Below are 56,816 nucleotides of genomic sequence, written 5' to 3'. Positions count from 1 at the left end.
GTGCAGGTGCTGCTGCCGGATGGCAAGCCTGTTACCCCGGTCAAATTGACCCGCTTCAACTATGCCGACAGCCAGAGCCACGCCTTCAGGTTGCGCCTCGACTTGCCGCCGCAAACCGCCGGGGTATTGCCCGGCATGTGGCTCAAGGTGCAGCTCAAACAGGGTGAACGTCAGGTGTTGCAGGTGCCGGATCGCGCCCTGCTGCGGCAAGGGGAGTTCAACGGCGTCTATCTGCAGCAACCCGCTGGCTGGGCCCTGACGCCGGTACGGGTCGGTCATTGCGTCGAGGGACAGTGCGAGATCCTGGCCGGGCTGCAAGCCGGTGACAAGCTGGCCCCCGATGCCTGGGCGCAGCAGCAGGAGGTGGCCCATGAGTAGCGAGCTGAACGGCAACAAGGAGAGGCTGGGGCCTGCCGGTCGGCTGGCTGCGCTGTTTCAGGGCTCGGCCATCACCCCGCTGCTGGCGCTGGTGGGGCTGTTGCTCGGTCTGTTTGCAGTGCTGGTGACCCCCAAGGAGGAGGAGCCGCAGATCGATGTCACCTTCGCCGATGTCTACATTCCCTTCCCGGGAGCCACTCCGGCTGAAGTGGCCTCTCTCGTCACCACCCCTGCCGAGCAGGTGGTCTCCCAAATAAAGGGCATTGATACCCTCTATTCTTTTTCCCAACCCGATGGCGCCCTGCTGGTGGTGGTGTTCAAGGTAGGGGTGAGCCGCGAGCAGGCCATCGTCGATCTCAACAACCAGCTCGACTCCAACCGCGATTGGCTGCCGCAGGGGATTGGAGTCGGTCAGCCGCTGGTAAAACCCCGGGGGATCGATGATGTCCCCATCGTCAGTTTGACCTTATGGAGCAAAGAGGGGAGCAAGCAACTGGGAGCACCCGAGCTGACCCGGGTCGCCCATGAGTTGGAGACCGAACTCAAGCGCATTCCCGGTACCCGCGATATCTACACGCTGGGCAGCCAGAGCGCCGTGCTGCGGGTGATGCCGGATCCGGCGGCCCTTAGCGCCCACGGCATCAGCTGGGGCGATCTGAGCCAGCGACTTGCGGCCGCCAATCAGGTGGGCCCGACACAGGCCATCGAGCAAGATAACCGGGAGATCAAGGTGCAGGTCGGGCAGTTCCTGCAAAGTGAGCTGGAGGCCCGTGAGCTGGTGGTGGGGCTGCACGACGGCAAGCCGGTCTATCTGGGGGAGGTGGCCAGGGTCTCTCTGGGTCAGGAGACCCCGACCAAGCGCAGCTGGATGGGGATGGGGCAGGCCAGTTATCCGGCGGTGACTCTGGCCATCGGCAAGCAGCCGGGCCAGAACGCGGTCGATGTGGCCAAGCGGGTGGAGGCGCGGGTCGAAAGTTTGCAGAACCGGCTCATCCCTGCCGGGGTCGAGGTGACGGTGACCCGGGACTACGGCGTTACCGCCGAGACCAAATCCAACACCCTGATCGGCAAGCTGATTTTTGCCACCACGGCGGTGGTGCTGCTGGTGCTGGTGAGCATGGGCTGGCGCGAGGCGCTGGTGGTGGGCGTTGCCATCGTCATCACCCTGGCACTGACCCTGTTTGCCAGCTGGGCCTGGGGCTTTACCCTCAACCGGGTGTCGCTGTTTGCGCTGATCTTCTCCATCGGCATTCTGGTGGATGACGCCATAGTCGTGGTGGAGAACATCCACCGCCATCGCGGTTTGGGCAAGGGGTCGCTCAAGGAGCTTATTCCGGGGGCGGTAGACGAGGTGGGGGGGCCGACCATACTGGCGACCCTGACCGTCATCGCGGCCCTGCTGCCGATGGCCTTTGTCAGCGGGCTGATGGGTCCTTACATGAGCCCCATTCCCATCAATGCCAGTATGGGGATGCTCATCTCCCTGCTGGTGGCCTTCATTTTCTCCCCCTGGCTGGCGAGCCATTTACTCAAGGGGGAGGCGCACGGTACCCACGGCGAGGCCAAGGCGGGTCTTTTTCACCGGCTGATGACCCCTTTCCTGATTGGTGATGGTGCCAAGCGCGCCAGACGCAAACTTTGGCTGGTGGTGTTGCTGCTGGTCGGGGCCGCCACCGCCATGCCGGTGGTGCAGTGGGTGGTGCTTAAGATGCTTCCCTTTGACAACAAGTCGGAATTTCAGCTGGTGCTCGATATGCCGGAGGGGGCGACCCTGGAGCAGACCGAGCGCACCCTGCTGGCGGTCGGGCGGGAGCTTGCCAAGGTGGAGGAGGTGAAGGATTACCAGATCTACGCCGGCACAGCCGCCCCCATCAATTTCAACGGCCTGGTGCGTCACTACTTTATCCGCAGCGGCGCCAACGTGGGGGATATTCAGGTCAATCTGGTGGACAAGCATGAGCGGGATCGCAGCAGCCACCAGATTGCCCAGTCGGTTCGGGAGCCGCTGCAGGCCATCGCCAGTGCGGCAGGGGGCAACCTGAAAGTCGTTGAGGTGCCGCCCGGCCCGCCGGTCTGGTCCCCCATCGTTGCCGAGATCTATGGCCCGACTCAGGCCGCCCGCGAAGCGGCCGCTCGCGCCGTACAGGCCCGTTTTGTGGCCACGGCGGATCTGGTGGATGTGGATATCTATCTGACCGACCCGCAGCCCAAGTGGCGGCTGGTGGTGGATCGCAGCAAGGCGGCCCTGCTCGGGGTTGATCTCGGGGATCTGGTGAACACCCTCAATGGCGGGGTGGGTTATCAGGATGCCAGCTGGCTGCAGGGGCATGGTGCCAAGTATCCGGTGCCGATCCGCATCGAGCTGGCACCCGGTGACAAACGGGATCTGGCGGGCGTATTGGCCCTCAAGGTGCGCAGCCAGAGCGGCCAGCTGGTGCGGGTCTCCGAGCTGGTGAGTCGCCGTGATGAGGTGGCCCCCAGCTATATCATGCACAAGAACATGCAGCCCATGGTGATGGTGGTGGCCGACATGGGTGGCCACACCGACAGCCCGCTCTACGGCATGTTTGCCGCCGGTGCCGATATCGACCTGCCCCAATATTACGTGCAGCAGCCCGACAAGCTGGGGGAGGTGGCGCTGTTGTGGGACGGGGAGTGGAAGATCACCTACGAGACCTTCCGCGATATGGGCATCGCCTACGGGGTGGGGATGATCCTCATCTATCTGCTGGTGGTGGCCCAGTTCCGCTCCTATCTGGTGCCGCTCATCATCATGGCCCCCATTCCGCTCACCATCATAGGGGTGATGCCGGGCCACGCCCTGTTGGGGGCCCAGTTTACCGCCACCTCGATGATCGGGATGATCGCCCTGGCCGGGATCATCGTACGCAACAGCATCCTGCTGGTGGACTTTATCGAGCAGCAGCGCAGCGCCGGAGTGGCGTTCGAGCAGGCGGTGATCGAAGCTGCGCAGGTGCGGGCCAAACCCATCATGCTGACGGCGTTGGCGGCGATGATCGGGGCCCTGTTTATCCTCGATGATCCCATCTTCAACGGACTGGCCATCAGCCTGATTTTCGGGATCCTGGTCTCCACTTTGCTCACCCTGGTGGTGATACCCTTGCTCTATTATGCCCTGCTCTCCCGACGCACATGACGGGAGTCACTAGCGAAAGGATGCGCGATGAAGAGAGGTTGGTTGTGGTGGGGAAGTGGCGTTGTGGTGGCGGTGGCTGCTGTGGCATGGTGGTGGCGACCGCAGCCGACGCCGATCAGGCTGGCTGAGGTCGGGCGGGGGGATGTGCTGGTCACCGTGGTCAACACTCGGGCTGGCACCATCAAGTCGTGTCAGCGGGCCGGGCTCAGTCTGCCCGGTGGCGGCGTGGTGGAGCAGATCGCCGTCAAGGCCGGGGATCGGGTGGCCCGGGGAGATCTGCTGCTGACCCTCTGGAGCGACGATATCCGTGCCGATCTCGCCCGTGCCCGCGCCCAGCAGGCGCTCGGCAAGACCCAGCGCGAGGAGCGTTGCAGCGAGGCGGCCTACTACGAGCGGGAGGCCAACCGGCTGGCCACCTTGCTGGCCAAAAACCTCACCTCCCGCACCCTCGCCGAGCAGGCCCAGAATCTGGCCGATACCCGCCGCTATGTCTGCCGCGCATCCCGTCAGCAGGAGCGGGTAGACGAGGCGCAGGTCGCCCAGGTGGAGGCTCGCTTGAGCGAGCGCCGCCTGCTGGCGCCGTTTGCCGGTGTGGTGGCAGAGGTCAACAGCAAGCTGGGCGAATACATGACTCCCTCACCGCCCGGGGTCGCCATGCCCCCGGTTATCGATCTCATCGACGATCGCTGTCTGTATGTCTCAGCCCCCATCGATGAGGTGGATGCTGCCCGCCTCAAGGTGGGCCAGTCTGCCCGGGTACTGCTCGATGCCATGCCCGGGCGCGATTTTGCCGCCACCGTCACCCGTATCGCCCCCTATGTGAAGGAGCTGGAGAAGCAGGCCCGCACCGTCGAGGTGGAGGCAGCGCTCACTGCCCTGCCCACCGATGTGCCCCTGCTTATTGGCTACAGCGCCGACCTTGAGGTCGAGGTGACCCGCGCCACCGATGTGCTGCGGGTAGCGGCCAGCAGCCGGGCCGACGATGGCAGCGTGCTGCGGCTGGAAGGGGATAAGCTGGTACGGGTGGTGCCCCGCTGGGGCGTGGAGAACTGGAACTGGATTGAGGTGGCCGAGGGGCTCGCTGCCAGTGATCGGCTGGCAGCCCAGCCCGGACAGATTGTCGGGGAGGGCCCTTTCAGCGCCGCCACGGAGCAGACGGATGAGTGATCTCATTCGCCTTGATGCCGTCAGCCGTCGTTTCACTCTGGGGGGGAGCGAGGTGGCCGCCCTCGATCGCGTTTCCCTGCGGGTTGCCGAGGGGGAGTATCTGGCGGTGATGGGCCCCTCGGGCTCCGGCAAATCGACCCTGCTCAATGTGCTGGGGCTGCTGGATCAGCCCGATGAGGGGCGTTACTGGCTGGGAGGGGAGGATACCGCCACCCTGTCAGAGCCGGCGCTGGCCCAGCTGCGCGGCCATCGCATTGGTTTCGTGTTCCAGTCGTTTCACCTCATCTCCCGCCTCACCGCCCGTGAAAACGTCGAGTTGCCGCTGATGTTGTGCGGGATCACCCCCGCCGAGCGCCATCTCCGAAGCCAGCAGTTGCTGGGGGAGCTGGGGCTGGAGAACCGGGCCGGACACCGCCCTGCCGAGCTCTCCGGCGGTCAGCGTCAGCGGGTAGCCATCGCCCGTGCCATGGCAATGACGCCGCGGCTGATCCTGGCCGACGAGCCCACCGGCAATCTCGACTCCCGCTCAGGGGAGGAGGTGATTACCCTGCTGGAGGGACTCAACCGGGAGCAGGGTATTACCTTGGTGGTGGTGACCCACGACCCGCGCCTCGGTGATCGGGCTGGCAGGCGGATCCTGATGAACGATGGCCGCATCAACATTGATAGCGGCGGTGGCTGAATGCGGCGCCCCGATGTGATCCGCTTTGCCGCCGTGGCCCTGCTGCGCCAGCGCTCACGGGCGCTGGTCTTGATCCTGGCGGTGAGTTTGAGCGTCACCTCGGTGCTGCTGCTCACCGCGCTGGGGGAGGGGGCGAGGCGCTATGTGGCCGACCAGTTCAGCTCCCTTGGCAAGGATCTGCTGGTTATGTTCCCCGGCCGCAAGGAGACCACCGGCGGGCTGCCGCCGGTCACTGGCAACAGTCTGCGGCAGATCACTCTCGATGATATGCACTACCTTGGCCAGCATCAGCCAAACGTGCGGCTGGTGCCGCTGGTGATGGGCTTTGCCGAGGCCAAGCAGGGGGCGCGGCTGCGCCAGACCATGCTGCTTGGCAGCAGCAACGGGCTGCGCGATACCCACGGGCTGGAACTGCTCTCCGGTCGCTGGCTACCGGGGGATGCCGCAGAGGATCGGCCGGTCGTCCTGCTCGGGGTCAAGGTGGCCCGTGAGCTGTTCGGTCAGGCCGATCCGGTCGGTCAGTGGCTGCGTTTTGACAATCGCCGCTTTCGGGTGGTGGGGGTCTTCACCAGCCAGAGCAGCAATCTGGGGATGGATATGGCCGAGGCCGCGCTGATCCCGGTCGGTAGCGCCATGCGGCTGTTCAATACCGAGGGGCTGTTTCGGCTGCTGATCCAGCCGCTGGCGGGGCAAGCGGTGCCCCCGCTTGTCAAGCGACTGGAGCAGCTGATGCAGGCGCGCCACGGGGTGCTCGATGTGACCGTGGTGCGCCGCGACGCCATGCTGGCCACCTTCTCCACCATTCTCTCGACCCTCACCCTGGCGGTTGCCGGCATCGGTGCCATCAGCCTGCTGGTCTCCGGCATCATGATGATGAATCTGGCGCTGATCAGCACCCGCCAGCGCACCGGCGAGATCGGTCTGCTCAAGGCGCTGGGGGCCGACAGTCGCCAGATCCGCCAGCTGTTTTTGTGGGAGGCGCTGCTGCTGAGCGGCAGTGGCGCGCTGTTTGGCACGGTCTTGGGCTATGCCCTGATTGGCCTCGCTGGAGTGATTTGGCCCGGATTTCCGGCGGCGGTCCCTCTGCTCGCGACTCTCTGCACCATACCGGCGGCCCTGCTGACCGGGCTGTTTTTTAGCTGGCTGCCCGCCTCCCGGGCGGCACGGCAAGATCCGGTCAGCAGCCTGCGCAGCGGGCAGTGGAGCGGTGGCTGATGCGCGCAGCTGATCTGCTGTTCTGGCTCTGGCGCGCCTTGCTGGCGGGGCGCAGCCGCAGTCTGCTGTCGGCGCTCGGCATCGCCATCGGGATCGCTTCGGTGACCCTGCTCACCGGCATCGGCGAGGGGCTCAGGCTTTATCTGCTCGACAGCTTCTCCCAATTTGGCACCCGGCTGATCGCCGTGACCCCGGGCAAGACCGAAACCGCCGGCGGCCCGCCCGGTATCCTATCCAGCAGCCGTCCTCTGCTGCTGGAGGATGCCGATGCCCTCGCCAGATTGGCAGGGGTAGAGGCGGCGCTCCCTGTGGTGCAGGGGCAGGGGGAGGTGCGCAGTCGCGGATTGACCCGCAGCACCGCCATTCTGGGCACCGGCCCAGCGGCACTCTCAGGCTGGCGCCTCACCCTGGTGCAGGGGCGTTTTTTGCCCGCGGACGACAGTGCCATGCCCCGCGCCTATGCGGTGCTGGGGGCCAAGGTGGCGGCTGAGCTGTTTCCCGGCGGCGATGGGCCGGGCAGTCTGCTGCGCGCCGGTGATCGCCGTTTTCGAGTGGCCGGGGTGCTGGCACCCAAGGGGCAATTTCTCGGCTTTGATCTGGATGACATGATCTATCTGCCCGCCGCTCACGCCCAGGCGCTGTTCAACAAGGAGGGGCTGCAGGAGATCGACGTCATCTATCGCGCCGGACAGACGGAGGCCGATATCACCGCCCAGATCCGGCGAGTGCTGATCGCCCGCCACGGCGCCGAGGATTTCACCCTCACCTCCCAGCAGGACATGCTGACCAGCCTCGACAAGATCCTCTCCATCATCAAGCTGGCGGTTGGCGGGCTCGGCATTATCTCGCTGCTGATCGGGGCGGTCGGCATCTTCAGCATCATGAGCATCGCCCAGCAGGAGCGGATCCCCGAAGTGGGTTTGCTGATGGCGCTGGGCTGCCCGCGGCGGCGTATTTTATTGCTGTTCCTGCTCGAAGCCGTGGTGTTGGCGCTGCTGGGCGGGGGCATGGGGCTGGCCCTGCTCGGCGGGCTCAAGCTGCTGCTCACTCTGCTGGCGACAGGCTTACCGCTCACCCTCCATCCTCTCTATCTGCTGCTGGCGCTCGGTTGCAGCGCCCTGGTTGGCCTATTGGCCGGGGTCGCTCCTGCGCTGCGGGCAGTGCGTCTCGACCCCGTGGTGGCCCTGCGCGGTGACTAGGTCGCCCCTTTCGCAAGAGGCGCGTTACGCTCGGGGCTGAACAGGGGGGACTAGGCGACCACCTCTGCAACCGACAGGCTGCGCTCAGATCTGAACAGGGGGAAGTAGCGGCGATCCGCCTGACTCATGTGGCCGACTACCAGCTCCTGAATGATGAAGTTGAGCAGCTCGTCGTTGCCCAGTGTTCCCGCTTTGGCGGCGTGCAGCAGCTGACCGGCCTTGTTGAGCAGGCGCTGGTGATCCTGACGGTGGCTGACGAGTTCCCGATAGTCGATCTCCGCCAGCATCTGCTCTTCAAAGGCGAAGTGGTGACGAGCCATGTCGAACAGGCTCTCCAGACTCTCCAGAAACGGGGCCGGATCCTCGTGCTGATCTTTCATCCGCTCCAGCAGCCGGTTGGTCAATACGAAGAGCTGGCGATGCTCGGCATCGATGCGCGGGTGACCGCACTCGTGGCCGGGTTGCCACAGCAGTGCCCCCTGCTCGGGATCAAGGCCTTCGGTATAGAGGCAGACCCGGCCGCGGCCGCGATTCTTCGCCTGATACATGGCCTGATCGGCGTGGTGCATCAGCGTCTTGGCATCCTCCCCGTGCTCGGGATAGAGCGCCAGCCCGATACTGCTGGATATGAGCAGCTCCTGCCCCTCCAGCTGGAACGGATGGCGCAGCTGCTGGTGCAGCTTGTCGGCCACCGCCAGCACTTCGTCGCCACTCTCCGGCAGCAAGATAACGAACTCATCGCCCCCCAGCCGTGCCACCAGATCCTGTTTGCGCACGCAGTGGCTCATCCGCTCGGCCACCATATTGAGCAGAATATCCCCGGTCTCATGGCCGAAGGTGTCATTGATCGGTTTGAAGTGATCGAGATCGATAAACATCAATGCCAGCGGACGGGGCGTCTCCTGCTCCATCAGCTCCTTGAGCCGTTGCTGCAGCAAGCGGCGATTGGGCAGCCCGGTGAGGGGGTCGTAGAAGGCGAGGCGGCGCATCATCTCCTCTCGCGCTGCCCGCTCTGTGATATCCCGGGTGACCCCGAGGATCGCCTCCGGCTGGGCATTGTGGTTGCCATGGAGGGTAGTGATGGTCTCGGTCGCCACCAGATGGCCATCCTTGTGGCGCAGCTGGGTGCGAATGACCCGGCGAGTCTGGTCATGCTCTCCCCGCTGCCAGGCCTCCAGGGTGGCGGAGATCTCCTCACGCAGCAGCTGCCTTGAGGCATCCGGTAGCAGCTGTTTGAGGGGCAGGGCAAACAGCTCGGGGGCCTCGTAGCCGCTCAGAGGAGTGATGGCCGGGCTGACATAGCGAAAGCGCAAGCTGGCTGCATCCATGGTCCAGATTACATCGGCGCTGTTCTCCGCCACGAAGCGATAGTGCTGCTCGCTCTGGGCCAGTTCACGGGTCAGCCGCTGGCGATCCCGCGCCTCCTGGCGCAGGCGCAGATAGAGGTGCAAGAAGATGCCGAGCAGGGTCATCAGGGTAAAGGTGATGAGCATGGCCACCGCCACGCTCTTGTCGAGCAGTTGCCGTTGCTGGCGCAGCCGCTCCTGCGCCGGGTCGTAGATAAAGCGGTCGAGGTTGGGCAATACCGTGAGCATGCCCGCCTCCAGATAGGTTTTGGCGATCTGCAGCCAGCGCTCCTGCTGCATGTAGCCTGGTTCGATCAGATCCGGTTGCATCAGCTCTCTGGTTTCGCGAGCCTCGAACTCCAGCTGTTCACGGCCAGCCCCGGTCGGGTACTGCTCCATGATGAGGTTGATCATCTCGTCGGGGTGGTCCATCGCGTAGCGCCACCCCTTGAGGCTGGCCTGCTGGAAGGCGTAGACCCGATCCTGTCGGGTGATCAGCTCCCGCTCGGAGGTAAACAGGTTGTCGCCGTAGAAGTCGAAGTCGATGGTGCGCGGACTGAAGACCCGATAGGGGATCCCTTTTTGTTGCAGATAGAAGGGCTCGGTAGTGCTGTAGGCGCTGATGGCATCCACCTTGCCCGCCAGCAGTGCCTGAATCCCCTGTTTGTAGGGAAGGGTGACCCAGTCGCGGCTGCGGGTATGGTGGGAAAGGTAGGTCAGCAGCTCGTTGGAGCCAGGCTCCAGCATCAGTCGCTTGTTGGCCAGATCGGCCGGGTTGCGAATATCTGGCCGATCCAGCGTGAGCAGAACCAGCGGCGAGTGCTGCAGCAGGGCGGCGAGCACCACTACCGGACGACCGGCAGCCCGATCCAGCAGCAGATCACTGCCGCTGATGCCAAACTGGGCCTTTCCCGAGATCACCTCGCTGACCACATCGGTGCGGGAGTCCGCTTCACGCAAGGTGACATGCAGACCGGCCTCCCGATAAAACCCTTTGGCGATGGCCGCGTAGTAACCGGCAAACTGGAACTGGTGTTGCCACGGCAACTGGACGATGACCTGCTCGCCGGCTCGCACCGAGGGAGAGGTCAGGGTCGCGATGACCATACTGACCAGCATTGGCAGAAACCAGCTGAGGGGCTGGCGGGGGGCTGGGTTCTCCGTCATACAACGTTTCTCTCGGGAGCGGTGTCTAGGCTAGATTCAAGCAATTTTGTGTCACCTGCAAGGGGAGAAAAGGCGTTTGCAATGGGGTATAGGGGGGTTGGAAAGTCATTTTTGTGTCGTTCATCACACGGGATGGATACATGCCGCTTTTTTGCAAGTTATGTGACCAATAAGAGAGTCATATGGCCTATCGAGGTGGTCGCATTCTAGCCACTTTTTCCCGTCTTTATTGTTATCATTGTGGCTAAACTGCATTTTTTCCGTGGTTGCACGTCAAGTTGTGTCGTTATATCAATAGATACTTTTATGGGGCAGTCAGGTGTGACACAAATGTATCGCGGCTGCTGCGCACCGGTTAATGTGCGACTGCTCAGTGATGGTACCCCGTCAGTGTTATCATGCTGCCCCCAGTTCCGGATAAGGTCTTTTTATGTCCCGCTTGCGTCTGCTTCTCTCCGACTCTCACGATCCCCTGTTCAATCTGGCCGTCGAGGAGTGCATCTTCCGCCAGATGGACCCCGGCCAGCGGGTGCTGTTCCTCTGGCGCAACGCCAATACCGTGGTGATCGGTCGTGCCCAGAATCCGTGGAAGGAGTGCAACACCCGCCGCATGGAAGAGGGCGGGGTGACCCTGGCGCGTCGCAGCAGCGGTGGCGGCGCCGTGTTCCACGACCTTGGCAACAGCTGCTTCACCTTCATGGCGGGCAAGCCGGAGTATGACAAGAGCGTCTCCACCGCCATCGTGCTGGACGGGCTCAAGCGATTGGGGATCGAGGCGTTTGCCTCCGGTCGCAACGATCTGCTGGTGGCCACCCCGAACGGGGAGCGCAAGGTATCGGGGTCGGCCTATCGGGAGACTCAGGATCGCGGGTTCCACCACGGCACCCTGCTGCTGGATGCCGATCTCGGCCGCCTTGCCAACTACCTCAACCCCGACCCCAAGAAGCTGGCGGCCAAGGGGATCACCTCGGTGCGCAGCCGGGTGGCCAATCTGTGCGAACTGCTGCCGGGGATCGACCATCAACAGGTGAGCAAGGCGCTGCAGGAGGCCTTTTCCCACCATTACGGCGCGCGAGTTGAGCCCGAGCATATCTCCCCTGAGCAGATGCCGGATCTGCCGGGCTTTGCCGAGACCTTCGCCCGCCAGCGCAGCTGGGAGTGGAACTATGGCCATGCCCCGGCGTTCAGCCATCTGCTGGAGGAGCGGTTCAGCTGGGGCGGGGTGGAGCTGCACTTTGATGTGGAGAAAGGGGTCATCACCCGGGCGCAGCTCTTTAGCGATACTCTGGAGCCGGCCCCGTTTGATCTGCTGGCGGCCGAACTGGCGGGTTGCGGCTATCGACCGGACGCTGTTGCCGCGCGCCTGCAGCCCTGGCTGGCGTCCTTCCCGCAGCAGCAGAGCGAGCTGGCGGAGTTTGCCGAGTGGCTGTTGGCCTCCCTGCGTTGAGTGCTGCGCTGATGATGGTCTGGTACTGAGGGCGCTGTCAGCCAGGATGGGAGCAAGATCACGAAATATAAAGAGGCGCCTCAAAGGCGCCTTTTTGCCAGCCCTTGTGATGGCTGATACATGACAAAAAGTAGGGTAGGCCATTAGATATTGTCACTGTTGGCCCCGCTGGTACAGGGGTATAACGGCCGCACATTTGCTGTACTAATGGTATAAAAATGAGTGACTTAGTTTATCTGCAAGACGAAAGCGTCAATGCCGTCCACCCCGATTTCTCCGCCCGTTTCGCCACCGTCAAAGCCAACTTTTTCTCGCGCAATCCCGATCTCTGGCCCGTTTTTCGCGAACCCGGATTTGCCACCCTCAACGAATTTCGGGCCCGTGGCTTGGCCCCCGATGCCCGCCTGAACGTCTGGCCAGATGGCCGCGCCCGCCTGGCCGATCTCTGCGAGACCATGCCGGTGCCCGCCACCATGCGCACCCCGGGCGAGCCGATGGCCGAGCTGCTGTTTGCCGCCGCGCTGTCGAAGGATTGGGAGAACCCCTCCAGCGTCGAGAACGTCATCACCATGTCAGCGGATCCCGCTATCTATGGCGCCCAGATGGGTATTCTGGCCAACCCCAATCTGGTCTACTCTGAATATGCTGGAGTGGCCGAGGAGCTGGAGAAGAAGGTGGTGCGCCAGATTGCCCTGCTGGCGGGTTACGACCCGGCTCGCGCCACCGGCATCTTCACCCAGGGGGGGACCTTCTGTAACCTCTACGGCTACCTGCTCGGCATTCGCAAAAGCCTGCCACAAGCCAAGCACAAGGGGCTCGGCCACTATCAGGATTACCGCATCATCAACTCTCAGGGCGGTCACTACTCCAACATCACCAACCTCTCTCTGCTCGGGGTCGATATCGAGAACAAGACCATCCGCATTCAGGTCGGCGAGAACAATGACATCGATCTCGACCACCTCGAGCGCACCCTGACCGCCTGTTTTGCCCTGAAACACGTGGTGCCCGCCATCATGCTCACCATGGGCACCACCGACACCTTCGGGGTGGATCAGGTGAAACCCGTGTTCGAGCTGCGCAATCGCCTCTGCGAGCAGTTCGAGGTGGCGGTCAAACCGCACATTCACGTCGATGCCGCCATCGGCTGGTCGATGATCTTCTTCCTGGGTTACGACTTTGCCGCCAACCCGCTTGGCATCAATGCCGCAACCCTGGCCGGGATCGAGCGCAACGTAGCGCGCTTTGCCGAGCTCAAATATGCCGACTCCTTCACTGTCGACTTCCAGAAGTGGGGCTATGTGCCCTACACCTCCAGTCTGGTGATGATCAAGGAGCAGGATGACCTCAAGGCGATGGAGAATGACCCGGAGAACTTCTCCTACTTCGAGCGGGACATTCAGGGGCAGACCCACCTGCAATCCACCATCGAGTGCTCCCGTGGCGCGAGTGGCCTGTTTGGCGCCTATGCGGCGCTCAACTACATGGGAGTGGAGGGGTATCGCATCGTGCTGGCCCACTGCCTGCAAAATGCCAACTACTTCCGCTATCGCCTGAGCCAGCTTGGCAACGTCAAGCTGGTGGCGCAGGAGAATCAGGGGCCGAGCGTCGGCTTCAAGATCTACAACCCCGAGTGGGTGAGCGATCCGGAGGCCGAGTTCGCTTTCGAACTGGCGCGCTCCAGCGATCCCGCCTACAAGGCGCGGCTGCAGCGCAATACCGACTATCACCGCAGCCTGTTCAAGGGGCGTGGCAAAGTCGGGCTCTACACCAACTGGGTGGAGGCGGTGGCCCACTCCGACTATGACGCCCGCGGCAAGTACTCCTACATCGCCGGGGAGAAGGCGGTATTTATGAACCCTGCCTGCACTCGCGAGCAGATCGACGCCTTTATCGACCATATTCGCGGTTGAGGGCGGTTGCCCTGACAGTCGAGCGCGGTCAATGGTGGCAAGAGGTGGTTGGGGTGTATCACGCCAACAGATAAACAAAGGGCAAGCCGGCTGGCTTGCCCTTTGTTTTTGCGGCTCTGTTTTTGCAGCACTGTGCGTAATCAGTGGGGAAGGGCGGGTTCAGAGGGCCAGCAGTTGCTCGTTCTCGACAATCTCGCACCCGGCGGGCAGTTTCGAGAGGGCGATCATGGCGCGAGCCACCTGACGAGCCTCGATGGCGCGCCAGCGGGCGAGCTTGCCCACCAGCAGCGGCCGAAACAGCGGGTAGATGGTCTGAAAAATCTGCTCGGAGAGGCGCGGTGGCTGGCGATCCCCCAGCAGCATGGCGGGCCGCACGATGGCGAGCCGTGGCCAGGATTGGGCCAGCAGGGCCTGCTCCATCTCTCCCTTGGTACGCGGATAGAGAGCCGGGGACGATGCGCTGGCCCCCATGCTCGAGACCACGATCAGCCGTTGACAACCGTGGCGGCGGGCCAGCTCGACAAAGGCGACCACATAGTCGAGATCGACCCGGCGAAACGCCTCGGCAGAGCCCGCTTCCTTGCGGGTGGTACCGAGGGCACAGAAGGCGATATCCACCGGGCGGGAGAGGGTGACGCTGGCCAGATCATCAAAATTGACCGGCAGCCAGTGGTGCGCCTCCTTGCCCGGCTTGCGACAGAGCAGGGTCAGTTCATGTTCGGCAGGCAGTTGCTGCACCAGTTCGCGACCGATCAGGCCGCTGGCTCCGGCAATCAGGATCCGGCTCATGGGGATTCTCCCTGTGTCATTCGATGGTGTTGATGCCATGGTGGCTGCTCATCAGCATCAGGCAATTTGCGAGCAGCTGCAATGGGTGAGATGACACTGTATCCCCTGACAGGATCACGGGCAGGATGAATTACGCGGGGCTGGATAAAACAAAACCGGCGCGAGGCCGGTTTTGCGGGATATCAGAGCGGGGTATTGAAAGCTGCTGGCAGCGGGAAGTCACCCGTCACTGTGGTCAGCCTGTCATTGGCGAAGGTGACGGTGAGCTCTTTGCGCTCCTTGTCGCCGTGGCCCGGCTGGAATTCATAGAGGTAGTACCAGGTGTTGGGGTCAAAGCCGTCACGCAGCATGGGGGTCCCCAGTACATAGCTGACCTGCTCGCGGGTCATCCCCTGGCGCAGTTTGTCGACCTGTTTTTGTTCCACATAGTTGCCCTGGGGAATATCGATACGATAGACCAGGCTGCAACCGGAGAGGGTGAGGGCGGTCAAAGCCGCGGCAATCAGGTGTTTCATCCGCATATCGAGTTCAGATCATCCATACAGTCTTTTTTGGCTCGGCAAATCATACCGACTCCCTCCACGGAAGTAAAAAGCCATTGATCCATCAGCCAATAAAAAGGGCCGCACTGCGACCCTTTCTGGCAATCCGGCTGCTGTTACATCGCCGCGCGGAAGATGGCGACGATCTCGTCGTGGCTCGCCTGTTTCGGGTTGGTGAAGCCGCAGGCATCTTTCAGGGCGTTGCTGGCCAGGGTATCGAAGTCATCGGCCTTGACGCCGAGTTGCTCCAGACCGGCCGGGATCTTCACATCCAGCGCCAGCTGCTTGATGGCGGCAATGGCAGCGGCGGCGCCCTGTTCGTCGCTCATGGCGCTCACGTCTACCCCCATGTAGCGGGCCACATCCTTCAGACGAGCCGCGCTCACCTGGGCGTTGAACGCCTGAACATGGGGTAGCAGCACGGCGTTGCAGACACCATGGGGCAGGTCATAGAAACCGCCCAGCTGGTGGGCCATGGCGTGCACATAGCCGAGGCTTGCGTTGTTGAAGGCCATGCCGGCCAGGAACTGGGCGTAGGCCATCTGCTCGCGGGCATGCAGGTCATCGCCGTGGTGAACGGCGGTGCGCAGGTGCTTGGCAATCAGCTCGATGGCCATCACGGCGCTGGCATCGGTCACCGGGGTGGCGATGGTGGAGACATAGGCTTCGATGGCGTGGGTCAGGGCATCCATGCCGGTGGCGGCGGTGAGACCAGCCGGCTTGGCCAACATTAGCTCGGGATCGTTGACTGACATCAGCGGGGTAACGTGCTTGTCGATGATGGCCATTTTCACGTGGCGCGCTTCGTCGGTGATGATGCAGAAGCGGGTCATCTCGGAGGCGGTACCGGCAGTGGTGTTGATGGCGACAAGCGGCAGTTGCGGCTTGGCGGAGCGATCCACCCCTTCGTAATCCTTGATGTTGCCACCGTTGGCGGCGACCAGCGCGATGCCCTTGGCACAGTCGTGAGGCGAGCCGCCACCCAGCGAGATGACGCAATCACAGCCGTTGGCCTTGATCATGGCCAGACCCGCTTCGACGTTGCTGGTGGTGGGGTTGGGTTTGGTCTCATCGAAAACAGCGCTTTCAATGCCATGTTCAGCCAGCAGGGTGGTGAGCTTGGCAACCACACCGATCTGGTTGAGGATTTTGTCGGTGACGATCAGCGCCTTGCGATAGCCGTAACCCTTGATATCGGCGGCAGCCTCTTGCAGACAGCCGGCACCCATCAGGTTGATTGCGGGAATATAGAATTTGAATGTAGCCATGATGGACTTCCTATAGTTAGCCATTAAGTGGTAGTTGAGAGCTAGGCTACCATCTAGAAAGGGATACAAAAGCATCTTGTTTACAACTTTACGGGGTCGATCACGAGTCGTTAATTAAGCGCTGAACCAGGCTTGACTTTCCCGCATCTGACTCGATTAGCAGAAAAACGTTTGTCAATTATTTCATTGAGTTAGCAAACGTTTTGCGCAATGTTTGTCACTGTCAATGCGTGGAAGTGTGAGGCGCTTCAAGGAATTGGAAAGCGCTTTCGACCATAGTTGGCGCCTCCCCGAAGGGGGGGGTAAAGGCTTGAAAGTATCATAAAGAATCATCTTAACTTGTGCCCTGACCATGCTGGCAGGGGGCAACCAGGAGTCCAATATGTCTGATGTATTTCACTTGGGTTTGAAGAAAGCGGATCTGCAAGGCGCCACCCTGGCGATCGTCCCCGGTGACCCCGAGCGCGTGAAGCGTATCGCAGAGCTGTTGGATAACCCGGTGCACCTGGCCAGCCATCGTGAATTCACTACCTGGCGCGGCGAGATGGACGGCAAGGCCGTGATCATCTGCTCTACCGGTATCGGTGGCCCGTCCACCTCCATCGCGGTAGAAGAGCTGGCCCAGCTGGGTATCCGCACCTTCCTGCGTATCGGTACCACTGGCGCCATCCAGCCGCACCTGAACGTGGGTGACGTGATCGTGACCACCGGTTCCGTGCGCCTCGACGGTGCCAGCCTGCACTTTGCTCCGATGGAGTTCCCGGCTGTTGCCGACTTCGACTGCACCACAGCGCTGGTGAACACCGCCAAAGAGATGGGCTCCAAGCTGCACATCGGTGTGACTGCCTCCTCTGACACCTTCTACCCGGGTCAGGAGCGTTACGACACCGTATCCGGCCGCGTAGTGAGCCGTTTCCAGGGTTCCATGAAAGAGTGGCAAGCCATGGGCGTGCTGAACTATGAGATGGAATCTGCCACCCTGCTGACCATGTGCACCAGCCAAGGCCTGCGTGCCGGTATGGTAGCTGGCGTTATCGTCAACCGTACCCAGCAGGAAATCCCGAACGCCGAAACCATGGCGAAGACCGAATCTGATGCCATCAAGATCGTACTGGGCGCTGCCCGCAAGCTGATCTGATAGCACCACAAAGAGTGGGGGGTGGGGGCCGTTGCGAAAGCGCGGCCCCTATCTTTATCCGCCGTTTACCGCTTTTCCTCTCCCGTCACGCCTTCCACTGATCCCGTTGCACTCGCACTTGTTGTCTCTACCGATTGCTTCTAAAACGCAGGCGCGCAGCGGATCTGCATCGGCTCACCGCTCACCGGATGAGCAAAATCCAGCTCGCTGGCATGCAGCATCAGCCGCGGCGCCAGTTCGCAGCCGGGCGGCAGCAGGCCACCATAGAGATCGCAGCCGAGAATGGGGTGGCCCAGCAGCTGGCTGTGGATGCGCAGCTGATGGGTGCGGCCGGTCTCCGGCACCAGTCGTACCCGGGTCAAAGGCACGGTCTGCCCCTGCATCTGCTGCTCCAGCCGCTCAATCACCTGATAGCGGGAGCGGGCGGGTTTGCCACTGACGGCGCAGATCTTCATCAGCGGGAAAATCGACGGATCCTTGGCGATGGGGGCGTCGATAACCCCTTCGTCGTCAATCAGATGACCGCACAGCAGGGCGCTGTAGGCTTTGCTCACCGCCCGCTGACTGAACTGCTGGCAGAGCAGGGCATTGATGGCCTTGTTTCTGGCGACCACCATGATGCCTGAGGTGCCAAAATCGAGGCGATGCACCAGGGTGCAGCCGGGGAAATCCTGCACCAGTCGATAGTGAACCGAGTCGAGGTTCTGCGGGTTCTTGCCCGACAGACTCAGCAGGCCGCTCGGCTTGTTGATGAGCAGCAGGTGCTCATCTTCGAACAGGATCTCGATGGCGGCCTTGCAGGGCGGGGCGATAAAGGTGTCGACGATAACGGACATAGGTGGCACAGGCTGGAAACGGGGTGCGATCATACCCGAACCGGCGCGGCCGGGCGAATGGGTGGTGCGCAGCCTCGGAAAATGAACGGAATGACGTCATGCAACCTATTGATAATGAGCCGCGTTGAGCGAGGCGGTGTGCCGTGCAAACCGCCCAGGTCCGCAACAAGGCCCCGTTTTGTGACCCCTTCCCGAGTTCATCCGAGGCTTGCTTGTTAAGGTATGGCTCCCTGTTATGTTGTAAGGACTCATCCCATGGCACTGCCCGTTATTCTTGATTGTGATCCCGGCCACGACGACGCCATCGCCCTCATTCTGGCGCTGGCCAGCCCTGAACTGAAGGTGCTGGCGGTCACCACCAGCGCGGGCAACCAGACGCCGGACAAGACCCTCAACAATGCCCTGCGGATCCTCACCTTGCTGGGACGGGACGATATTCCGGTGGCGGCCGGGGCTCCGAAACCGCTGGCCCGCGAGCTGATCATCGCCGACAACGTTCACGGCGAATCGGGTCTCGATGGCCCCAAACTGCCGGATCCCGCCTTTGCACCGCAGGGGATGACGGGGATCGAGCTGATGGCCAGATGTCTGCGCGAGAGCGCGGAGCCCGTGACTCTGGTGCCGACCGGCCCGCTGACCAATATCGCCCTGCTGCTGGCAGCACACCCCGAGCTCAAACCCAGGATCGCCCGCATCGTGCTGATGGGGGGCGCCGCAGGGGCCGGCAACTGGACCCCGGCCGCGGAATTCAATATTTATGTGGACCCGGAAGCGGCCGATATGGTCTTCAAGTCGGGCATCCCAATTACCATGTGTGGCCTCGATGTGACCCATGAGGCGCAGGTGATGGATGAGGATATCGAGCGGGTACGCGCCATCACCAATCCGGTGGCCCAGTGCGTGGCCGGGCTGCTCGACTTCTTCATGATCTACCATCGGGATCCCAAGTGGGGATTTGCTGGCGCGCCGCTGCACGACCCCTGTACCATTGCCTGGTTGCTGGCTCCCGAGCTGTTCCACGGGGTTGAGTGCCGGGTCGATATCGAGACCAGCGGGGAGCATACCGTGGGGATGACGGTGGTGGATCGTTATGGCCTGACCGGCAAGCCAGCCAATGCGCTGGTATTGTTGGGGCTGGATCGTCCGGGCTTTATCGATCTGATGGTGACGCGGCTGCGGGCGTTTGACTGAGCGCCGGTTCATTTTTGCAAGAAGGGGCGGGGAATGTGGAAGAGAGGCTTGGTGCTGCTGGCCGGGTTGCAACTGACAGGCTGTGCGACGCCATTCGAGCGGATGTGGCAGGGGCTGGCGACCTGTGAATTTACCGATCTCTATGTGGATGAGACGGGCAGGCCCGCCAATCTACAATTGGCCAACTACACCCCCTACAAGGTGAGCGACGGCTTTGCCTGGTACAAGGTGCACGAGGAGCTGCACGGCTTGCCGGTGGTCGGCTTTATCGTGCCCGCCTCCAGCTTCGAAGTGCACGCCCTGTTTGTTGATACCCCTATCGCCAACGCCCGCCGCTTGACCCATAACGCCTACGGCAGCGAGTTTGGTGACGAGCAGAAGCATGACGAGGGGTTGGCGCCCCTGCTGCTGCGCGATCCCAACAACCCCAAGCGCTCCATCATCGACTGCACCCGCGGCGAGTCTGATGGGGAGCTTGAGGATTCGGCCATGCCCGAGTAGAGACACCTGTCACGCCATCGGCCTGAAAAAAGAGGGGTCAGCCTTGTCGGCTGGCCCCTCTTTTTATTGTTGCTCAGCACACGGATCAGGGATAGCTCAGAGTCTCCTTGATAAGCGGCAGTTGAGCCTTGATCCACGCCGGATTGATGGGCCCCCAGTCGCTGATGCGGTAGTGTCCCTGCAGGTGGCGAGCCCCCTCGGTCTGCTCGAAGGCGCAGCTGATGTCAAGCTCGGCCAGCGCGCTCAGGGTATCTTGCGCGGTGCGGCGCGGCATGCCGGTTGCCTCCATAATGGCAGGCACTGTATCCGTGCCCTGACTGATCAGCCAGGCCACGTAGAGCCGCCGGTAGAAGCTGGTGCGGGTCTTGCTCGGCTCACTCATAGCTCGTCCTCAAGACGATCGAAGTAGCGCCAGGTCGCAATGGCTGCCTTGCCCATCACCAGTGCCCAGAGGCCGAACCAGAACCAGCGGAAGAAGCTCCAGGTGGAGGCGTCAGGCTCTGTGCTCTCAATCTTGGTGACGTTGGGGAACATGGAGAACATGTTCACGCGCCAGCCGTAGGAGGTAATGATGGCCAAGCGTTTCTCGAACTCCATGGACTTGGCCTTGGCCTGGACGTCGGCGGCGTTGAACTTGAAGTAGAAGGGCCAGCCCCACTCGGTATCTTCATTGCGAAACACCCGGATCTTCTCGCCGGGGCGCTCGGTGTAGATGTAATAGACGTCGGTGGTGGGGCCGTCAGCCGGGTTTTTCTGGCTGATGGGGCCATCCTTGTCGGTGCGCTTCACCTCGACCCCGGTGATGGTGGCGATGGTGTGCTCCGGCAGGTAGTAGTCGAGCCAGGCGGCGGAAATGAGGGCGATGAGCCCCAGGGCGATAAAAGCGGGTTTCTTGAATCTCAGGCTCATGGTGTGCTCACGTGAGGGGGGGAGTAACGTGCCTCTACCATACCGATATTTGACAGGGCAGCCCAGCCCCTTATGGCACCAACGGCCAAAAAATGGCGTTTAAAACAGAGACAAAGCCATTGCCACACAAACGAGAACGATTCTGTGTACGTCAGTGCTGGGTCAAATCTAGATTGCCTGCAAGTTCAGTGACTATTGAGAAATGGCACTTTCGTCTAATGCGGAAAGGGTTGACGACAGAGCATCACGAGTAGGAGTAGGGTTTGGAAAACAGACACACTTGTAGTCATTAAGAGAGAATCTCTCCGATGTGCTGTCTCGTGGGGATTGCAAGAAGAATGCGGAGAATTACTGGCCCTGTTTCAGGGCCAGTAATTGAGCTTTTCTTACTGCTTGTAGCCCTTGAGGAAACGGGCGAGGCGGCCGATGGCATCTTCCAGCTCCTCTTCGCGGGGCAGGAACACCAGCCGGAAGTGATCCGGTGCCGGCCAGTTGAAGCCGGTGCCCTGTACCAGCAGCAGCTTCTCTTGCTGCAGCAGGTCGAACACCATCTTCTGATCGTCGCGGATGTCATACACCTTGGGGTCGAGGCGCGGGAACATGTAGAGCGCTCCCTTGGGTTTGACGCAGGAAACCCCGGGGATCTCGTTCAAGAGCTCCCATGCCTTGTCCCGCTGCTTGCGCAGGCGGCCACCCGGCAGGATCAGCTCGTTGATGCTCTGGTAGCCGCCAAGCGCAGTCTGGATAGCGTGCTGCATCGGCACGTTGGCACACAGCCGCATGGAGGCCAGCATCTCCAGCCCTTCGATATAACCGCGGGCACGGCCTTTGGGCCCTGTGATGACCATCCAGCCCTGACGGAAGCCGCAGGCGCGGTAGGCCTTGGAGAGGCCGTTAAAGGTCACCACCATCACATCGTCGCACAGGGTGCAAACGCTGGTGTGGGAGATATCGTCGTAGAGGATCTTGTCGTAGATCTCGTCGGCGAAAATGATGAGGTTGTGCTGGCGGGCGATCTCGATCACCTCCAGCAGGAACTCGCTGCCGTAGACGGCACCGGTCGGATTGTTGGGGTTGATCAGTACCAGGCCGCGGGTGCGCGGGGTAATGCGGGCGCGGATATCGTCGAGATCCGGGTACCAGTCAGCCCCTTCGTCGCAGCGATAGTGCACCGCATGGCCACCGGAGAGAGTGACGGCGGCGGTCCAGAGCGGGTAGTCGGGGGAGGGCACCAGCATCTCGTCGCCATTGTTGAGCAGCGCCTGCATGGCCATCACGATCAGCTCGCTGGCGCCATTGCCGATGTAGATGTCGTCGATATCGACCTTGCGCATCCCTTTTTGCTGGTAGTACTGCATCACCGCTTTACGGGCAGAGAAGAGCCCCTTGGAGTCGCAGTAGCCCTGGCTCAGCGGCATGTTGAGGATCACATCCTTGATGATCTCTTCCGGCGCATCAAAGCCGAACGGGGCAGGGTTGCCGATGTTGAGCTTGAGAATGCGGTGGCCTTCGTCTTCGAGACGGCGAGCCTCTTTATGCACCGGGCCGCGGATGTCATAGCAGACATCGTCGAGCTTGTGCGACTTGTCGATTGTGAACATGGTGAGTGTGATTCCTTCCCCACAGGGACGCGTTGGCGAAAAAGGCGATTTTTAGTATCAAATTTCTTTTCCTCTATTCTTCACAGAATTGAATGCTAGAACAATCCTCTTTTTAGAAGAATTCCCTGATTTTTAGCCCTAAAACAGGGTTGCTAGAACGTTAAATTCAGCACGATCTTTGGTGCTAACCAAGGTTAACTAGTGAAACATGGGGAACGAATTAACAAAGCAGCCTGACTGTGTTGCAATATCCGGATCCTGTGGCACGATTGGCTTGTGTAAAAAATCGTCTTCGTCCCCCTTTTCGATGAGTTGAATGGCACCCATGGTGTCATCTTTATGTGGTTCGCTCATCGGCGTTCACTTCTGCGAGGTTTTCCCATGCAAGCACCCGTTCCAGGCCTTAACCATCCCCTCATATGAGCGAGGCGTGGCGCGGCTTCTGAGGTATGATCGCCATCCTTGACCAGCTAATACCCAACAGACTATCCCCATGTTTAACCACGAACTAATCCTCAACCACATCGACGATATATTTGGACAGGACATGCATGCTAAGCGTGTTCTTTCCCTCGCCAATGCTACCCTCGGGGTTATCGAGTCAGGTTCACTGGCCATCCACGCCATCGGTAGTGGCCTCTCCTTGGCCAACGGTCTCGAACGTAAACATGCGGTTAAACAGGTGGATCGCCTGCTCACTAACACCAAGCTCAATGTCTGGAGCCTCTTTGACGATTGGGTGCCCTATGTGGTCGGTGAACGTACCGAGATCGTAGTCTCCATGGACTGGACCGAATTCGATGCCGATGATCACAGTACCTTGGTTATCAGCCTGCAAACCAACCACGGTCGCAGTACTCCGCTGCTGTGGAAAACCCATCGGAAATCGTTGCTCAAAGGGCAACGCAATGCCCATGAGAAAGAGCTGCTCACCAAGCTCAAGCAGACGTTGCCAGAGGGTATCTTCGTGACGGTAGTAGCTGACCGCGGCTTTGGTTACATGGAGCTGTTCGAACGCCTGGAGCAAGAGCTAGGCTTTGCTTATCTCATTAGATTTAAAGGAAATGTTTTGGTTGGTTACCCTGGTGTAGAGCAGGTTCCAGCTCGGGACTGGCTAACGCCGACCGGGCGCACCCGAACCCTCAAAGCGGTGGAGCTAACTGGGCAGCGACAGCCTGTCGAACGGGTCTATTGTTGTCATAAGAGTGGCATGAAAGACGCGTGGTTTCTGGCCAGTAACCGGACCGACCTGAGCGCCGCCAAGGCGTTGCAACTATACGGCCAGCGCTGGGGTATCGAGACCAGTTTTCGTGATATCAAAGATTACAAATTCGGCATGGGTATGGGAGATGTGCACATCAGTAATCCGGTCCGGCGCGACCGACTGTTTTTATTCAGTGCCCTGGCCATCGTCTTGCTGACGCTGCTGGGTAAGGCTGGAGACAGTGTCGGTCTGAGAGAACGATCAAGGTCAATACCAGCAAGAGCCGAACCTATTCGTTCTTTCGGCAAGGGGTCATCTATTACCAGTTGTTACCTAAAATGAAAGAAGCCAATGCGGTCTTGTTGATGGATAAATTTATCTACTACCTGAAGCAACACCGCTTATATACCCGCACACTTGGAATTATTTGAGTCTCTAAAAATGAGGGGATCTCTGAGGTTCCAGGCCGCTATCGCCACTTCAAGGGGGGTTACTATCAAGTGCTTGCCCTGGCTCTGCATACCGAAACCCAGGAGCAGCTGGTCATTTATCAATCCGAGCAGGATGGTCAGGTCTATGCCCGACCCGTCGCCATGTTTATGGAGTGGATTGAGCATCAGGGGCAGGTTGTCAGCCGTTTTGCCCCTGCAGGAGACTGACCACGCCTCCGTTTATATCGTTCAAGGGATGAGCACTCGAGCTAAACGGTGTCACAAGTTGTCGCATGACGCCCTTGGGTATGAGATGTGCAGCCAGCTGTCTTAATGATAAATCCCTTATCTAATCAACTAATTGTGACGAATGTCACATTGAGTGAGCCCCGCCTGCAGGGTTCGCAATCTGGACTCACACTCCCATAATGCTGCGCTTGTTCAAGCATGGGCCCTTCTCGGGTCTTGTTCGGTGTTATCTCAAATGGGAGAAATAATGTGAAACCTGTTGCTGCTGAGTTTATGGGCACTTTCTGGCTGGTATTGGGCGGGTGCGGCAGTGCCGTGCTGGCTGCAGCCTTCCCTCACGTCGGGATTGGTCTGCTGGGGGTCTCGCTGGCTTTCGGTCTGACCGTGCTGACCATGGCGTTTGCCATCGGTCATATCTCCGGTTGCCACCTCAATCCGGCCGTGACCATTGGTCTGTGGGCGGGAGGTCGTTTTCCGGCATCCGGTGTACTGCCTTATATCGTGGCGCAAGTGTTGGGTGGCATTGCCGCTGCTGCCGTGCTTTACGTAATTGCCAGCGGTCAGGCCGGGTTTGATCTCTCTGCCGGTTTTGCTTCCAACGGCTACGGTGAGCACTCTCCGGGTGGTTACAGTCTGACTGCCGCACTGGTGTGTGAAGTGGTGATGACCGGTTTCTTCCTGTTCGTCATCATGGGCGCCACCGATAGCCGTGCGCCTGCCGGTTTCGCGCCGATCGCCATCGGTCTGTGCCTGACCCTGATCCACCTCGTCAGCATTCCGGTGACCAATACCTCGGTCAACCCGGCCCGCAGTACCGGTGTTGCGCTGTTTGTCGGTGACTGGGCCATCAGCCAGCTATGGCTGTTCTGGGTTGCCCCGATTGTCGGTGCCATTCTGGGTGCGCTGGCTTATCGCCTGGTGGCGACTGAGCAGAAGTAATCATTTGCGAAACAAAGTGTGGTATCGACACGCCTGCGGGCGTGTTTTTTGTTTCTGGAGGGGCGAGAAAAGAGCATTAACCGAGGCTAACCTCAGAGCCCTTTGGCCTGCAGCATCTCTTTGTAGCGCAGGTGGAGGAGCTGGACACGCTCCACATAGGCACGGGTTTCCGCATAGGGCGGGATACCGCCATGTTTTTGTACGGCGCCCGCGCCGGCATTGTAGGCCGCGGTCGCCAGCGCCACGTTGCCATCATACTGCTTGAGCAGTCCCGCCAGGTATTTCACCCCGCCGAAGATATTCTGCTCTGCCAGCAAGGCATTGCCGACCCCCAACTCCCGCGCCGTGGCTGGCATCAGCTGGGTCAGCCCCATCGCCCCCTTGCGGGAGACCGCAAGCGGATTGAAAGCGGATTCCGCATGGATCAGCGCCCGGATCAGCGCAGGCTCAACCTGATAGGTCTTTGCTGCTGCCTTGATGGTGCTGGCATAGTCATAGAGAAACAGCCCTGTAGTTTGCCAGTTGACGCTGGATTTGGGGTCGCAGGCGAAGCAGTCGTTGAACAGCAGCAGCTCGTAATGGCCCTGTTCGGGCGCCATGTCGGAGTAGCGAACCACCCCGTTTTGTTGCACCGATTTATAGACCTGGATCTGCTTCTTGCCGTTGGTGGCGACTGCCGTCGTTTGAGCGGTGTCGGGTTGTGAGGCGGGAGTGGCATCTTTGCTCGGACGCAAGGGGGAGGGAGCGGCGGTCAGGAAGATCACCTCCGCGGGAGGGGGAGTCTGGCTCCATCCGCTCAGGGGGATCAACAACATATGGCCTGCCAGCATCCATGCTTTCAACCCTGATACTCCTTCTTGTGATGACCATGTTGAGTAAAGCATCATGATGAGGGCAGAACAAGCGGCCAACAGGGGGCAAATGATCCGATTCGGTGACCGGGATCAAAGTATCCGCCGCAATAAAGGATTGTCATCATAAAGCACGGTTTTGGCCGTCAGGCGGTGGGTAATTGCCTCTTCCACCGGGTAAGCAAGCTGCCCACGACGTCCGCTTTTTTGTTGACGAAAGGCATGCTATCGTGCTGGCGTCATGTGGTCGGATTAGCGCACCGTATCTGGCACTAATAACTGATTATCAAAGGATTTGTCTGTGACAAGCAAGCTGGCGATGGAACTCACTTTCGAAGAGTACTGCGACGCCGACCTTTCCCTTATCAGGGACTATTACGAGACGACGTTTTCCCACTATGTGCCGGATCTGGCCGAGCGGATCTTTGTCGTACGTGATGCTCACTGGCTGGTGGGGGCGGTTCGGTTGCGGGACGAGGAGGAGTTTTACCATCTGTGCGGCTTTCGCCTGTTGCCCCACTACCAGTCGCTGGGATTGGGGTCACGGCTGCTGCAGCACGCCTGTCACGGTCTGTTGGACAAACCTGTGGTCTGTCAGGCGCTGCCCTTCGAGAAGCCTTTCTATCTCAAGGCCGGGTTTGCCGATATGCCCCTCAATCAATTGAGCGGGTCGCTTTTCTCCCTCTACGAGCGGCAGCAGCAGCAGGGTTATCAGGTGGCGCTGCTGGTACGGGATACCACCCAGCCCCTCCTGAATTGAGCGGTTTAGCGCGGTTTGGTCAGCAGGTGGATCTTGCCCGGTGACAGCTCCAGCCCCAGCAGATTCTCCTTCAGCCAGGCCTGATCCGGATCCTTGTCATTGAGTTTGTAGACCGGTTTGGTCTCGAGCCGCTTCTCCATGCTCTGCAGCAGCATGTTGAGCATCAGCCCGAACTTCTTCTCGGCCGCCTCCGGCTCCAGCTTGTACGCCACCAGCTTCATGTTATCGAGAAACAGGGCGCTCTGGCTCTTGTCATAGCGGGGTCTCGCCTCATAGGTCATCTGCAGGCGGGCGTCATATTCGGTATTGTCTGGCAGGGCGATTTTGAGCTTGCCCTTGCCATAGACCCGGGCGGTATCGGGGCGTTGGCGACCGATCTGGACATCGCTCTGCTCAAGCGTCACATGGGCCTTGATGATGCCCGGCAGCTCCAGCTGTTTGTCGACTTGCACCTGAGATTGCAGGTACTGGTTTATCTGTTGCTCATTGATGTCATATGAGCCTTGGCCTAGCATGGCCAGGCTGAGCAGCATAGATTGCAGGATCATGCGTGCGACCTGATAGAATGGATTTGCCTTACAGCATACCATCCCGGCCGGTTGGGGTCTGCCCACCGCGCTGTTTGTCGATTAGAAGGAGTCCCCGTTGTTTAACGGTCTGGAACACGATCTTCAACTGCTGTTTTCCCGTTTTCTGGGTTGGCTGCTACTGCTTTTTCATACCGTGATTGTCACCGGTGTGTCGTTTCGGGTGGTGATGAAACGCCGTCCCATCGGGGTGTCGCTGGCCTGGCTGGCGCTGATCTATGCCATTCCGTTTGCCGGGGTGGGCTTCTATGTGCTGTTTGGTGAAATAAAGCTGGGGCGCCGCCGTGCCGAGCGCGCCCAGGCCATGTATCGCCCTTACGCTATCTGGATCCGCCAACTGGCCCGTCTGTTCCCGCAGCACTGCTGCGAAGTGGGCGCCAAGGCACAGCCGCTGCACGATCTGATCCAGGGACGGCTCGCCATGCCGATGCTCTCCGGCAACCGTATGACCTTGCTCAACAAGCCGGACTGGATCTTGCGCGAGATTGCCCAGGATATCCGTCGCTCGACCCTCTCCTGCTATCTGGAGTTCTACATCTGGCATCCGGGCGGCGATGCCGACGAGGTGTGCGAGGCGCTGATTGAAGTGGCGCAACGCGGCGTGGATTGTCGCTTGCTGCTCGATTCGGTGGGCAGTAAACAGTTCTTCCGCTCCCACTGGCCCAAAAAGCTGCGCAAGGCGGGGGTCAAGCTGGTGGAGGTGCTGCCGGTCGGCGCCTGGCGCATTCTGTTCCAGCGTCAGGATCTGCGGATGCACCGCAAGCTGGTGGTGATCGATGACAGGGTGGGTTACACCGGCTCCATGAACATGGTGGATCCCCGTTTCTTCAAGCAGGATGCCGGGGTCGGCCAGTGGGTCGACATCATGATCCGGGTGCAGGGCCCCATGGTGCCGCTGATGTGGTCGATCTTCGTCTGGGATTGGGAGATGGAGACCGGCGAGCGGCTGCTCGACAGTCTGCAGCATGAGCCGGAAGCCTGGCCCCAGACCAACTACCGCGCCCAGCTGATCCCGTCCGGTCCCTTCGTCGGCGGCGACTGCATCCAGCAGAGCCTGCTGCTGGCCATCTATCAGGCGCGCAGCCATCTGGTGCTGACGACCCCTTACTTTGTACCCGACGATCCGCTGGCGGCCGCACTCAGTTCGGCAGCGGCGCGCGGAGTGCAGGTGCAGCTGGTGTTGCCGGCACGCAACGACTCCATCATGGCCAATTACGCCTGCAACGCCTTTATGGAGGAACTGCTGGCGGCCGGGGTGGAGATCTACCGCTACGATGCCGGTCTGCTCCATACCAAGAGCGTGCTGGTGGATGATGACTTCGCTCTGGTGGGGACGGTCAATCTGGATCGGCGCAGCCTCTGGCTCAACTTCGAGGTGACCCTGTTGGTGGACAACCCCTCGTTCGTGGCCCAGATGACCCGGCTGGTACAGGGCTATATGGCGGAAGCCACCCCGATGACCCTGGCCCAATGGCAGGCCCGCCCCTGGTACAAGAAGGCGATGGAGAACATCTTCTATCTCTTCAGCCCCTTGCTGTGATGTTGTGGCGAGCCGCAAGAAAGTGGACTCGCCATCTGATTGGACTTGCCTAGCCCCGAGTCCGCCCCGTAGAGTGCAGTGACAACTCCCTGGAGACACATGGATATATGAAAAAGATAGTGGCCCTCGCCGTGGGTGCGGCACTGGTAGGTGGTGGTCTGGCTGCGTGTTGGTACACGGGCAACAGCTTCGACAACATCATGGCGGAGCAGATCGCCAAGGTGGAGAAAGAGAGCGGGCTCGACATGCAGTGGCTGCCGGGTAGCAGCAACCTCTTCACCCGTGACGGGATCCTGAAGGTCGTGGTGACGCCGGAGGAGCTGGCTGCCATCGACAGCGAGCTGGAGGGCAGTCAGCCTATCGAGTTGCAACTGGTGGTCAAGAGCCAGATCCTGCCGCTCTACATCAAGAGCCACTTCCTGCTCGATACCCATAACGGCACGCTAGCGCCGGTTTTCACTGCACTGGGCATGGAGCAGTGGGAACTCGGTCTGGAGTCGGTCACCAGTCTCTGGACCCAGGGTAACAGCAGCCGTTTCTGGGCCAATGAATTCAAGATCAAACAGGGGCTGGACGAGTTCAGCTTCCTGCCCCTGAGCGGCGAGTTCCACGGCAATCTGGAGGGGAATGGTCACCTCACCATGACCTGGCAGGGGATGACGGTCCATGAAGAGCAGAGCAAGATGGACTTGGTGCTGGCCGATCTGAAAGGGAGTGCCGACATTGCCGAGATCAGCGGTGTGCTCCTCTCGCCCCAGAGCGAGATGACCCTCTCGGCCCTCACGGTACAACTGCCTGACAGCGTCAAGGTTGCCCTGCAGGGGATGACTACCGAGACTCAGCTGACTGGTGATGATGCCCAGACCCTCTCCAGCAGCTATCAGATGAAAATTGCCAAGCTGGATCTGGAGAACGAGACCGACACCCTGGCGGTGACCGACAGCAAGTTGGCGCTCAACCTCAACGGTCTGGATCTGGAAGGGTATCAGGGGCTGCAGGCAGCCGGTGGCAAGGGAGTTGAAGATGCCGCCATCCAGCAGGCGCTGGACAAGATGCTCAAACGTGGTGCGACCCTGGAGCTGGCCGATCTCAGCGCCAAGCTCAACGGTGAGGCGGTGACCATGAAGGGGGACGTGAAGCTGGCCTCCACCTCGCTGGAGCAGCTGTTCAACAGCGACGCGGGGATGCAGGCCCTCTCCGGCGTGCTGCATGCCAGCCTCAGCGACAAGCTGGGCAAGGCGGTGCCGCAACTGGCCCCCATGCTCGATCAGCTGACCCTGATGGGTTATCTGAAGGCCGACAAGCAAGCGCTGACCTCCGAGCTGAAGCTGGAGAAGGGCGCGGTGACGGTAAACGATCTGCCGCTCTGATATTTGGCGCAAAAACAACAACGGCTCCCGCGGGAGCCGTTGTTGTTTCTGGCGTTTGCATACGAGTCGTGTGGGCGAATTACTTGAAGACCACCGTCTTGTTGCCGTAGACGAACACCCGCTCGTTCAGTACCAGCTCCAGCGCGCGGCTCAGCACCGATTTCTCTACATCCCGGCCCGCCTTGGCCATGTCGTCCGCACTGAAGGCGTGACCGACGTGGATCACGTCCTGTTCGACGATGGGGCCTTCATCCAGATCGTCGGTCACGAAGTGGGCGGTGGCGCCGATCAGCTTGACGCCGCGATCAAACGCCTGCCGGTAGGGGCGGGCACCGATGAAGGCGGGCAGGAAGGAGTGGTGGATGTTGAGGATCTTGCGCGGATAGGCCTCGACGAAGCTCGGGGTCAGCACCCGCATGTACTTGGCCAGGATCACATAGTCAGGCTCATAGCTGTCGATGATGGCGCGTACCTGCTCTTCATGTTCGGTCCGGCTCAGATCCTCGTGACTGACGGTGTGGAATGGGATATCGAACTTGCCGGTGAGCTCGGCCAGGGTATCGTAGTTGCCGATCACCGCAACGATATCCATATCCAGCGCGCCCGCGTAGTTCTTCATCAGAATATCGCCGAGGCAGTGGGTCTCTTTGGTCACCAGGATGACGATGCGCTTCTTGCCTGCCTTGACCAGACGGCGCTGGGCGCCGATGGGCAGGGCATCATCGAGGTCGGCCAGCAGGGTCTCGTCGTTGAAGCGCCCCTCCAGTTCGGTACGCATAAAGAAGCGGCCATTCTCGTGATCCACAAACTCATCGTTCTTGATGATGTTGAGCTGGTGCTTGTAGCAGATGTTGGTGATCTTGGCGATGAGCCCTTTGGCATCCGGGCAATCCGTGAGCAGTATTTTCTTTTCCATCTCTGTCATTTTCCGTTTGTGGTGTTGGCGCTGCTGTCTGCGCCGGCAGCGTTGTTCAGGCTCTCTTTTCGGGCCTTGTTTTTTATTTCGGGAACTATGCCATAAACCGATCCGCGCCATAAAGAAATTCGCCAGTCATAGCCTCTCGCGCTGGCGAGCGGGCCGCAGAGCGGGATCCCGGGCGCAATGTTGAAACGCTTTTCAGCCTGCGGGGGATTTTGGCTGGTATCTGCAACCGTTTTTCTTTAGGCTGTCTGCGCTTATTCTCAGGGCGGGGTGCAATTCCCCACCGGCGGTATCCCGATTGACTCGGGGAGCCCGCGAGCGCCCGACCCGGCTGATTGCCAGGTCGGGGTCAGCAGATCCGGTGAGATGCCGGAGCCGACGGTCATAGTCCGGATGAAAGAGGATAAGACAGACCTTGCCGTGTTGGCCCTTGTGGGCTGGCCGCTGCATGCCCGTCCCTGTCTGCCTTTCCATGCCCTGATTCTGGTCCTTGTCTTGTTTAGGAGTTTTACCATGAATCAGTCTCTACTCAGTGAATTCGGTGATCCCGTTGCCCGTGTCGAAGCGGCCCTGTCTGCCTTGCGTGCCGGAGGCGGCGTGCTGGTGGCCGACGATGAAGATCGGGAGAACGAGGGCGACCTCATTTTCGCTGCTGAATCAATGACCAATGAACAGATGGCGCTGATGATCCGCGAGTGCTCCGGCATCGTCTGTCTCTGCCTGCCCGATGAGCGGGTTCGCCAGCTGGAACTGCCGATGATGGTGGAGGCCAACTCCAGTCACTACCAGACCGCCTTTACCGTGACCATCGAAGCGGCGCAGGGGGTCACGACCGGTGTCTCGGCGGCTGATCGCATCACCACCATCCGTGCAGCCATCGCAGACGGCGCCAAACCGGGCGATCTGCACCGCCCGGGTCATGTTTTCCCGCTGCGGGCGCGAACCGGTGGGGTGCTTACCCGCCGGGGTCATACCGAAGCGACGGTCGATCTGATGCAGCTGGCTGGCCTCAAACCGTTTGGTGTGTTGTGTGAATTGACCAAAGAAGATGGCTCGATGGCGCGTCTGCCAGACCTTGTTGCATTCGGTCGCAAGCACCAGATGCCGGTGCTGACCATCGAGGATCTGGTGCAATATCGTCAATTGTTGTCAGAACGTACAGCCTGAGCCTCATACGAAATTGTAATAAGGCAAAAATTTGGTTAACCTTTGTCCGTGCCTCCACCACACGGCACTCATTTTTTAGACGAATCTGGACAAAAACTGTTCATTCAAAAAAAAATGAGGGTTTTAATGCATTTATCTGTGGTGGGGACTATGCAAAGTAGGATTTTTTTGTGCCATAATCACGCCGCTTGCTAAACGTCTGGCGAGTTCAAGGGAGCTTTAAAAATGAAAAAATTGTTGTTGGTAGGTGTTGTTGGTCTGTCCGCTCTGCTGGGCGGTTGTGCAAACACCAGCGAACTGGAAACTTCCGTTCAGAATCTGTCTAACAAAGTTGACCAACTGGCTCAAGATGTTAGCGCAGTTCGTGCTGATCAGTCCAAAATCGCTGCTGATGTTGCCGAAGCCAAGCAAGAAGCTATGCGTGCTAACCAGCGCATCGACAACATGGCTACTTCCTACAAGAAGTAATCCATGCGAAAAAAATGGCGCAGTTTTGCGCCATTTTTTTTTGCCTGAAATTCACCGTATTTCCACTATTCCCACAGCACTTTATTCCCACAGTACCTTCTTCGTACTTGACCCATGAGGTCATGCCGGTCTCCCGGCACTCCCCCATCATTACCAGCCAGTTCGATTCCGATCAGTAGAGCAGACTATAGAGTTTGCGACGGTAGCTCTGTGCCGCCGGTGTGCTGCCCATGGTCGCCAGAATATCGAGATAGGTCTTTCTGGCATCGCCGAATGCCAAATCCCGCTTGAGGATCTCCAGCAGCAGTCCCAACGCCTCTTCCTGACGGCCTGCCTGGTTGTATTGCACCGCCAGCTCCTGAGTCAGGGCAAAATCATCAGGCTGTTCTGCATGGCGGGCTTCCAGCGCGCGCAGCTCCGGGCTGTCTGCCGCTTGCAGGGCCAGCGCCAGTCGTGAGCTCAGGGTATGGAAGTGGCCATCCTGCGCCGCCATCGGGATGGTGCCGAGGCGCTCCTGCGCTTCATCCAGCAGGTTGAGGTCGAGCGCAGCTTGAATGAGCCACAGGCTGATGTCGTGACGTTCAGGAGCCAGCTGGTGTGCCTTGGTCAGATGGGCATAAGCGATGCTGGGCTGCCCGTCAGCCAGTGCTTGTTGCCCCTTGGCCAGCAACTCTTCCTCTTCTTTGGGGGCGAAGGCGGCGAAATACTGGCGCAGGGTGGCTTCATCCTGCGGTCCTTCGATGATCCCCTGTTCGTCAGGGCGACCCTGATGGAACAGCACCAATGCGGGCAGGGCGCGCAGGCCGAGCTGACTGGCCAGCGGCTGCAGCTGGGGATCGTTCATATCCACCTTGGCCAGGGTGACCTGCTCATTGGCGGGCCCAACCAGTGATTCAATCAACGGTGTCATCCCCTGGCACTCCGGCATCTGCGGAGCATGGAAATAGATGACGACCGGCTTCTTCATGGACGCATCGATAAGTTCAGCGTGAAAATTCTGGGGAGTAATGTCGACGATCATGGGTTGGACTCTTCAGAAAGGGTGTTGAGTAACATGGGGTTAAGCGAGTGGCAATTCAAGCGCTCATCCAGCTGGTAAAAGGTCACGGGTGCTGCCGTCGCCGCGAGACTGAGCCAGCCGCTGGCAAAGGGCCAATCCTGTACCTGATAAGGGGTGTCATCGAGCCGGTTGTCGAGTCGCCATCCTTCCTCCGGGATAAATCGTACCTTCTCCAGTCCCGCCGCTATGCCGCCACCGTGGGCTTTCAGTACCGCCTCCTTGCGTGACCAGAGCCGGTAGAAGGCGCTCTCCTGCTCTTGGGCAGGCAGTGCGCAGAGCCACTCATATTCACTCTGTGCATAAAACCGGCGGGCCAGGGGGAGGGGATGATGCCGCCGTTTGCCCAGTTCGATATCCACCCCAAGCGGCCCCTGCGGGCAGAGCGCCAACACCAGCCAGCTGCCACTGTGGCTCAGATTGAACTGCCAAGCATCATCATGCAGTCGGGGCTTGCCGTGGGGACCGTTGCAAAATTGCAGACTGGCGGCGGGTTGTTGCAGCCGCTCGGCCAATAGCTGGCGCAGCAGGGAGCGGCTCACCAGATATTCCTGACGCCGTTCAGGATGGGTCATGGCTTGCCAGATATGTTGCTCATCGGTTGACAGCCATTCAGGCAATTGAGCAAGCAGTTCCTGGCATACCCTGGCCGGTTTTAACAAAAAAAGATCGGTTTCGATCATGATTTTTCACTTTAAAAAGGTGCTGAAGCAGGGATAAAAGCCAGTTATCTATGAGGCCCAAAGCTCTTTTTGCGATTGTATATTGTTTGGGCATGATCACATTAATTATGAAAAATCGTGCATTTCCTTGCAAAAATGTGAGCTTGATAGGGATTTTCACTTGCCTCGATAGAATTCTTGGATATAGTCGGGTGCTGTTGCCTTATAAATTGCCCTTTGGGGCCGTATTTTAACAAGATTTACTATTTAGCGGGGATAAAGGATTGCGCCACCTGATGCTACTGCTGGTCGCGCTCGGAATGGTGGGTTGTGCCTCGGCACCCCAACCCGAGGTCGCGAGCAAGATCGAAGTTTCCATGGTTGAACCTGTCATCGAACCAGAAGCTTCCCAGACACCCGATGTGAATGAAATCCTGACTGTATATAAAGAGTGGCGTGGTGTTCCGTACCGTATGGGTGGCAGCAGCCAGCGCGGTATCGACTGTTCCGCCTTTGCCCGTGAAGTGTTCCGCAATGCCGTCGGTATCGAATTACCCCGCGATACCCGCTCCCAAGTCCATGAAGGGACGCGCGTTTCCAAGCAGGATCTGGTCGAGGGTGACTTGGTCTTCTTCAAAATCAATCGTCGTCTCAACCACGTTGGTATCTATGTCGGCAATGGTGAATTCATCCACGCCTCGACTCGAGCCGGTGTGACGCGTTCCAAGTTGGATAGCCAATATTGGCGCAACAAGTTCTGGCAAGCTCGCCGGATCGATATCTGAGTCAGGCTGGACAAACGGCTCGCAGTACGGACTGTTTTTCCAACCTCACTTGAACCGGGCTCGATAGCCCGGTTTTTTATTGCCGTCGTTTAGACTTTCCCGAGTCAAATCACTATAGTGTGGGCCCGTTTTCTTCGGCAGGCTCAGCATGAAACCCCGCATCCCATCAGCCGGTGGCCCCAAGTCGGGCGACCGTAAATCCGGACTTCACTCCCGTAATCGCCATCAGGCGGGTTACGACTTTGAGGCGCTTTGCCTGCGAACTCCCGAGTTGGCTGCCCACGTATTTATCAATGACTACGGCACCCGCACCATCGATTTTGCCGATCCCGATGCAGTGAAGACCCTCAATCGCGCCCTGCTGGCCCATCACTACGGGATTGCCCACTGGGACTTGCCTGCCGGTTACCTCTGCCCGCCTATCCCGGGACGGGTGGACTACCTGCACTGGGCGGCCGACCTGCTGACCGAGAGCGCAGGCCAGCTCCCTACCGGCAAGGGGGTGAGGGTGCTGGATATCGGGGTGGGGGCAAACTGCATCTATCCGCTGCTCGGCTGCCGCGAATATGGCTGGCGTTTTGTGGGATCGGATATCGATCCGGTCTCGGTCAAGGCGGCCACCCTGCTGGCCAGGAGCAACGGACTCGGCAACCAGATTGAGTGTCGTCTGCAGGGTAACCCCAACCATGTGTTTCGCGACATCATAGGGCCGAAGGATCGCTTCGCCCTGACGCTGTGCAATCCACCGTTCCATGCGTCGCTGGAGGAGGCGAGCAAGGGGACGGAGCGCAAGCTGCGCAATCTGGGCAAGGAGGTGACAGGCGCTCCTGTGCTTAATTTTGGCGGCCAGAAGGCAGAGCTCTGGTGCGAAGGGGGCGAGGCGGCGTTTCTGGCCAACATGATTGCCCAGAGCAAGGAGTTTGCCACTCAGTGTCTCTGGTTCAGCTCGCTGGTGTCGAAAAAAGAGAACCTGCCGGGGGCGAAAAAGGCGTTGAGCCGGGTGGGGGCGCGTCAGGTACGGGTGATCGACATGGCACAGGGCAACAAGGTGAGCCGGATCCTCGCCTGGTCCTTCCTGGATGAAGAGGGATTGCGTCGCGGCTGGTCGAGCGCGCGCTGACTCCCCACCACAAGGCCCGACGAGGGCCTTTTTTCATAACGACCCCGATGAATTTCCCCTGCTGGCGGCATCTTTGGCAATCGATTTCCTCATTGGCAGATCGTGCTGGTTTACATGGTCTAAGTAGTTACTTCCGCCTTGGTACAGGTGTACGCCGAGATTTTTTTGCACTTGCAGCTGAAACTTTAATAAAATAGGACTGGTTAGACCTCTTTACAGGCATTGAATCAAATAGGGATCGGTAGATGAAAGTTGTCGATTTTCTGAAGCGCAAGCGCGAAATTCTGGCGCAGCACCCCTTTGAGCTCAAGGATTGGCTCTCTCCGGCGATCCGCGACTACTGGCGTGAGTTTCAGCAAAAGGCACATCTTCACCCTTTGCTGGGGCGTGTGCTGGACTTGCAAGCCGAGTCCCAGAGCGAGCAGCAACAGGATGCAGCAACCGTGGCACAAGTAGCCAACGGTCAGCCTGCCGTGGCTCAGGAACCCGCTGTTGAGCTGGGGGCCGAGGCGGCCGAGCTCTATGCCGCCCTGCAGGCTCGCATTGGTGAAGAGACCCATGTCGGCGAGTGGCTGCACGTCAGCCAGCAGATGATCGATCAGTTTGCTGCAGTGACCGGGGATCACCAGTGGATCCACACCGATCCGGAGCGTGCGGCCGCCGAGTCGCCTTTCAAGACCACCATCGCCCACGGATTCCTGACCCTGGCGCTGCTGCCGCAGTTGACCGGCTCGGTCGATGAGGCCACCCCCGAGTTCCCGACCGCCCGCATGGTGGTGAACTTCGGGCTGGATCAGGTACGTTTCCCGTACCCCATCAAGGTGGACAGCAACATCCGCGCCCGCACCAAGCTGGCCCGGGTCACCCCCATCAAGGGTGGGCTGGAGCTGCTCAAAGAGATCAAGGTTGAGATCGAAGGGATCCGCCGCCCGGGTTGCGTCATCGAGTCGGTGACCCGCATCTACTTCTGAGCCCCCTCATCGGCTTGAATGGTGAAACGGGCCCGCTGTCGTGTGCAACGAACAGCGGGCCCGTTTTTTTGCCTGTTTGTTGCAAGGATTGAGGCGTCAGCCATAGCGCGCCGACCCCAGCTTGATATGACTCACAAAACGGTGCGCCGTGCAGTTAGCCAGCTCTCATTTTGGCGAGTTGGCCGCGTGAGGCGATAGCATGTTATGCCACTATTGGCTTCTTACTCCCGATCCTGGAGACAATAGTGCCCATCAATAACAAGATTATTCTGCCACTGCTGCTGAGCCTCACCATCCTGCTGATCCCGACCCACTGGATTCCGCTGGAGGGGATCACCGTCATCGAGCAGCGGGTCGTGGCCATTTTCGTGCTGGCCGCCCTCTGCTGGATCCTGGAGCCCATCCCTATCTTTGCTACCTCGGTGCTGATCATCGTGCTGGAGCTGCTGCTGCTCTCCGACAAGGGGCTCTGGTTCATGACTGCCGACAAGGCTGAACCGGGGTTTGGTGAGCTGCTCAAGTCCACCGAGGTGATGGCGACCTTTGCCTCGCCGGTGATCATGCTGTTTCTCGGTGGTTTTTTCCTCGCCATTGCGGCGACCAAGTACCATCTGGACGTCAATCTGGCGCGGGTGCTGCTGCGCCCGTTCGGTCAGGATCCCCGGATCGTCATGCTGGGGCTGATGTTGATCACCGCCACCTTCTCCATGTTCATGAGCAATACCGCCACCACCGCCATGATGCTGGCCATCCTTACCCCGGTGCTGGCAGCGTTCCCCGACAAGGACCCGGCCAAAATCGGCTTTGTGCTGGCCATTCCGCTGGCGGCCAACCTCGGCGGGATCGGAACTCCCATCGGCACTCCGCCCAACGCAGTGGCCCTCAAATACCTGACCGGCGAGCATGCCATCTCGTTCGGTCAGTGGATGGGATTTGCGGTGCCCTTTGTGGTGCTGTTGTTGCTGCTCGGTTGGTTTCTGTTGGGGCGCTTCTTCCCGAGCACCCTCAAGCGGATGGATCTCAAAATTGAGGGGCGCTTTATGCAGACCCCCCGCGCCTGGGTGGTCTACCTCACCTTTATCACCACCATAGTGCTCTGGTTGCTGGGGGATCTCCACGGAATGAGTTCCTACGTGGTCGCCATGATCCCGGTAGCTGTGTTCCTGACCACCGGCATTATCACCAAGGACGATCTGCACAAGATCTCCCTCGACGTGCTCTGGCTGGTCTCGGGCGGTATCGCGCTGGGGCTGGCGCTGGAGGACTCTGGGTTGGCCGAGCGGCTCATCACCCATATTCCGTTCCACGAGTACTCCACGCTGGCGGTGCTGATCGGCGCCTGTCTGCTGGCAGTGGTGATGGCCAACTTTATGTCCAACACCGCGACCGCCAACCTGTTGCTGCCACTGGTGGCGGCGCTGGCGGTCAGCATGCCGGAGCTGGCCGAGTGGGGCGGCAGCCACACCCTGATCCTGGCGGTCACCATCTCGGTCTCGCTCGGGATGTCGCTGCCCATCAGTACCCCGCCCAATGCGCTGGCCCACGCCACCGGTCTGGTGGAGAGTCACCAGATGGTGCGCATCGGCGTCATCATGGGATTGGTCGGCACATTGCTGGCGATGGTGTGGATCTACCAGATTGCCGCTTGGGGGCTGATCTGAGCGTGACGGGGAGCCATCACTATCCGTGGAGAGGTGTCCGTTTGCCGAGCCAATAGAGGGAAGAACTCGTCGAGCGCCTAACCGTGCATTGGTCATGCTCTAATTCCCCAATGTGAAAAAATCCGAAGCCGGTTGAAATGGCTTCGGATTTTTATTTGTGCATCTCGGCTGACAGAAATGCTGTTCTAAGTCGAAGTGCAATCAGGCGTAATCCTGATTGATGGCATGTAAGACCATTCCCCGGTCATCTGGGTTGGCGTGAGTTAATGCGGCCCGATCACCCGATCATTGGATTTCAAGGTCGGTGAGCGGCACGGCGCAGCAGGCAAGGATCTTGCCTTCGGCCCGTTCGGCGGCGGTGATGGCGGGGGCGTCGGGGTGATCCACCTCGCCCGAGATCAGCGTCTGTTTGCAACTGCCGCAGATGCCGGCGCGGCAGCTCCATGGCAGCTCTACGCCTTGCTTGTTGGCCTGATCCAGCACAGTGCCCTGATTGTTGCCGGTAAAGGCTTGGGCGCCGATACGCAGTTGCACCGCCTGATGGGGGCGGGCCACCGAGAGAATGGCGCCGCCAAAACTCTCCTGTTTGATCCGCGCGGCCGGAACGCCGAGGGCCGCAACTTTGGAGGCAGCATTGGCCATAAAGTCGTGGGGGCCACAGATAAAGACCTCTTTCCCGGCCAACCCTTTGACCAGTTGCAGATGCTCATCATTGAGTCGCCCTTGCAGCCCCTGCCAGTGATTGTCCGGCTGGCTCAGGATAATGGTGAGGGTCATCCCCTGCTGCGCCATGGCATGCAGTTCGCTGGCGGCGGGAATGTCCGCTTCGCTACGGCACAGGTGCATAAAGTGAACCTCTTCCAGCTCCCCGCGTAGCGCCAGGGTGCGGGCAATCGCCAGCATGGGGGTGACGCCGGAGCCTGCGGAGAGCAACAGTAGGTTTCGCTCGGACCCTAAGTGAAACTCACCAGCGGGGTTGGCGGCCAGCAGCCGATCACCCACCTGCAACTGCTGGTGCAGCCAGTGGGAGATGCGGCCACCCTCCACCTTTTTGACGCTGATGCCGTAACGTTCCGGGTGGTCCGGCGTAGAGCTCAGGGTATAGCGCCGCTGAATCCGCTCGTTTTTGATATCGAGACTGATGGGCAGATGCTGGCCCGGCAGGTAGTCGGGTAGGGGCTCGCCATCGGCTGCTTCGAACCAGAAGGTCTCCAGATCCCGCGCCAGCGGTTCACGGGCCACGCAGACCAGCTCCCGCTTCTTCGGTGTGGCGGCGGGATAGACCACCGGACGGGTGCGCTCCAGTACCTCGATCTCGCTGCCAGCCTCAATCCACCCCTCGTTCAGGGCGATCAGGTTCTGGCCGAAGTAGACCTCGCCATCCTCGCCACGGCGGTAGCGGGTGAGGGTCGCCAGCGGTTCTTTCAGGGCGTTGAAGCGATCGGTGCCTGCTTCCACCGTGGTCATGATGCAGCGGCTGCAGGGTTTGACCACTTTAAATTCCACTTCGCCGATGCGGATACGCACCCAGCTGTCCTCCTCGAAGGGCTGGGTATTGCTTGCCACCAGATTGGTGCGGAACTGGCTCATCTGATGCAGCGCATCGGAGCGCAGATTGAGATCCTCAAGGGAGGCCTGGCTTATCAGCAGCAGCGGATAACCGTCCGCAAAGCTGACCCGGGTGCCGGTCTTCTCGCGAAAGCGATCAGAGGTTTCACCCAGCCAGAGCAGCTGCACTGGTTCCCCTGCCACCCGGCTCAGCCACCCATCGGCTTTGGGGTCGGTGTGCAGGGCGGTGAAACGGTCGCTCCAGACTCCGGTAGCTTGCGGGGCGCGGCTGAAGTCGACCTCTTGCAGGGTGAGGGGTTCAAAGCCCGGATAGCGCAGTTGCAAGCCCCCTTCGATGGGGGTGGCCACGATCTGTTGCAGTTGGGGGTGGGTTCGGGCGGTGATAAAGGTGCCGTCCGGTTTGACCACCATGTAGCGGCGATCCCCTGCCAGTCCCTCTTCGGTCACCCGGGCGCGAGCCAGCGGCATACCTGCAGTCGATTTGATGGGGTAGAGGTGAATGCTGTCTAGCCTGGGCATCTTCATATCCTTGTGACGCGGCGCGATCGCCTGGAAAAAGGGGAACATAACGGCTCCCCGGCGATCCGGCAATCCTTTCAAGGGGGCGGTCTATAGTTGGGAAAACAGAACAAGAGGGCATCGGGATGAAAATAAGCTGGTTGCTGGCGGGGAGCCTTCTTTGCCACGGGCTCTGGGCGCAGGAGCTGACCCTGACCACGGGGGAGTATCCGCCCTACTGCTCCGAGACGCTGAAATATCAGGGGCTTATCCCTCATGTGGTGAGCGAGGCATTCAAGAGTGAAGGGGTGAGCGTCAAGTTCCAGTTTTTGCCCTGGAAGCGGGCCTTTCGCTTGTCGGAGGAGGGAGTGGTGGATGGCACAGTCCACTGGTATGAGTCGAGCGAGCGGCGCAAAACCCATCTCTACAGCGATCCCATCCTGAGCGAGACCTACGTCTGGTTCTATCTCAAGTCCGATCCGCTGGAATGGCGTGGCTATCAGGATCTGGCAGATCGCAAGCTGGCTGCGGTCAGTGGCTATACCTACAATGCAGATTTTTTTGCAGCCATCGCGCAGGTGCCGCTGCAGGTGCAGTTCGTCACCCGGCTGCGCCAGAGTTTCGATCTGCTGCTCTCCGGCCGCGCCGACCTGACCCTGGAGAACATAGATGTCGGCTACTACTCCCTGCGTCAGTTCTACCCGGCCAGCACGGTCGATCTCTTTGCAACCCATTCAAAACCCGTGATGAAGGTCGAAGGTCACCTGTTGATCAGCCGCAAGCGCGCCAACGCTGACGAACTGATCAAAACCTTCAATCGGGGCCTCGCCAAACTGAAAGCCAGCGGTCAGCTGGAGAAGATGTTACTTGAGTCACGTTCTGGTCTCTATGAACCATAAAGTGCAACATTTTTTGATCCTGATTCGCTAATCAGTACAAAAAAGCCGCCATTATCGACTCAGTTCCCAGTTTCTAACGCTTTCGCTTCTTCCCCATCCGGCCACCGTCCGCTTCGGCTACACGGTATCAAGCGCCATCGGGTGGGGCCTGTCACACAAAAAGAAGAAAGCAATGTATGAGCAAACAACTGGACATGACCCCATTGCCGGATCTCTCCCTGAAAACGGGAACAGGCCCGGTGCGTACCCGGCTACCCGTCTGGCGGCCGGCCCTGCCACCCTGCAATCACGCCTGCCCGGCCGGAGAAGATATCCAGGCCTGGCTCTCTTTGGCGCAGGCCGGTCGCTTTGAAGCGGCCTGGCAGACCCTGATCGAAGAGAACCCCTTGCCCGCCATTCATGGCCGGGTCTGTTATCACCCCTGCGAGAGCGCCTGCAACCGCGGGCAGGTGGATGAATCCGTCTCCATCCACGCCATCGAACGCTTCCTCGGCGACGAAGCGCTGGCCAAAGGTTGGCTGCCTGCGCCCCCCTCGCCCGCCAGCGGCAAGAAGGTGCTGGTCATAGGCGCTGGTCCCTCCGGTCTCTCCTGCGCCTGGCACCTCAACCGGCTCGGCCATCAGGTGGAGATCCGCGAAGCGGGGCCGCTGGCGGGCGGCATGCTGCGTTTTGGCATTCCCGCCTACCGTCTGCCCCGCGACGTGCTGGATCGGGAGGTGGCCCGCATCGTGGCGGCCGGGGTGACGCTGACTCTCAACCACAAGGTGGAGGATGTGCTGCGCGAGCGCGATGAGGGGGGCTTTGATGCCGTCTTTATGGCCATCGGCGCCCATCTGGCCAAGCGGGTCGATATTCCGGCCCGGGAAGCGGGCAAGATCCTCGATGCGGTGAGCTTCCTCGAACAGGCCAGTCTGGCCGAAGAGCAGGGCTTGCCACCCCCCAAACTGGGACGGCGGGTAGCGATTTATGGGGGTGGCAATACCGCCATGGATGCGGCCCGTACCGCCCGCCGCCTCGGGGTCGAGGAGGCGATGATCATCTACCGCCGCGACCGGGATCATATGCCGGCCCACGCCTTCGAAGCCGACGAGGCCGAGGAGGAGGGGATCAAGATCAACTGGCTGCGCAGCATCCGCCAGCTCGACAACACCAATATTGAGGTGGAGGTGATGGCGCTGGATGCCGAGGGCAAACCGGTACCCACCGGCAAGTTTGAAACCCTCGAAGCGGACTCCCTTATTCTGGCGCTCGGTCAGGAGGTCGACCTCTCGGTGCTGGAGAGCATTCCCGGCGTGCGGGTCAACAAGGAGGGGGTCGTACAGGTGGCTGGCAACCTGATGACGGATGTGCCGGGTCTCTTTGCGGGCGGCGACATGGTGCCCTCCGAGCGCACCGTCACCATCGCCACCGGCCATGGCAAGAAGGCGGCGCGCCATATGGATGCCTGGCTGCGCGGTCGCCACTACCAAAAGATGCTCTCCTACCCGCTGGTGGGGCCAGAGCAGTTGCAACTCTGGTTCCAGACCCACGCGCCCGCCAGCAGCCAGCCGGTCAAACCGGCGTGGGCGCGGGATGACTTTGGCGAGATCATCGGCGGACTAGACGAGACGGCTGCCCGCTACGAGGCGGCGCGCTGCTACTCCTGCGGCAACTGCTTCGAGTGCGACGGCTGCTATGGCAGCTGTCCTGAGCAGGCCATCGCCAAGTTGGGGCCGGGCAAAGGCTATCAGGTGGATGCCGAGCGCTGCACCGGCTGCGGTGCCTGTCACGACCAGTGCCCTTGTCACGCCATCGAGCTGCGCCAACCGGAGGAGTCCCAATGAAACATGAACTGATCATGGTCGACGGCAACGAAGCCGCGGCCCGGGTGGCCTACCAGCTGAGTGAAGTGTGTGCCATCTACCCCATTACCCCGAGCTCGACCATGGCCGAACTGGCCGATGCCTGGGCGGCGGAGGGACAAACCAACCTGTGGGGCAACATCCCCACCGTGGTGGAGATGCAGAGTGAAGGGGGGGCTGCCGGCACGGTACACGGCGCCCTGCAGGCGGGGGCGCTTGCCACCACCTTCACCGCCAGTCAGGGGCTGATGCTGATGCTGCCTAACATGTACAAGATCGCCGGTGAGCTCACCTCGGCGGTGTTCCATGTGGCGGCCCGTTCGCTCGCGGCGCAGGGGCTGTCGATTTTTGGCGACCATCAGGACGTGATGGCGGCGCGCAGCACCGGCTTTGCCATGCTAGCCTCCGGCTCGGTGCAGGAGGCGCAGGACTTGGCTTTGGTAGCCCATAGCGTCACCCTGCAGTGCCGGGTGCCCTTTATCCACTTCTTCGACGGCTTTCGCACCTCCCACGAGGTGAACAAGATCACCGCCCTGCATCGGGATGAGATTCGCGCCCTTATCGACAACGACTGGGTACGCGCCCACCGTGCGCGGGCGCTCAACCCGGATCATCCAGTGATGCGTGGCACAGCCCAGAACCCGGACACCTATTTCCAATCCCGCGAGAGCGTCAACCCCTTCTACGAGGCTGTACCGGCGCGGGTGCAGCAGTGCATGGACAATCTCGGCGAGCTGACCGGCCGCCACTACCGGCTGGTGGAGTACCACGGCGCGCCCGATGCCACCGACGTCATCGTGCTGATGGGCTCGGGGGCGGCTACCGCCCGCACCACTGTGGATTGGCTCAACCAACAGGATCGCAAGACCGGGGTACTGGTCATTCGCCTCTATCGCCCCTTCCCGGTACAGGCGCTGCTCGATGCGTTGCCCGCGAGCGTGCGGCGCATGGCGGTGCTGGATCGAACCAAGGAGCCGGGGGCGGGCGGCGAGCCGCTGCTGCTGGATGTGCAGAGCGCGCTGATCGACGGCTTGCAGCGCGGCCTTATCAAGCGGTTGCCCTGGCTCAGTGGCGGTCGCTACGGCCTCTCTTCCAAAGAGTTCACCCCCGCCATGTGCGCGGCGGTGTTCGAGGAGTTGGCATCCGATGCGCCGCGCCCGCGCTTTACCGTGGGGATAGTGGATGATGTGTCGGGCCTCAGTCTGGCATGGCATCCCATCGGTGATCTTGAGCCTGCCAGTCGGGTGCGGGCGCTCTTCTTCGGCCTCGGTGCCGATGGCACGGTGGGCGCCAACAAGAACAGCATCAAGATCATAGGCGAGCTGGAGGGCTTCCACGCCCAGGGCTACTTCGTCTACGACTCCAAGAAGTCGGGCTCGCGCACCGTATCCCACCTGCGCTTTGGCCCCGAGCCCATCGACGCCCCCTGGCTTATCGAGCAGGCGAGCTTTATCGGTTGCCACCAGTGGGGTTTTGTTGAATCGGTCGATCTGCTGGAGCACGCCGCCGAAGGGGCGACCCTGCTGCTCAATGCGCCCTATGAGGCTGACCGTGTCTGGGCAGAGCTACCCGAGCGGCTACGCGCCCGTATCCGTGCCCTCAATATCCAGCTCTACTGCATCGATGGGGATCGGGTGGCCGAACGCAACGGTATGGGCAATCGCATCAACACCATCATGCAGACCTGCTTCTTCGCGTTGGCTGGCATCTTGCCGCGGGACGAAGCGATTGCGCTGATCAAGGAGAGCATCGAGAAGAGCTATGCCCGCAAGGGGCCCGAAGTGGTCGAGCGCAACTTCGCGGCGGTGGATGACACCCTGGCTCACTTGAGCAAGGTGGCGATCCCGGCCGGTGACGAGCAGATCAGCGACTATCCGCTGCCACTGGCACCGGGGGGCAGCGAGTTTGTCCAGCGGGTCACAGGCGAGATGCTGGCTGGGCGCGGCGATCTTATTCCGGTCTCCATGTTGCCGGTGGATGGCACTTACCCCACCGCCACCAGCCGCTTCGAGAAGCGCGATATCGCCCGCGAGATCCCGATCTGGCACTCCGATATCTGCATCCAGTGCGGCAACTGCGTCTTTGTCTGCCCCCACGCGGCGCTGCGGGCCAAGTTCTACCATCAGGACTGGCTGGCGACCGCCCCCGAGGCTGCCCAGTCGGTGCCCGTCACCGCCAAGGGCTTCCCCGACAGCCGCTACACATTGCAGCTCTATCCGGAGGATTGCACCGGCTGCGGTCAGTGCGTGCAGGCCTGTCCGGTGCGGGCCGGGGCCGATGAGGAACACGAGGGCGAGCGCGCTATCACCATGATGGACAAGGCGCCGCATCTGGCTGGCCAGAAACAGGCGCTGCGCTGGTTCGAGAGTCTGCAGTGGCCTGCCCGCGAGCGGGTGGATTTCTCCACGGTGCGCGGTGCCCAGTTCCTCGAACCCCTGTTCGAGTTCTCCGGTGCCTGCGCGGGTTGTGGCGAGACCCCCTATCTCAAGCTGCTGACCCAGCTGTTTGGCGATCGCATGCTGGTGGCCAACGCCACCGGTTGCTCTTCCATCTATGGCGGCAACCTGCCGACCACCCCGTGGGCCAAGAACGGGGAAGGGAAGGGGCCGGCCTGGTCCAACTCCTTGTTCGAGGATAACGCCGAGTTTGGCTTTGGTTTTCGTCTCACCGCCGATCAGCATCACGGTCAGGCGGTGGCGGCCCTTGAAGCGATGAAGGGGGAGCTGGGGGAGGCGCTGGTCGAGTCGCTTATCAACGCCCCGCAGCGGCTGGAGTCGGAGATCCGCGCCCAGCGCACCCGGGTCGCGCAAGTGCGGGAGCGGCTGGAAGAGGTGAAATCCGGCAAGGCCCGCGAGCTGCTGTCACTCATCGATCAGCTGGTGCGCCGTTCGGTCTGGATCATCGGCGGCGATGGCTGGGCCTATGACATCGGCTCGGCGGGGCTCGATCATGTGCTCGCCTCCGGACGCGATGTGAACGTGCTGGTGATGGATACTGAGGTCTACTCCAACACTGGCGGCCAGATGTCGAAATCGACCCCGCTCGGCGCCGTCGCCAAGTTCGCGGCGGGAGGCAAGACGCTGGCGAAGAAGGATGTGGCGCTGCAAGCCATCTCCTACGGCAACGTTTATGTTGCCCGCATCGCTTTTGGTGCCAACCCGCAGCAGGCGCTGCAGGCCTTGCGTGAAGCCGAAGCCTATCCGGGGCCGTCGCTTATCATCGCTTACAGCCACTGTATCGCCCACGGTATCGACATGGAGTTTGGCCTGACCCAGCAAAAACGGGCCGTGGCCTCCGGCCACTGGCCGCTGATGCGCTACAACCCGGTACTGCGCAGTGCGGGGCAGAACCCCTTCAGCCTCGACAGCCTTCGCCCCTCCATCCCCCTCGCTGAATATCGGCAGGAGGAGACCCGTTATCGGGTGCTGGCCCAGAGCCACCCGGAGGAGGCGCAGCGGCTGATGCAGGTGGCGCAAAAAGTGGCGTGGCAGAAGTGGGCCACCTACGAGGAGATGGCCACCCGTGAGGCCAGCCATTTTCATCCGCCGGTGTGAGGATTGTGTGAGTGAAATATAACCAAGCGGGCCATTGGCCCGCTATTTTTATATTGATAGCAAAGGGTTCTTGGCTTACGAATATATGCACCACCTACAATGTTGTAAATTTATAAAACTTGGGTGGGAGTGATACAATAGATTGTCTATAAAGGGATAGCTTCCATTTATCCGATAGTAAGGGTAGGGCTATCTTGAAGATGCCGACAGTAAAATATTGAAAAGACATGTCATTTTTATTGAACTGTCTGACAGAACTGGGCACGATATACGAAGCAATATGTGTTCTGTAGATAATTGAGGTTTTAAATTGAAAGAACAACGTAGTACTAATATCATTTTTAGTAATGAAGCTATAGTAGGACTAGTTATAACTGCAATGTCCTATTTGGTGGCATATATTTTTGAGAGAAGCTATCTCTCATATTTTGAAGTTCCAGAAGGGTTACTACAGGTTGAGGTTAAGTCAATAATTTTAGCATGTTTGTCTATTCTAGGTCTGACGGGATTGGTTTATCAAGTTTTAGATCTGGTTACTACGGTTATTAATGATAAGTATGCGGATAAACCAATAGCTAAAATTTTTGACTCATATGGGGTTATTTTTATTCCTGCGGTGATATTGTGTCTTTTTATTGATGCAGAGTGGTATAAGAAGGTTTTCTTTCTGACTATCCCTTTTATGAATATGTGGTTTCAGATAATAATGCCATTTTTTGAAATAAAAAGTTATGGTTCGTATAGTGATGCTCAAAGTAAAGTTATTGAGTGGTCGAGGGGTTATGGTGGTTTAACTCAGAGATATAAAGTATTTGGTGAGGCATCGATTGGGCGTGTTGTATTAATATGTTTTTACCTAGCTGTCGCTGCGCATGCTGCTGGTAATGTTTCAGCATCAAACCAAAAAGAATATTTTTCGGATGAATTAGGTCGAGTGCTTATTCGAGCTTACTCAGGAAATGCCATAATGGCTTATTCTAATGAAAACAAACTGACTGGCATGTTTGTTTTAACGCCTGTAAATGGTCTCAAGCTTAAAAAAATTGAATCTGAGCAAAATATACTTAACAAGGAAGGGATTGACAGCAAAATATATGGGTTGTTTGATAGAGTGTTTAATTTAATTAAAAACGGTTTGTCATAATGTATATAACAAATGCTTCAAGAATAACTATCAACGTTTGGCTCTTCTAGTTCCAAGATGCTGCGGTAGTTGTGTTATTGCGTTATAAGTCCTTTAGCCGGGAGTTATGTTTACCCTAGCAACAGGTTCTACCCTCTCGAGATAACTGAGAAGTTACATATTCAGTTTTTAATTCGCATCAATGGCACAGGGAAAGAAGGTTGAGTGCTCGAGGAAAAGAGAGTTGGAAAAAATATGACGCCCGATATGACTTACGACATCACTCACTAATAGAAACGATATGCCGCAGCTATTGGCGGCATTTGTCTATCTGCAGGCCAAAGCTTTCTTTTTATTCCAAGGCAGGTAAGCTGCGGGGCAAATAGCGTCAAGCAGGAGAAGGGACCATGACAGAACAACATATCGCCGGGACGATCGGCATTCTGGGGGCGGGTTGGCTGGGGCTGCCGCTGGCGCGGGCCCTGCTGGCGGCTGGCAAGCAGGTGGCGGTGACGGTCAGCAGCGCCGAAAAAGCGGCCCGTTTGCAGGGGGAGGGGATCGCTGCTCATCCGCTGACGATTTCTGCCCATATGTCGGATGCGTGGCCTATCCCCTGCGAATCGCTGGTTATTTGTGTGCCGCCCAGCAAGACCGATGACTATCCGCAGGCGGTGGCAAAGGCCTGCGCGTTGGCCAAAGCGAGCGGCACCCGGCGGGTGCTGTTTGTCAGCGCCACCTCGGTGTGGGGGGCGGGGCAGCAGGAGGGTGAACAGCCCCAACCGCGCCATGCCCGTGGTGAGCGGATGCTGGCGGCGGAGCAGGCGGTGCTGGCGGCCGGTTTCGAGGCAGTGATGATAGTGCGCCCCTCCGGCCTTTATGGCCCGGATCGCCATCCCGGTCGTTTCCTGGCGGGCAAGACCCTGGATGGCGGCGCCCAGTCGGTCAATCTGGTCCATCTGGACGATGTGGTGGCGGCTTGCATGCTGCTGCTGGAGCGGGGCAAGGGCGGGGATGTCTTCAATCTGAGTGCGCCTGTGCATCCGCGCCGCGAGCAGTTTTACCCCTTTGCGGCGCGTCAGCAGGGGCTGCCTGTGCCGGTCTTTATCGAGCCTGCCGGTGAATTTCAGCCCATCGACGGTCAGCTGATTTGCCAGCAGATGGGATTCAACTATCGCTGGCCCGATCCGGCCCACTGGTTTGCCGAGCTCGCCGCCTTGGGCAATTGAGGTTTGCCAAGGGGGTGATCGCCCCCTATCATGCCGCCATCCATGAGAGAGAGGCGGTAATGATGGTAGATACAAAACGTCACCCCGATGGGGAGTTGTTGCTGAGAACCCTGGCAATGCCAGCCGATACCAACCCCAATGGCGACATCTTTGGTGGCTGGATCATGTCCCAGATGGATATAGGTGGGGGCATTATGGCCAAGGAGCTGGCAAAAGGACGTATTTGTACCGTATCCGTCGAAGGCATGACCTTTCACAGTCCGGTCAAGGTGGGCGATGTGGTCTGCTGCTACGGCCGCTGCATGAAGATCGGCCGCAGCTCCATGAAGCTCAAGCTGGAGGTGTGGGTCAAGCCGGTACTGCGGGAAAACGATGCCCAGCGTTACTGCGTGACCGAGGGGATCTTCACTTATGTCGCCATCGACGAACAGGGCAAATCCCGCCCGGTTCCGGTGAGTGCCTGATTAAATCAGCCGGGCATTGATGATGGATATTTCCTGCTCAAGCCCGGTTTTTTGCCGTATCATGCGTTCCAGCATCTCTTCCGAGCCCACATATTGCAGGGTGTCAAACAGGCAGAGATCGCATTGAGGGTCCCGTCTTATCTGATAGACGGTGGCAAGCTCCACTTGATGACAATTTCCTTGTTGATCATAAAACGTCACGCAATACCGAAGTTCTCTCGCCATTGCCAGGTTCCTTCTGGTTGGGTGGAACAGGGACTATCAGCTTAGTCGGCGTGGATGACGTTTGTGATGGTCGCAACAAAAAGCAAAGGCGGGCGGTTGTTAGCCAATGAAAAATAGTTATCGCATTCTTGGCACCTCCCTGCTGACCCTGGGGTTGGTAGGTTGTTTTGAGGTGCCGGATCAGAACCATCTGGTCACAGCTCAAGGGATTGTGCCGGGACTCGACTGCCAGCGTCCGCCGCTGGTAGCGTTGGCGACCACGGCGCTGCCCCGTGAGTTCGGGGTGACGGTGTGGAATCTCTACAAGGGCCAGCGCAAGAACTGGCGCGAAGGGATGGACAGTTATGCCAAGGGGCAGGATCTGGTGCTGCTGCAAGAGTCGGCCACCCGTCCCGATATGCTCGACTGGCTGCGCGCCGGTGATTTCCAGTGGCAACAGCTGCAAGCCTTCACCCAGGGCGGCGTGTCGTTCGGGGTGATGACGGTGGCCAAGACTCCGCAGGCGTTCGTCTGTGGCGTGCGCTCCCCCGAGCCTTTGCTGCGCATTCCCAAATCCGGGCTGGTGAGCCTCTATCCGCTGCAGGGCGATCCTGACGGCGTCATGGTGATCAATATCCATGCGGTCAATTTCGAGCTGGGGATGGCGACCTTCCGCGAGCAGCTCAACGATTTGACTGCGCTGGTGCGCCGCCATCAGGGGCCGGTGATCCTGGCCGGTGATTTCAATACTTGGAGCGACAAACGTCAGTTCTGGTTAAGCAAATTGGTGGACGAGCTGGGGCTGCAAGAGGCCGTGCCGATGCCTGATTTGCGCCGCACTGCCTTCGGTCGCCCGCTGGATCACCTCTACTACCGCAATCTGGATTTGGTCGAGGTGAGCTCACCGGCCACCGACAGCTCGGATCACAACCCCATCATTGCGCGCTTTGCCGCCCAGTCTGTGACTCCCTGACCCCAGTCTGTGACTTCCTGACAAGGGATGGTGCGAGTTCCGCTAATAAAAAAATCCGGCGCCTGATGGCGCCGGATTTTTTTATACGCTCTGGCGGTCAACCCGCTCGGGATGACCCGCAGGCATTACTGGTAGAGACCCAGATTCGCTTTGGCGTAGGCTTCGAAATCGGTGCAGCCACCGATGTGCTGCTCGTCCAGGAAGATCTGCGGCACGGTGTTGACCGGCTTGCCGGCGCTCTTGGCCAGATCTTCTTTGGTGATGCCTTCTGCATGGATATCCACGTAGCGGAATTTGAAGTCATCGCGCTGTTCGGTCAGCTGCTCGGCGATCTGTACGGCACGGACACAGTAGGGGCAACCCGGCGACCAAAAATCACTGCAAACATATTTTCTCTCCGTTTTTTAAGCCGTTTATGTATGGCCGTTGATATGAGGCAGGCAACAGCATAGCCCTGCCTCGTGGCGACTTGAAGCCGAAATTATCGATACCGTGATTCGAGCGGGCCTATTGGATCAGCTCTCATCGGCGATCTGGATCGGCTGCTGCTGATAGATGCTCTCCAGCACCCCCTTTTCGAATACAGTCCAGGGCCACGGCGCCTTGCTGGCACGGTAGCGCTCATGGGTGGCCGGATCTTGGACAGGCCGCGCTGGAACATCACGAACGCCTTGCGCTGGCCGCCTGCCGTGTCGATAAAGCCCACCAGATTGGAGGTGCCGGTGATGGTACCGGTCTTGGCGTGCACCTTGTTCTTCATCATGGGGGCGGTGACGCTGCGGCGCCACGCCAGGGTGCCATCCACCTGAGAGCTTGGCAGCAGCTTGATCAGGCCAAGTTCGGCATCATTTTTCTGGATGAAGTTCAGCACCGACATCATCTGACGGGCGCTGATGAGATTGTGAGCGGAGAGACCGGAGCCGTCAGCCAGGGTGGCATTGCCCAGATCGATGCCGTTCTTGGTCAGGATGGCGCGCACTGCCATGGTGCCGCTGCGATAGCTGCCCGGCTTGTTGTAGTAGTGACGGCCCACGGTTTTGAGGAAGGTATCGGCATAGAGGTTGTCCGATTTCTTCAGCATCTTGGCGAGCATCACCGGCAGGGAGACCGAGTAGTGGGTGCCGAGGGTCTCAGCCCCTTCAGGGGCCTTGTGGGTGACCCGCAGCAGGCCATCATGCTTGATACCGGCACGGTTCATCGCCCAGCGGATGTTGTCCCAGCCCCAGGCTTCCACGTCGTGGATGGCGAAACGCAGCCCCTGCGGCTCCTTGTTCGGGGTGATGCAGCCCTTGAGCTCGTAGAAGTTTCCCTTGGCCATGTCCACTTCCAGTGCGCAGAACTGGCGTGCCATGTCGCCATAGCTCATCACCTCCACGTTGTCGGCACCGATGCCGATGGGGACGCCGGTGGCCACGTTGCCGACTGCCGGTTTGCCAATCTGGGTGGCAGTGATGGTGCCGTAGGCGCAGTTCTTGTCGATGATGACCGAGGAGACGGGCGCTGCGAAGCAGAGGGTCTGATCCCCCCACGACCAGCCGTTGCCGCGCTCGTAGCCGTTGTAGGCGCCGGTGTTGACGTAGACATTGCCCTTGATGCTGGTGACACCGAGCTGTTTGAACAGGGCCAGCAGATCCATGCGGGAGAGGGTGGGGTCGCCGACGAAGTTGATCCAGATATCGCCGTTGATGGTGTCACCCTGTTTGGCACCAGGTTGGGCCTGAATGTCAGTGGCGAAGCGGAAGTCGGCACCCAGCTCGAGGCGGGCCGCCAGCGCGGTGAGCACCTTCATGGTGGAGGCGGGGGCGATCATCTGATCGGCGTGGCGGGCGAACTCGACGCCGTTATTGCCCTGCACCATGATGGCGTACTGGCCACCCTGAGGGGGCGTCAGCGGGGCGGCGTGAGCCGCCAGAGAAGAAAAGAGAGCACAAAAACCAATCAACAGCCGCTGCATAACATCCTCTAACGTGACGAAGGGCCCGGCAGTGGTGCCGACCCTGATAATTCAACCCGCCGATGCAGGATCGACGGGGGTAATGCAATTCATGCCATGTATGCCGGTCGCCATCATGTCATCGAGTTGGCGGTGCGATAGCGACCCTCATAATCAAAAATTTTCTCTTTTATCTGCCAGAAGCGACCCGATTTGCGGGCGATGACAAAATCCGGATGACGGAACTGGCTTTGCGCGGCCAGCACGCTCGCCAGGGTGGTAAATTCGGGCTCCAGCCCCGGGGCGGGCCAATGATGACGCACAAAGTGCTGTTGAAACAAGCGCCGTGCGCCCGGGGAGTGAAATCCGAAGTATTCACTGAGGGTCAGCCCATCCTCATCGTGGTAGGTCACCTCCAGCCGCTCCCCCTGTTTGCCGCGCCCTGCGGTAAAGGTGAGCCCGGCACAGCGGATCACCATGCAATCCTTGAGATTGAGCGCCTCTTTGAGCTTGTCGTCAGGGTCCACCAGCAGCTGATCGCAGCTCTGGCAGCGGCGGGCGGCGATGTCGTTCTCCGCGCCGCAGCCGGGGCAGATCTTGGCGCGAAAGCGGTAGTCACACTCCTCGCGGTTGCCCTCGTCATCTTCAAACAGCCCCTGACAGCGGCGGCCGTAGTGCTCGATCACCTTGCCATCCTCGTCGGTCTTGCCCCAGAAGGTGTTGGCAAAACCGCAGGCGGGGCAGGGTACCTGCACCGGCTCGGTACCGGCGTGGGGGCGGGGCTCCCCCACTTCGGGGGCGAACAGATTGAAGTTGTTGCCCGCATAGTCGAGTACCAGACAATCTGTCTTGCCCGGCGAGAGGCGCAGGCCCCGCCCCACAATCTGCTGATAGAGCGAGACCGACTCGGTGGGCCTGAGCATCACGATAAGATCGACATGGGGGGCATCGAAGCCGGTGGTGAGCACCGCCACGTTGACCAGAAACTTGAGTTCGCGCGCCTTGAAGGCGTTGATGAGGGCATCGCGCTCCGGCCCCGGGGTCTCGCCAGTGATAAGGGCCGCCTGCTCCCCTCTGGCGCCCAGCAGGCCGTGAATTTCGCGGGCATGTTCGACAGTGGCGGCGAAGATCATTACCCCCTGCCGGTCGGCAGCATACTCCAGCACCTGACTCAGGATATGGGGGGTGACCCGCTGCTGGCGCTTGAGCTCACCGTTGAGATCCGCCTCGCTAAAGAGGCCGTTCTCCCGAGCCACCAGCTTGCTGAAGTCGTAGTGGACGATGGGAGCATCCACCATGCGCGGTGGCGTCAGGTAGCCGTTTTTCACCATAAAACGCAAGGGCAGCTCGAACACGCAGTCGCCAAACAGCCGCTCGCCGTGGCTCTTGACCATGCCGTGGTAGTGGCGCCGGTAGATCCAGCCCAGCCCGAGCCGATAGGGGGTGGCGGTGAGGCCGAGGATCTTGAGGGCGGGATTGGCGGCCTTGAGGTGGTCGATCACCTGATGGTACTGGCTATCGTCATCGAGCGAGACCCGATGGCACTCATCGATGATGAGCAGCGAAAAGGCCCCGTCGAAGGCCGCCAGATTGCGGGCGACCGACTGCACCGAGCCGAACACCACCTGGGCGTTTGCCTCCTTGCGATCCAGGCCGGCAGCAAATATGTCGGCCTTGAGCCCCCACGCCTCGTACTTGGCGTGGTTCTGCTCCACCAGCTCCTTGACGTGGGCCAGCACCAGCACCCGACCGCGTGCCTTGCGGGCCAGTTCGGCGATCACCAGACTCTTGCCAGCCCCGGTGGGCAGCACCACCACGGCGGGATCCGGGTGTTTGCGAAAGTGGTTGATCACGGCGTTGACGGCGTCGGTCTGATAGGGTCTGAGAACGAACATGGGGGCGTGGCGTTTGGGCATGGTGCGGCGCAGGGTGGCGCCATTATAGGGTGCTTGCTGCCACAAAAACAGCGGGCCGGCATGATGCCGACCCGCAGGGTGCTTGGTTGCTGATCAATGGAACGGGAAGATGTAGTTCATCCAGCTTGCCATGCGCAGCAGCACTTTGCGCATCACAGATACATGGTGGAAGTACTGGGTGTAGACCGCGGCCTGCCCACTGGCACCGGCAATCATCTGATACTTGGCCCACTCGGGGTCGGTAATGGAGATGACTACTGGCAGGCGACCCGGACGCACCGCCGTGGTCTGATCCAGCAGACCGGCGTTGGCCTGCACGTTACCGGCTGCAATGGCCGGAACCACGGCGGTCACCTTGCCTTTGAAGATTTTGCCGGGTACGCCATCGATCACCACTTCGGCCTCATCACCCACCGCCAGTCGCTGCATGCTGTTCTGCCAGAACCAGCCGACGTAGGCGGTGTCATCCTTGTGGATGAAGGTCATCACCGGACGATACATGAAGGGGGTGGCGATCATGCCGGGGCGCAGGGCCAACTGCACCACATGGCCATCGCTCGGGGCATAGACCACAGTTTGTGATTGCTGGTACTTGGCTTCCATCAGCTGGGCTTGCAGATCGTTCAGGGTGGCTTTCTGCTGGTCAATCTGGGCCACGATGTCGTCCACGTTGGCCTGGGTGACGTCGAGGTCGCGCTGCTTGCCCACGCCACGGCGCATCAGGTCGCTGGCGCGATCCCGATCCAGCCTGGCGGAGCGCAGTCTTGCCTCAATGGACTTGAGGTGCTCGCGGTTGGATTCGACCCGTGCGGTGAGGCTCTCCACTTTCAGGCGGAACGGTTCGTCATCGAGGCGAAACAGCACGTCGCCTTTTTTCACCGGCTGGTTGGCCTGCACCGGAACCTCAACGACCCGGCCCTTGACCAGCGGCACTATGGGGGTGGAGACGTAGTAGTTGCGCGCCATCTCGGAGTAGGGGTGGTTGTAGTTCATCAGCATGATCAGGGTGCCGATGAGCAGCACGCCGCCCAGTGCTGCGGTGGGGACGGTCCACTTGTTGAGTGGGATGCGGAAGATTTTGAATATGGCGACACACAGCGCCGTGTAGGTCAGGATCAGTAGCAGGTCCATGGTTTATCCCTGTTGCTCACTCTGTTCGATAGTGTTGATACGGCTCTTCAGATCCGCCAACTCCTGCTTGAGGGCCGCCAGCTCCTCTTCATCTTTTTGCAGCCGCTGGCTAAAGCCCCAGCCGCGATCGGGGCGATAGATGGTTGCCCAGATCCAGAGGAAGGGCCACAGCACATGCAGGGTAAACAGGCTGACCCAACCTGCCACGTGAATGGCATCCTGATGAGGGTGATTCCGATGTTTGGCAATCTCGTAAGGAATATCGTGGATAACGATGACTCCATAAAAAATGACC

General features: G+C 59.9%; 47 protein-coding genes, 3 pseudogenes and 1 riboswitch (2 of these 51 only partly in view). Of the genes and pseudogenes, 30 read left to right on the top strand and 20 right to left on the bottom strand.

Annotation, left to right across the window (positions count from 1 at the left end; all coding sequences use genetic code 11):
* The 6 genes in view from ACTG2U_RS06235 to ACTG2U_RS06210 are tightly spaced (at most 27 nt apart) and all read left to right on the top strand, a layout consistent with a single transcriptional unit that may run on beyond the window.
* Positions 1 to 378 carry the 3' portion of an efflux RND transporter periplasmic adaptor subunit gene (locus ACTG2U_RS06235; RefSeq protein ID WP_335812633.1) on the top strand. The gene continues 678 nt to the left of window position 1, outside the view, so the window shows 378 of its 1,056 coding nt (coding positions 679–1,056); its start codon lies beyond the left edge, outside the window; the stop codon is at positions 376 to 378.
* Positions 371 to 3,535 (top strand): efflux RND transporter permease subunit, encoded by a 3,165-nt coding sequence (locus tag ACTG2U_RS06230; RefSeq protein WP_439974215.1) that lies wholly within the window; start codon positions 371 to 373, stop codon positions 3,533 to 3,535. Before ACTG2U_RS06235 ends, ACTG2U_RS06230 begins: the two co-directional genes overlap by 8 nt.
* Positions 3,536 to 3,562: 27 nt before the next feature.
* The gene (locus ACTG2U_RS06225; RefSeq protein WP_421386289.1) at positions 3,563 to 4,702 is read left to right on the top strand and encodes an efflux RND transporter periplasmic adaptor subunit; all 1,140 of its coding nucleotides are present in this window, start codon (positions 3,563 to 3,565) and stop codon (positions 4,700 to 4,702) included.
* Entirely contained in the window at positions 4,695 to 5,384 is a 690-nt protein-coding gene (locus ACTG2U_RS06220; RefSeq protein ID WP_421386290.1) for an ABC transporter ATP-binding protein, read from the top strand. Before ACTG2U_RS06225 ends, ACTG2U_RS06220 begins: the two co-directional genes overlap by 8 nt.
* Positions 5,385 to 6,599, top strand: coding sequence for an ABC transporter permease (locus ACTG2U_RS06215; protein WP_421386291.1), 1,215 nt, complete (start codon positions 5,385 to 5,387; stop codon positions 6,597 to 6,599).
* Complete coding sequence (locus ACTG2U_RS06210) at positions 6,599 to 7,798, top strand: ABC transporter permease (protein WP_429011898.1); 1,200 nt, start codon at positions 6,599 to 6,601, stop codon at positions 7,796 to 7,798. Before ACTG2U_RS06215 ends, ACTG2U_RS06210 begins: the two co-directional genes overlap by 1 nt.
* A 50-nt stretch (positions 7,799 to 7,848) precedes the next feature.
* On the opposite strand, the gene ACTG2U_RS06205 is transcribed toward ACTG2U_RS06210, so the two are convergent.
* Positions 7,849 to 10,311, bottom strand: a complete 2,463-nt coding sequence (locus tag ACTG2U_RS06205; protein ID WP_439974214.1) for a diguanylate cyclase domain-containing protein — start codon at positions 10,309 to 10,311, stop codon at positions 7,849 to 7,851.
* 430 nt (positions 10,312 to 10,741) lie between these two features.
* Here ACTG2U_RS06205 and ACTG2U_RS06200 point away from each other — a divergent pair, with 430 nt between their 5' ends.
* Positions 10,742 to 11,758, top strand: a complete 1,017-nt coding sequence (locus tag ACTG2U_RS06200; protein WP_439974213.1) for a lipoate--protein ligase A — start codon at positions 10,742 to 10,744, stop codon at positions 11,756 to 11,758.
* 218 nt (positions 11,759 to 11,976) lie between these two features.
* The gene (locus ACTG2U_RS06195; protein WP_439974212.1) at positions 11,977 to 13,671 is read left to right on the top strand and encodes a pyridoxal phosphate-dependent decarboxylase family protein; all 1,695 of its coding nucleotides are present in this window, start codon (positions 11,977 to 11,979) and stop codon (positions 13,669 to 13,671) included.
* Positions 13,672 to 13,830: 159 nt separating this feature from the next.
* On the opposite strand, the gene ACTG2U_RS06190 is transcribed toward ACTG2U_RS06195, so the two are convergent.
* The 3 genes from ACTG2U_RS06190 to yiaY all read right to left on the bottom strand — a co-directional run bounded on the left by ACTG2U_RS06190 (position 13,831) and on the right by yiaY (position 16,270).
* Complete coding sequence (locus ACTG2U_RS06190) at positions 13,831 to 14,460, bottom strand: NAD(P)H-binding protein (RefSeq protein WP_439974211.1); 630 nt, start codon at positions 14,458 to 14,460, stop codon at positions 13,831 to 13,833.
* A gap of 182 nt (positions 14,461 to 14,642) precedes the next feature.
* Positions 14,643 to 14,981, bottom strand: a complete 339-nt coding sequence (bamE, locus tag ACTG2U_RS06185) for an outer membrane protein assembly factor BamE (protein WP_005337980.1) — start codon at positions 14,979 to 14,981, stop codon at positions 14,643 to 14,645.
* 137 nt (positions 14,982 to 15,118) lie between these two features.
* On the bottom strand, positions 15,119 to 16,270 hold the full coding sequence (yiaY, locus tag ACTG2U_RS06180; protein ID WP_216954231.1) for an L-threonine dehydrogenase: 1,152 nt from the start codon (positions 16,268 to 16,270) through the stop codon (positions 15,119 to 15,121).
* 382 nt (positions 16,271 to 16,652) lie between these two features.
* Here yiaY and udp point away from each other — a divergent pair, with 382 nt between their 5' ends.
* On the top strand, positions 16,653 to 17,408 hold the full coding sequence (gene udp, locus ACTG2U_RS06175; RefSeq protein ID WP_042080287.1) for a uridine phosphorylase: 756 nt from the start codon (positions 16,653 to 16,655) through the stop codon (positions 17,406 to 17,408).
* A 140-nt stretch (positions 17,409 to 17,548) separates the two neighbouring features.
* On the opposite strand, the gene ACTG2U_RS06170 is transcribed toward udp, so the two are convergent.
* The gene (locus ACTG2U_RS06170; protein WP_439974210.1) at positions 17,549 to 18,277 is read right to left on the bottom strand and encodes an RluA family pseudouridine synthase; all 729 of its coding nucleotides are present in this window, start codon (positions 18,275 to 18,277) and stop codon (positions 17,549 to 17,551) included.
* Positions 18,278 to 18,499: 222 nt separating this feature from the next.
* On the opposite strand from ACTG2U_RS06170, the gene rihA reads away from it, so the two are divergent.
* Both rihA and ACTG2U_RS06160 read left to right on the top strand, forming a co-directional pair.
* A complete protein-coding gene (rihA, locus tag ACTG2U_RS06165) occupies positions 18,500 to 19,435 on the top strand; it encodes a pyrimidine-specific ribonucleoside hydrolase RihA (RefSeq protein WP_439974209.1) in 936 nt (311 codons plus the stop codon).
* Positions 19,436 to 19,468: 33 nt separating this feature from the next.
* A complete protein-coding gene (locus ACTG2U_RS06160; RefSeq protein ID WP_005337958.1) occupies positions 19,469 to 19,936 on the top strand; it encodes a hypothetical protein in 468 nt (155 codons plus the stop codon).
* A gap of 85 nt (positions 19,937 to 20,021) precedes the next feature.
* Here ACTG2U_RS06160 and ACTG2U_RS06155 read toward each other — a convergent pair whose 3' ends face one another.
* The 3 genes from ACTG2U_RS06155 to ACTG2U_RS06145 form a co-directional block, all read right to left on the bottom strand.
* A complete protein-coding gene (locus tag ACTG2U_RS06155) occupies positions 20,022 to 20,318 on the bottom strand; it encodes a winged helix-turn-helix domain-containing protein (RefSeq protein WP_005344341.1) in 297 nt (98 codons plus the stop codon).
* The gene (locus ACTG2U_RS06150; RefSeq protein WP_005350438.1) at positions 20,315 to 20,845 is read right to left on the bottom strand and encodes a DUF1523 family protein; all 531 of its coding nucleotides are present in this window, start codon (positions 20,843 to 20,845) and stop codon (positions 20,315 to 20,317) included. The genes ACTG2U_RS06155 and ACTG2U_RS06150 overlap by 4 nt, the downstream gene beginning before the upstream one ends.
* 386 nt (positions 20,846 to 21,231) lie before the next feature.
* Complete coding sequence (locus ACTG2U_RS06145) at positions 21,232 to 22,446, bottom strand: pyridoxal phosphate-dependent aminotransferase (protein WP_005334367.1); 1,215 nt, start codon at positions 22,444 to 22,446, stop codon at positions 21,232 to 21,234.
* 493 nt (positions 22,447 to 22,939) lie between these two features.
* On the opposite strand from ACTG2U_RS06145, the pseudogene ACTG2U_RS06140 reads away from it, so the two are divergent.
* The 3 genes and pseudogenes from ACTG2U_RS06140 to aqpZ all read left to right on the top strand — a co-directional run bounded on the left by ACTG2U_RS06140 (position 22,940) and on the right by aqpZ (position 25,269).
* A pseudogene (locus tag ACTG2U_RS06140) lies at positions 22,940 to 24,081 on the top strand (IS4-like element ISAs18 family transposase).
* Positions 24,082 to 24,099: 18 nt separating this feature from the next.
* Positions 24,100 to 24,309, top strand: coding sequence for a DUF1653 domain-containing protein (locus ACTG2U_RS06135; protein WP_439975109.1), 210 nt, complete (start codon positions 24,100 to 24,102; stop codon positions 24,307 to 24,309).
* 270 nt (positions 24,310 to 24,579) lie between these two features.
* Complete coding sequence (gene aqpZ, locus ACTG2U_RS06130; RefSeq protein WP_323875223.1) at positions 24,580 to 25,269, top strand: aquaporin Z; 690 nt, start codon at positions 24,580 to 24,582, stop codon at positions 25,267 to 25,269.
* A gap of 92 nt (positions 25,270 to 25,361) precedes the next feature.
* Here aqpZ and ACTG2U_RS06125 read toward each other — a convergent pair whose 3' ends face one another.
* Entirely contained in the window at positions 25,362 to 26,111 is a 750-nt protein-coding gene (locus ACTG2U_RS06125) for a lytic transglycosylase domain-containing protein (protein ID WP_021229320.1), read from the bottom strand.
* Positions 26,112 to 26,439: 328 nt separating this feature from the next.
* Between ACTG2U_RS06125 and ACTG2U_RS06120 the strand changes: the two genes are divergently transcribed.
* Positions 26,440 to 26,880: a GNAT family N-acetyltransferase gene (locus tag ACTG2U_RS06120; RefSeq protein WP_159164746.1), complete on the top strand. Its 441-nt coding sequence runs from the start codon at positions 26,440 to 26,442 to the stop codon at positions 26,878 to 26,880.
* Between the two features lie 5 nt (positions 26,881 to 26,885).
* Here ACTG2U_RS06120 and ACTG2U_RS06115 read toward each other — a convergent pair whose 3' ends face one another.
* Positions 26,886 to 27,428 (bottom strand): DUF1439 domain-containing protein, encoded by a 543-nt coding sequence (locus tag ACTG2U_RS06115; protein ID WP_167572999.1) that lies wholly within the window; start codon positions 27,426 to 27,428, stop codon positions 26,886 to 26,888.
* 97 nt (positions 27,429 to 27,525) lie between these two features.
* On the opposite strand from ACTG2U_RS06115, the gene cls reads away from it, so the two are divergent.
* Together cls and ACTG2U_RS06105 are read left to right on the top strand one after the other, a co-directional pair.
* Positions 27,526 to 29,007, top strand: coding sequence for a cardiolipin synthase (gene cls, locus ACTG2U_RS06110; protein WP_005361740.1), 1,482 nt, complete (start codon positions 27,526 to 27,528; stop codon positions 29,005 to 29,007).
* A 107-nt stretch (positions 29,008 to 29,114) separates the two neighbouring features.
* Positions 29,115 to 30,377 (top strand): DUF945 family protein, encoded by a 1,263-nt coding sequence (locus ACTG2U_RS06105; protein WP_115522920.1) that lies wholly within the window; start codon positions 29,115 to 29,117, stop codon positions 30,375 to 30,377.
* Between the two features lie 79 nt (positions 30,378 to 30,456).
* On the opposite strand, the gene purU is transcribed toward ACTG2U_RS06105, so the two are convergent.
* On the bottom strand, positions 30,457 to 31,293 hold the full coding sequence (gene purU / locus ACTG2U_RS06100) for a formyltetrahydrofolate deformylase (RefSeq protein WP_158109399.1): 837 nt from the start codon (positions 31,291 to 31,293) through the stop codon (positions 30,457 to 30,459).
* A gap of 258 nt (positions 31,294 to 31,551) precedes the next feature.
* Positions 31,552 to 31,708: riboswitch (FMN riboswitch) on the top strand.
* A 104-nt stretch (positions 31,709 to 31,812) separates the two neighbouring features.
* Between purU and ribB the strand changes: the two genes are divergently transcribed.
* Both ribB and ACTG2U_RS06090 read left to right on the top strand, forming a co-directional pair.
* Entirely contained in the window at positions 31,813 to 32,466 is a 654-nt protein-coding gene (ribB, locus tag ACTG2U_RS06095; protein WP_005334344.1) for a 3,4-dihydroxy-2-butanone-4-phosphate synthase, read from the top strand.
* Between the two features lie 225 nt (positions 32,467 to 32,691).
* Entirely contained in the window at positions 32,692 to 32,934 is a 243-nt protein-coding gene (locus tag ACTG2U_RS06090) for an Lpp/OprI family alanine-zipper lipoprotein (protein WP_005334342.1), read from the top strand.
* Between the two features lie 172 nt (positions 32,935 to 33,106).
* Here the strand turns inward: ACTG2U_RS06090 and ACTG2U_RS06085 are convergent, their stop codons facing one another.
* Both ACTG2U_RS06085 and ACTG2U_RS06080 read right to left on the bottom strand, forming a co-directional pair.
* Positions 33,107 to 33,955 (bottom strand): tetratricopeptide repeat protein, encoded by an 849-nt coding sequence (locus tag ACTG2U_RS06085; protein ID WP_270659723.1) that lies wholly within the window; start codon positions 33,953 to 33,955, stop codon positions 33,107 to 33,109.
* Positions 33,952 to 34,674, bottom strand: a complete 723-nt coding sequence (locus ACTG2U_RS06080) for a 4'-phosphopantetheinyl transferase family protein (protein ID WP_439974208.1) — start codon at positions 34,672 to 34,674, stop codon at positions 33,952 to 33,954. Before ACTG2U_RS06080 ends, ACTG2U_RS06085 begins: the two co-directional genes overlap by 4 nt.
* Before the next feature lie 275 nt (positions 34,675 to 34,949).
* Here ACTG2U_RS06080 and ACTG2U_RS06075 point away from each other — a divergent pair, with 275 nt between their 5' ends.
* From ACTG2U_RS06075 to ACTG2U_RS06060, 4 genes are all read left to right on the top strand, one after another.
* Positions 34,950 to 35,438: a C40 family peptidase gene (locus ACTG2U_RS06075; RefSeq protein ID WP_005334331.1), complete on the top strand. Its 489-nt coding sequence runs from the start codon at positions 34,950 to 34,952 to the stop codon at positions 35,436 to 35,438.
* A 148-nt stretch (positions 35,439 to 35,586) separates the two neighbouring features.
* Positions 35,587 to 36,558: a 23S rRNA (adenine(1618)-N(6))-methyltransferase RlmF gene (gene rlmF / locus ACTG2U_RS06070; protein WP_219595327.1), complete on the top strand. Its 972-nt coding sequence runs from the start codon at positions 35,587 to 35,589 to the stop codon at positions 36,556 to 36,558.
* A gap of 245 nt (positions 36,559 to 36,803) precedes the next feature.
* Positions 36,804 to 37,529, top strand: coding sequence for a MaoC family dehydratase (locus ACTG2U_RS06065; protein WP_019445964.1), 726 nt, complete (start codon positions 36,804 to 36,806; stop codon positions 37,527 to 37,529).
* Between the two features lie 245 nt (positions 37,530 to 37,774).
* The gene (locus tag ACTG2U_RS06060) at positions 37,775 to 39,190 is read left to right on the top strand and encodes an SLC13 family permease (RefSeq protein ID WP_005334328.1); all 1,416 of its coding nucleotides are present in this window, start codon (positions 37,775 to 37,777) and stop codon (positions 39,188 to 39,190) included.
* Positions 39,191 to 39,475: 285 nt separating this feature from the next.
* On the opposite strand, the gene ACTG2U_RS06055 is transcribed toward ACTG2U_RS06060, so the two are convergent.
* Positions 39,476 to 41,326 carry an MOSC N-terminal beta barrel domain-containing protein gene (locus tag ACTG2U_RS06055; protein ID WP_439974207.1) on the bottom strand — a complete coding sequence of 617 codons (1,851 nt, stop codon included), beginning with the start codon at positions 41,324 to 41,326 and terminating at the stop codon, positions 39,476 to 39,478.
* 77 nt (positions 41,327 to 41,403) lie between these two features.
* On the opposite strand from ACTG2U_RS06055, the gene ACTG2U_RS06050 reads away from it, so the two are divergent.
* The 6 genes from ACTG2U_RS06050 (at position 41,404) to yciA (ending at position 50,364) form a co-directional block, all read left to right on the top strand.
* Positions 41,404 to 42,156: a substrate-binding periplasmic protein gene (locus ACTG2U_RS06050; protein ID WP_257688162.1), complete on the top strand. Its 753-nt coding sequence runs from the start codon at positions 41,404 to 41,406 to the stop codon at positions 42,154 to 42,156.
* A gap of 176 nt (positions 42,157 to 42,332) precedes the next feature.
* Complete coding sequence (locus tag ACTG2U_RS06045) at positions 42,333 to 43,979, top strand: NAD(P)-binding protein (protein ID WP_439974206.1); 1,647 nt, start codon at positions 42,333 to 42,335, stop codon at positions 43,977 to 43,979.
* A complete protein-coding gene (gene nifJ, locus ACTG2U_RS06040; protein WP_439974205.1) occupies positions 43,976 to 47,551 on the top strand; it encodes a pyruvate:ferredoxin (flavodoxin) oxidoreductase in 3,576 nt (1,191 codons plus the stop codon). The genes ACTG2U_RS06045 and nifJ overlap by 4 nt, the downstream gene beginning before the upstream one ends.
* Positions 47,552 to 47,861: 310 nt before the next feature.
* The gene (locus ACTG2U_RS06035; RefSeq protein WP_439974204.1) at positions 47,862 to 48,695 is read left to right on the top strand and encodes a hypothetical protein; all 834 of its coding nucleotides are present in this window, start codon (positions 47,862 to 47,864) and stop codon (positions 48,693 to 48,695) included.
* A 386-nt stretch (positions 48,696 to 49,081) separates the two neighbouring features.
* Positions 49,082 to 49,900 (top strand): NAD-dependent epimerase/dehydratase family protein, encoded by an 819-nt coding sequence (locus ACTG2U_RS06030; protein ID WP_279504201.1) that lies wholly within the window; start codon positions 49,082 to 49,084, stop codon positions 49,898 to 49,900.
* Between the two features lie 59 nt (positions 49,901 to 49,959).
* Positions 49,960 to 50,364, top strand: coding sequence for an acyl-CoA thioester hydrolase YciA (yciA, locus tag ACTG2U_RS06025; protein ID WP_005337875.1), 405 nt, complete (start codon positions 49,960 to 49,962; stop codon positions 50,362 to 50,364).
* Here the strand turns inward: yciA and ACTG2U_RS06020 are convergent, their stop codons facing one another.
* Positions 50,365 to 50,589, bottom strand: coding sequence for a hypothetical protein (locus tag ACTG2U_RS06020; protein ID WP_042061420.1), 225 nt, complete (start codon positions 50,587 to 50,589; stop codon positions 50,365 to 50,367).
* A gap of 106 nt (positions 50,590 to 50,695) precedes the next feature.
* Between ACTG2U_RS06020 and ACTG2U_RS06015 the strand changes: the two genes are divergently transcribed.
* Positions 50,696 to 51,541 carry an endonuclease/exonuclease/phosphatase family protein gene (locus ACTG2U_RS06015; RefSeq protein WP_439974203.1) on the top strand — a complete coding sequence of 282 codons (846 nt, stop codon included), beginning with the start codon at positions 50,696 to 50,698 and terminating at the stop codon, positions 51,539 to 51,541.
* A 125-nt stretch (positions 51,542 to 51,666) separates the two neighbouring features.
* Here ACTG2U_RS06015 and ACTG2U_RS06010 read toward each other — a convergent pair.
* The 5 genes and pseudogenes from ACTG2U_RS06010 to ACTG2U_RS05990 form a co-directional block, all read right to left on the bottom strand.
* Positions 51,667 to 51,929 (bottom strand): annotated as a pseudogene (locus ACTG2U_RS06010) (GrxA family glutaredoxin).
* 127 nt (positions 51,930 to 52,056) lie between these two features.
* Positions 52,057 to 53,495: pseudogene (dacB, locus tag ACTG2U_RS06005) on the bottom strand (D-alanyl-D-alanine carboxypeptidase/D-alanyl-D-alanine endopeptidase).
* Between the two features lie 113 nt (positions 53,496 to 53,608).
* Positions 53,609 to 55,369 (bottom strand): DEAD/DEAH box helicase, encoded by a 1,761-nt coding sequence (locus ACTG2U_RS06000; RefSeq protein ID WP_429011984.1) that lies wholly within the window; start codon positions 55,367 to 55,369, stop codon positions 53,609 to 53,611.
* A gap of 114 nt (positions 55,370 to 55,483) precedes the next feature.
* Entirely contained in the window at positions 55,484 to 56,521 is a 1,038-nt protein-coding gene (locus ACTG2U_RS05995; protein WP_144712432.1) for an HlyD family secretion protein, read from the bottom strand.
* A 3-nt stretch (positions 56,522 to 56,524) separates the two neighbouring features.
* Positions 56,525 to 56,816, bottom strand: the 3' portion of a protein-coding gene (locus ACTG2U_RS05990) for a DUF3302 domain-containing protein (RefSeq protein WP_005337862.1). It continues 47 nt past the right edge of the window; 292 of the gene's 339 nt are visible here — the last part of the coding sequence; the start codon falls outside the window, past its right edge; the stop codon is at positions 56,525 to 56,527.

It is taken from the genome of Aeromonas sp. 95A (assembly GCF_051919235.1).
Lineage (GTDB): Bacteria > Pseudomonadota > Gammaproteobacteria > Enterobacterales > Aeromonadaceae > Aeromonas > Aeromonas veronii.
The sequence above is the reverse complement of the archived record's forward strand: the minus strand, read 5'-3'. Positions and strand labels throughout refer to the sequence as shown.

What these genes read in the sequence shown, in the direction of transcription:
- ACTG2U_RS06230 (WP_439974215.1), top strand. Translation starts at nt 371, where the DNA reads ATGAGTAGCGAGCTGAACGGCAACAAGGAGAGGCTGGGGCCTGCCGGT.
- ACTG2U_RS06225 (WP_421386289.1), top strand. Translation starts at nt 3,563, where the DNA reads ATGAAGAGAGGTTGGTTGTGGTGGGGAAGTGGCGTTGTGGTGGCGGTG.
- ACTG2U_RS06220 (WP_421386290.1), top strand. Translation starts at nt 4,695, where the DNA reads ATGAGTGATCTCATTCGCCTTGATGCCGTCAGCCGTCGTTTCACTCTG.
- ACTG2U_RS06215 (WP_421386291.1), top strand. Translation starts at nt 5,385, where the DNA reads ATGCGGCGCCCCGATGTGATCCGCTTTGCCGCCGTGGCCCTGCTGCGC.
- ACTG2U_RS06210 (WP_429011898.1), top strand. Translation starts at nt 6,599, where the DNA reads ATGCGCGCAGCTGATCTGCTGTTCTGGCTCTGGCGCGCCTTGCTGGCG.
- ACTG2U_RS06205 (WP_439974214.1), bottom strand. Translation starts at nt 10,311, where the DNA reads ATGACGGAGAACCCAGCCCCCCGCCAGCCCCTCAGCTGGTTTCTGCCA.
- ACTG2U_RS06200 (WP_439974213.1), top strand. Translation starts at nt 10,742, where the DNA reads ATGTCCCGCTTGCGTCTGCTTCTCTCCGACTCTCACGATCCCCTGTTC.
- ACTG2U_RS06195 (WP_439974212.1), top strand. Translation starts at nt 11,977, where the DNA reads ATGAGTGACTTAGTTTATCTGCAAGACGAAAGCGTCAATGCCGTCCAC.
- ACTG2U_RS06190 (WP_439974211.1), bottom strand. Translation starts at nt 14,460, where the DNA reads ATGAGCCGGATCCTGATTGCCGGAGCCAGCGGCCTGATCGGTCGCGAA.
- bamE (WP_005337980.1), bottom strand. Translation starts at nt 14,981, where the DNA reads ATGCGGATGAAACACCTGATTGCCGCGGCTTTGACCGCCCTCACCCTC.
- yiaY (WP_216954231.1), bottom strand. Translation starts at nt 16,270, where the DNA reads ATGGCTACATTCAAATTCTATATTCCCGCAATCAACCTGATGGGTGCC.
- udp (WP_042080287.1), top strand. Translation starts at nt 16,653, where the DNA reads ATGTCTGATGTATTTCACTTGGGTTTGAAGAAAGCGGATCTGCAAGGC.
- ACTG2U_RS06170 (WP_439974210.1), bottom strand. Translation starts at nt 18,277, where the DNA reads ATGATCGCACCCCGTTTCCAGCCTGTGCCACCTATGTCCGTTATCGTC.
- rihA (WP_439974209.1), top strand. Translation starts at nt 18,500, where the DNA reads ATGGCACTGCCCGTTATTCTTGATTGTGATCCCGGCCACGACGACGCC.
- ACTG2U_RS06160 (WP_005337958.1), top strand. Translation starts at nt 19,469, where the DNA reads ATGTGGAAGAGAGGCTTGGTGCTGCTGGCCGGGTTGCAACTGACAGGC.
- ACTG2U_RS06155 (WP_005344341.1), bottom strand. Translation starts at nt 20,318, where the DNA reads ATGAGTGAGCCGAGCAAGACCCGCACCAGCTTCTACCGGCGGCTCTAC.
- ACTG2U_RS06150 (WP_005350438.1), bottom strand. Translation starts at nt 20,845, where the DNA reads ATGAGCCTGAGATTCAAGAAACCCGCTTTTATCGCCCTGGGGCTCATC.
- ACTG2U_RS06145 (WP_005334367.1), bottom strand. Translation starts at nt 22,446, where the DNA reads ATGTTCACAATCGACAAGTCGCACAAGCTCGACGATGTCTGCTATGAC.
- ACTG2U_RS06120 (WP_159164746.1), top strand. Translation starts at nt 26,440, where the DNA reads ATGGAACTCACTTTCGAAGAGTACTGCGACGCCGACCTTTCCCTTATC.
- ACTG2U_RS06115 (WP_167572999.1), bottom strand. Translation starts at nt 27,428, where the DNA reads ATGATCCTGCAATCTATGCTGCTCAGCCTGGCCATGCTAGGCCAAGGC.
- ACTG2U_RS06105 (WP_115522920.1), top strand. Translation starts at nt 29,115, where the DNA reads ATGAAAAAGATAGTGGCCCTCGCCGTGGGTGCGGCACTGGTAGGTGGT.
- purU (WP_158109399.1), bottom strand. Translation starts at nt 31,293, where the DNA reads ATGGAAAAGAAAATACTGCTCACGGATTGCCCGGATGCCAAAGGGCTC.
- ribB (WP_005334344.1), top strand. Translation starts at nt 31,813, where the DNA reads ATGAATCAGTCTCTACTCAGTGAATTCGGTGATCCCGTTGCCCGTGTC.
- ACTG2U_RS06090 (WP_005334342.1), top strand. Translation starts at nt 32,692, where the DNA reads ATGAAAAAATTGTTGTTGGTAGGTGTTGTTGGTCTGTCCGCTCTGCTG.
- ACTG2U_RS06085 (WP_270659723.1), bottom strand. Translation starts at nt 33,955, where the DNA reads ATGATCGTCGACATTACTCCCCAGAATTTTCACGCTGAACTTATCGAT.
- ACTG2U_RS06080 (WP_439974208.1), bottom strand. Translation starts at nt 34,674, where the DNA reads ATGATCGAAACCGATCTTTTTTTGTTAAAACCGGCCAGGGTATGCCAG.
- ACTG2U_RS06075 (WP_005334331.1), top strand. Translation starts at nt 34,950, where the DNA reads ATGCTACTGCTGGTCGCGCTCGGAATGGTGGGTTGTGCCTCGGCACCC.
- rlmF (WP_219595327.1), top strand. Translation starts at nt 35,587, where the DNA reads ATGAAACCCCGCATCCCATCAGCCGGTGGCCCCAAGTCGGGCGACCGT.
- ACTG2U_RS06065 (WP_019445964.1), top strand. Translation starts at nt 36,804, where the DNA reads ATGAAAGTTGTCGATTTTCTGAAGCGCAAGCGCGAAATTCTGGCGCAG.
- ACTG2U_RS06055 (WP_439974207.1), bottom strand. Translation starts at nt 41,326, where the DNA reads ATGTTCCCCTTTTTCCAGGCGATCGCGCCGCGTCACAAGGATATGAAG.
- ACTG2U_RS06050 (WP_257688162.1), top strand. Translation starts at nt 41,404, where the DNA reads ATGAAAATAAGCTGGTTGCTGGCGGGGAGCCTTCTTTGCCACGGGCTC.
- ACTG2U_RS06045 (WP_439974206.1), top strand. Translation starts at nt 42,333, where the DNA reads ATGAGCAAACAACTGGACATGACCCCATTGCCGGATCTCTCCCTGAAA.
- nifJ (WP_439974205.1), top strand. Translation starts at nt 43,976, where the DNA reads ATGAAACATGAACTGATCATGGTCGACGGCAACGAAGCCGCGGCCCGG.
- ACTG2U_RS06030 (WP_279504201.1), top strand. Translation starts at nt 49,082, where the DNA reads ATGACAGAACAACATATCGCCGGGACGATCGGCATTCTGGGGGCGGGT.
- yciA (WP_005337875.1), top strand. Translation starts at nt 49,960, where the DNA reads ATGATGGTAGATACAAAACGTCACCCCGATGGGGAGTTGTTGCTGAGA.
- ACTG2U_RS06020 (WP_042061420.1), bottom strand. Translation starts at nt 50,589, where the DNA reads ATGGCGAGAGAACTTCGGTATTGCGTGACGTTTTATGATCAACAAGGA.
- ACTG2U_RS06015 (WP_439974203.1), top strand. Translation starts at nt 50,696, where the DNA reads ATGAAAAATAGTTATCGCATTCTTGGCACCTCCCTGCTGACCCTGGGG.
- ACTG2U_RS06000 (WP_429011984.1), bottom strand. Translation starts at nt 55,369, where the DNA reads ATGTTCGTTCTCAGACCCTATCAGACCGACGCCGTCAACGCCGTGATC.
- ACTG2U_RS05995 (WP_144712432.1), bottom strand. Translation starts at nt 56,521, where the DNA reads ATGGACCTGCTACTGATCCTGACCTACACGGCGCTGTGTGTCGCCATA.